Origin of the sequence: Streptomyces sp. NPDC079167 (assembly GCF_040686735.1) — a bacterium.
Taxonomy (GTDB): Bacteria; Actinomycetota; Actinomycetes; order Streptomycetales; family Streptomycetaceae; genus Streptomyces.
The window spans coordinates 115,344-173,014 of record NZ_JBFBLO010000008.1 but is presented as its reverse complement, the minus strand read 5'-3'; the positions used below and the strand labels follow the sequence as shown (position 1 = coordinate 173,014).

The 57,671-nt window shown below is 71.0% G+C and carries 47 protein-coding genes and 3 pseudogenes (2 of these 50 cut by a window edge); 19 read left to right on the top strand and 31 right to left on the bottom strand.

Annotation, left to right across the window (positions count from 1 at the left end):
- From tpiA to uvrA, 9 genes are all read right to left on the bottom strand, one after another.
- On the bottom strand, positions 1–525 hold the 5' portion of the coding sequence (tpiA, locus tag AB0P41_RS18775) for a triose-phosphate isomerase (RefSeq protein WP_356712138.1). 252 nt of this gene lie to the left of the window's left edge; the window shows 525 of its 777 coding nt (coding positions 1–525); the start codon lies at positions 523–525; its stop codon lies beyond the left edge, outside the window.
- A gap of 6 nt (positions 526–531) precedes the next feature.
- Complete coding sequence (locus AB0P41_RS18770) at positions 532–1,743, bottom strand: phosphoglycerate kinase (RefSeq protein ID WP_365932979.1); 1,212 nt, start codon at positions 1,741–1,743, stop codon at positions 532–534.
- Positions 1,744–1,857: 114 nt separating this feature from the next.
- Complete coding sequence (gap, locus tag AB0P41_RS18765) at positions 1,858–2,868, bottom strand: type I glyceraldehyde-3-phosphate dehydrogenase (protein ID WP_356712143.1); 1,011 nt, start codon at positions 2,866–2,868, stop codon at positions 1,858–1,860.
- Between the two features lie 681 nt (positions 2,869–3,549).
- The gene (gene whiA, locus AB0P41_RS18760) at positions 3,550–4,539 is read right to left on the bottom strand and encodes a DNA-binding protein WhiA (protein WP_104789934.1); all 990 of its coding nucleotides are present in this window, start codon (positions 4,537–4,539) and stop codon (positions 3,550–3,552) included.
- Complete coding sequence (yvcK, locus tag AB0P41_RS18755; RefSeq protein ID WP_365932978.1) at positions 4,530–5,564, bottom strand: uridine diphosphate-N-acetylglucosamine-binding protein YvcK; 1,035 nt, start codon at positions 5,562–5,564, stop codon at positions 4,530–4,532. The genes whiA and yvcK overlap by 10 nt, the downstream gene beginning before the upstream one ends.
- Positions 5,561–6,526, bottom strand: a complete 966-nt coding sequence (gene rapZ, locus AB0P41_RS18750) for an RNase adapter RapZ (protein WP_356712147.1) — start codon at positions 6,524–6,526, stop codon at positions 5,561–5,563. The genes yvcK and rapZ overlap by 4 nt, the downstream gene beginning before the upstream one ends.
- Positions 6,523–8,589 carry an excinuclease ABC subunit UvrC gene (gene uvrC / locus AB0P41_RS18745; protein ID WP_365932977.1) on the bottom strand — a complete coding sequence of 689 codons (2,067 nt, stop codon included), beginning with the start codon at positions 8,587–8,589 and terminating at the stop codon, positions 6,523–6,525. Before uvrC ends, rapZ begins: the two co-directional genes overlap by 4 nt.
- Positions 8,590–8,666: 77 nt before the next feature.
- Positions 8,667–9,095, bottom strand: coding sequence for a Rieske (2Fe-2S) protein (locus AB0P41_RS18740; protein ID WP_356712151.1), 429 nt, complete (start codon positions 9,093–9,095; stop codon positions 8,667–8,669).
- Positions 9,096–9,368: 273 nt separating this feature from the next.
- Positions 9,369–12,377: an excinuclease ABC subunit UvrA gene (gene uvrA / locus AB0P41_RS18735; RefSeq protein ID WP_365932975.1), complete on the bottom strand. Its 3,009-nt coding sequence runs from the start codon at positions 12,375–12,377 to the stop codon at positions 9,369–9,371.
- Between the two features lie 175 nt (positions 12,378–12,552).
- Here uvrA and AB0P41_RS18730 point away from each other — a divergent pair, with 175 nt between their 5' ends.
- Complete coding sequence (locus tag AB0P41_RS18730) at positions 12,553–13,242, top strand: maleylpyruvate isomerase family mycothiol-dependent enzyme (RefSeq protein WP_365932973.1); 690 nt, start codon at positions 12,553–12,555, stop codon at positions 13,240–13,242.
- A gap of 10 nt (positions 13,243–13,252) precedes the next feature.
- Complete coding sequence (locus AB0P41_RS18725) at positions 13,253–13,909, top strand: MBL fold metallo-hydrolase (protein ID WP_356712157.1); 657 nt, start codon at positions 13,253–13,255, stop codon at positions 13,907–13,909.
- A 66-nt stretch (positions 13,910–13,975) separates the two neighbouring features.
- Here AB0P41_RS18725 and AB0P41_RS18720 read toward each other — a convergent pair whose 3' ends face one another.
- From AB0P41_RS18720 to AB0P41_RS18700, 5 genes are all read right to left on the bottom strand, one after another.
- A complete protein-coding gene (locus AB0P41_RS18720; RefSeq protein ID WP_356712160.1) occupies positions 13,976–14,974 on the bottom strand; it encodes a TerC family protein in 999 nt (332 codons plus the stop codon).
- A 265-nt stretch (positions 14,975–15,239) separates the two neighbouring features.
- On the bottom strand, positions 15,240–17,171 hold the full coding sequence (locus tag AB0P41_RS18715) for a TerD family protein (RefSeq protein ID WP_365932971.1): 1,932 nt from the start codon (positions 17,169–17,171) through the stop codon (positions 15,240–15,242).
- 124 nt (positions 17,172–17,295) lie between these two features.
- Complete coding sequence (locus AB0P41_RS18710) at positions 17,296–17,874, bottom strand: TerD family protein (RefSeq protein ID WP_128847639.1); 579 nt, start codon at positions 17,872–17,874, stop codon at positions 17,296–17,298.
- A 131-nt stretch (positions 17,875–18,005) separates the two neighbouring features.
- Entirely contained in the window at positions 18,006–20,147 is a 2,142-nt protein-coding gene (gene uvrB / locus AB0P41_RS18705; protein ID WP_365932969.1) for an excinuclease ABC subunit UvrB, read from the bottom strand.
- A gap of 39 nt (positions 20,148–20,186) precedes the next feature.
- Positions 20,187–21,056, bottom strand: coding sequence for an MHYT domain-containing protein (locus tag AB0P41_RS18700; RefSeq protein ID WP_356712166.1), 870 nt, complete (start codon positions 21,054–21,056; stop codon positions 20,187–20,189).
- Positions 21,057–21,271: 215 nt separating this feature from the next.
- Between AB0P41_RS18700 and AB0P41_RS18695 the strand changes: the two genes are divergently transcribed.
- Both AB0P41_RS18695 and AB0P41_RS18690 read left to right on the top strand, forming a co-directional pair.
- Complete coding sequence (locus AB0P41_RS18695) at positions 21,272–22,141, top strand: glycerophosphodiester phosphodiesterase family protein (protein WP_365932967.1); 870 nt, start codon at positions 21,272–21,274, stop codon at positions 22,139–22,141.
- A gap of 48 nt (positions 22,142–22,189) precedes the next feature.
- A complete protein-coding gene (locus tag AB0P41_RS18690; protein WP_356712170.1) occupies positions 22,190–22,735 on the top strand; it encodes a methylated-DNA--[protein]-cysteine S-methyltransferase in 546 nt (181 codons plus the stop codon).
- A gap of 16 nt (positions 22,736–22,751) precedes the next feature.
- Here AB0P41_RS18690 and AB0P41_RS18685 read toward each other — a convergent pair whose 3' ends face one another.
- Positions 22,752–23,390, bottom strand: a complete 639-nt coding sequence (locus AB0P41_RS18685) for a uridine kinase (RefSeq protein ID WP_365932966.1) — start codon at positions 23,388–23,390, stop codon at positions 22,752–22,754.
- A gap of 100 nt (positions 23,391–23,490) precedes the next feature.
- Positions 23,491–23,722 (bottom strand): annotated as a pseudogene (gene ureC, locus AB0P41_RS18680) (urease subunit alpha); the annotation flags it as partial.
- Between the two features lie 44 nt (positions 23,723–23,766).
- Between ureC and AB0P41_RS18675 the strand changes: the two are divergent.
- Both AB0P41_RS18675 and AB0P41_RS18670 read left to right on the top strand, forming a co-directional pair.
- Positions 23,767–23,947 (top strand): annotated as a pseudogene (locus tag AB0P41_RS18675) (CrcB family protein); the annotation flags it as partial.
- A 63-nt stretch (positions 23,948–24,010) separates the two neighbouring features.
- The gene (locus AB0P41_RS18670; RefSeq protein WP_356712173.1) at positions 24,011–24,376 is read left to right on the top strand and encodes a nuclear transport factor 2 family protein; all 366 of its coding nucleotides are present in this window, start codon (positions 24,011–24,013) and stop codon (positions 24,374–24,376) included.
- Positions 24,377–24,431: 55 nt separating this feature from the next.
- Here AB0P41_RS18670 and AB0P41_RS18665 read toward each other — a convergent pair whose 3' ends face one another.
- Together AB0P41_RS18665 and AB0P41_RS18660 are read right to left on the bottom strand one after the other, a co-directional pair.
- Positions 24,432–24,926 (bottom strand): cupin domain-containing protein, encoded by a 495-nt coding sequence (locus tag AB0P41_RS18665; RefSeq protein ID WP_365932964.1) that lies wholly within the window; start codon positions 24,924–24,926, stop codon positions 24,432–24,434.
- 79 nt (positions 24,927–25,005) lie between these two features.
- On the bottom strand, positions 25,006–25,692 hold the full coding sequence (locus tag AB0P41_RS18660; protein ID WP_365932962.1) for a helix-turn-helix domain-containing protein: 687 nt from the start codon (positions 25,690–25,692) through the stop codon (positions 25,006–25,008).
- A gap of 70 nt (positions 25,693–25,762) precedes the next feature.
- On the opposite strand from AB0P41_RS18660, the gene AB0P41_RS18655 reads away from it, so the two are divergent.
- Both AB0P41_RS18655 and AB0P41_RS18650 read left to right on the top strand, forming a co-directional pair.
- Positions 25,763–26,974 (top strand): pyridoxal phosphate-dependent aminotransferase, encoded by a 1,212-nt coding sequence (locus AB0P41_RS18655; protein ID WP_356712179.1) that lies wholly within the window; start codon positions 25,763–25,765, stop codon positions 26,972–26,974.
- Positions 26,971–27,600, top strand: a complete 630-nt coding sequence (locus AB0P41_RS18650; RefSeq protein ID WP_365932960.1) for a peptidase — start codon at positions 26,971–26,973, stop codon at positions 27,598–27,600. The genes AB0P41_RS18655 and AB0P41_RS18650 overlap by 4 nt, the downstream gene beginning before the upstream one ends.
- A gap of 150 nt (positions 27,601–27,750) precedes the next feature.
- Here the strand turns inward: AB0P41_RS18650 and AB0P41_RS18645 are convergent, their stop codons facing one another.
- From AB0P41_RS18645 to AB0P41_RS18630, 4 genes are all read right to left on the bottom strand, one after another.
- Entirely contained in the window at positions 27,751–28,272 is a 522-nt protein-coding gene (locus AB0P41_RS18645) for an HXXEE domain-containing protein (protein WP_365932958.1), read from the bottom strand.
- 131 nt (positions 28,273–28,403) lie between these two features.
- The gene (locus tag AB0P41_RS18640) at positions 28,404–29,675 is read right to left on the bottom strand and encodes an SWIM zinc finger family protein (protein WP_365932957.1); all 1,272 of its coding nucleotides are present in this window, start codon (positions 29,673–29,675) and stop codon (positions 28,404–28,406) included.
- On the bottom strand, positions 29,672–32,566 hold the full coding sequence (locus AB0P41_RS18635; RefSeq protein ID WP_365932955.1) for a DEAD/DEAH box helicase: 2,895 nt from the start codon (positions 32,564–32,566) through the stop codon (positions 29,672–29,674). Before AB0P41_RS18635 ends, AB0P41_RS18640 begins: the two co-directional genes overlap by 4 nt.
- A 117-nt stretch (positions 32,567–32,683) precedes the next feature.
- Entirely contained in the window at positions 32,684–33,742 is a 1,059-nt protein-coding gene (locus AB0P41_RS18630; protein WP_365932954.1) for an SPFH domain-containing protein, read from the bottom strand.
- A 218-nt stretch (positions 33,743–33,960) separates the two neighbouring features.
- Between AB0P41_RS18630 and AB0P41_RS18625 the strand changes: the two genes are divergently transcribed.
- Entirely contained in the window at positions 33,961–34,317 is a 357-nt protein-coding gene (locus AB0P41_RS18625) for a hypothetical protein (RefSeq protein WP_365932953.1), read from the top strand.
- On the opposite strand, the gene AB0P41_RS18620 is transcribed toward AB0P41_RS18625, so the two are convergent.
- Positions 34,299–34,751 (bottom strand): DoxX family protein, encoded by a 453-nt coding sequence (locus AB0P41_RS18620; RefSeq protein ID WP_365932951.1) that lies wholly within the window; start codon positions 34,749–34,751, stop codon positions 34,299–34,301. The two genes, AB0P41_RS18625 and AB0P41_RS18620, sit on opposite strands and share 19 nt — an antisense overlap.
- Positions 34,752–34,885: 134 nt before the next feature.
- Complete coding sequence (locus tag AB0P41_RS18615; RefSeq protein ID WP_356712198.1) at positions 34,886–35,590, bottom strand: class I SAM-dependent methyltransferase; 705 nt, start codon at positions 35,588–35,590, stop codon at positions 34,886–34,888.
- 108 nt (positions 35,591–35,698) lie between these two features.
- Between AB0P41_RS18615 and AB0P41_RS18610 the strand changes: the two genes are divergently transcribed.
- The gene (locus tag AB0P41_RS18610; protein ID WP_365932949.1) at positions 35,699–36,010 is read left to right on the top strand and encodes a DUF6343 family protein; all 312 of its coding nucleotides are present in this window, start codon (positions 35,699–35,701) and stop codon (positions 36,008–36,010) included.
- 36 nt (positions 36,011–36,046) lie between these two features.
- On the opposite strand, the gene AB0P41_RS18605 is transcribed toward AB0P41_RS18610, so the two are convergent.
- From AB0P41_RS18605 to AB0P41_RS18590, 4 genes and pseudogenes are all read right to left on the bottom strand, one after another.
- Positions 36,047–36,415, bottom strand: coding sequence for a tetratricopeptide repeat protein (locus tag AB0P41_RS18605; protein ID WP_356712202.1), 369 nt, complete (start codon positions 36,413–36,415; stop codon positions 36,047–36,049).
- A gap of 71 nt (positions 36,416–36,486) precedes the next feature.
- Positions 36,487–37,089 carry a dephospho-CoA kinase gene (gene coaE / locus AB0P41_RS18600; RefSeq protein WP_365932946.1) on the bottom strand — a complete coding sequence of 201 codons (603 nt, stop codon included), beginning with the start codon at positions 37,087–37,089 and terminating at the stop codon, positions 36,487–36,489.
- A gap of 43 nt (positions 37,090–37,132) precedes the next feature.
- The gene (locus AB0P41_RS18595; protein WP_365932944.1) at positions 37,133–38,071 is read right to left on the bottom strand and encodes a PAC2 family protein; all 939 of its coding nucleotides are present in this window, start codon (positions 38,069–38,071) and stop codon (positions 37,133–37,135) included.
- A gap of 95 nt (positions 38,072–38,166) precedes the next feature.
- Positions 38,167–39,543, bottom strand: a pseudogene (locus AB0P41_RS18590) (FAD-dependent oxidoreductase); the annotation flags it as partial.
- Between the two features lie 163 nt (positions 39,544–39,706).
- Between AB0P41_RS18590 and AB0P41_RS18585 the strand changes: the two are divergent.
- Positions 39,707–40,669, top strand: coding sequence for a right-handed parallel beta-helix repeat-containing protein (locus AB0P41_RS18585; protein WP_356712208.1), 963 nt, complete (start codon positions 39,707–39,709; stop codon positions 40,667–40,669).
- Between the two features lie 101 nt (positions 40,670–40,770).
- Here AB0P41_RS18585 and rpsA read toward each other — a convergent pair whose 3' ends face one another.
- Positions 40,771–42,288 (bottom strand): 30S ribosomal protein S1, encoded by a 1,518-nt coding sequence (gene rpsA, locus AB0P41_RS18580; RefSeq protein WP_356712210.1) that lies wholly within the window; start codon positions 42,286–42,288, stop codon positions 40,771–40,773.
- A gap of 399 nt (positions 42,289–42,687) precedes the next feature.
- Between rpsA and AB0P41_RS18575 the strand changes: the two genes are divergently transcribed.
- Both AB0P41_RS18575 and hrpB read left to right on the top strand, forming a co-directional pair.
- On the top strand, positions 42,688–43,512 hold the full coding sequence (locus AB0P41_RS18575) for a class I SAM-dependent methyltransferase (RefSeq protein ID WP_356712213.1): 825 nt from the start codon (positions 42,688–42,690) through the stop codon (positions 43,510–43,512).
- A 124-nt stretch (positions 43,513–43,636) separates the two neighbouring features.
- Positions 43,637–46,138 (top strand): ATP-dependent helicase HrpB, encoded by a 2,502-nt coding sequence (gene hrpB / locus AB0P41_RS18570; RefSeq protein WP_365932941.1) that lies wholly within the window; start codon positions 43,637–43,639, stop codon positions 46,136–46,138.
- A 43-nt stretch (positions 46,139–46,181) separates the two neighbouring features.
- Here hrpB and AB0P41_RS18565 read toward each other — a convergent pair whose 3' ends face one another.
- Positions 46,182–47,876 (bottom strand): lytic transglycosylase domain-containing protein, encoded by a 1,695-nt coding sequence (locus AB0P41_RS18565; RefSeq protein WP_365932939.1) that lies wholly within the window; start codon positions 47,874–47,876, stop codon positions 46,182–46,184.
- 185 nt (positions 47,877–48,061) lie between these two features.
- Between AB0P41_RS18565 and AB0P41_RS18560 the strand changes: the two genes are divergently transcribed.
- On the top strand, positions 48,062–48,937 hold the full coding sequence (locus AB0P41_RS18560; RefSeq protein ID WP_356712220.1) for a DUF4184 family protein: 876 nt from the start codon (positions 48,062–48,064) through the stop codon (positions 48,935–48,937).
- A 21-nt stretch (positions 48,938–48,958) separates the two neighbouring features.
- On the opposite strand, the gene polA is transcribed toward AB0P41_RS18560, so the two are convergent.
- On the bottom strand, positions 48,959–51,670 hold the full coding sequence (gene polA, locus AB0P41_RS18555; protein ID WP_356712222.1) for a DNA polymerase I: 2,712 nt from the start codon (positions 51,668–51,670) through the stop codon (positions 48,959–48,961).
- 244 nt (positions 51,671–51,914) lie between these two features.
- Here polA and AB0P41_RS18550 point away from each other — a divergent pair, with 244 nt between their 5' ends.
- The 5 genes from AB0P41_RS18550 to AB0P41_RS18530 all read left to right on the top strand — a co-directional run.
- Positions 51,915–54,185: an FdhF/YdeP family oxidoreductase gene (locus tag AB0P41_RS18550; protein WP_365932937.1), complete on the top strand. Its 2,271-nt coding sequence runs from the start codon at positions 51,915–51,917 to the stop codon at positions 54,183–54,185.
- A gap of 83 nt (positions 54,186–54,268) precedes the next feature.
- A complete protein-coding gene (locus AB0P41_RS18545) occupies positions 54,269–54,739 on the top strand; it encodes a hotdog fold thioesterase (RefSeq protein WP_365932936.1) in 471 nt (156 codons plus the stop codon).
- 608 nt (positions 54,740–55,347) lie between these two features.
- Positions 55,348–56,553 carry a branched-chain amino acid ABC transporter substrate-binding protein gene (locus AB0P41_RS18540; RefSeq protein ID WP_365933173.1) on the top strand — a complete coding sequence of 402 codons (1,206 nt, stop codon included), beginning with the start codon at positions 55,348–55,350 and terminating at the stop codon, positions 56,551–56,553.
- 161 nt (positions 56,554–56,714) lie between these two features.
- Positions 56,715–57,644: a branched-chain amino acid ABC transporter permease gene (locus AB0P41_RS18535; protein WP_356712228.1), complete on the top strand. Its 930-nt coding sequence runs from the start codon at positions 56,715–56,717 to the stop codon at positions 57,642–57,644.
- 5 nt (positions 57,645–57,649) lie between these two features.
- Positions 57,650–57,671 carry the start of a branched-chain amino acid ABC transporter permease gene (locus tag AB0P41_RS18530; protein ID WP_365932934.1) on the top strand. 1,769 nt of this gene lie beyond the right edge of the window, so only the first 22 of its 1,791 coding nucleotides appear in the window; the start codon lies at positions 57,650–57,652; the stop codon falls past the right edge of the window.

Below are 57,671 nucleotides of genomic sequence, written 5' to 3'. Positions count from 1 at the left end.
GACCGGTTCGTAGGCGATCACGATGGACTCGGCCTGCTCGGCCGGGATGTCCTTCAGCGCGCCGTCGAGCTGCGCCAGCGTGTAGGACACCTGGTCACCCGCCTTGCGGATGTCCAGGCCCTCGCCGACGCAGAGGATCGGGGTCAGGCCGTGCTTGTACGCGGCCTTCACCTTGGCGTTGCAGATCTCGTCGTTCTCGCCGTGGTACTGGCGGCGCTCGCTGTGGCCGACGGCCACGTACGTGCACTTCAGTTTGGCGAGCATCGGGCCGGAGATCTCACCGGTGTACGCGCCGGAGTCCTGGGCCGAGATGTCCTGGGCGCCGTACTTGATCTTCAGCTTGTCGCCGTCGACCAGCGTCTGCACGGAGCGCAGGTCGGTGAAGGGCGGCAGGACGGCGACCTCGACCGCGTCGTAGTCCTTGTCGGCCAGGGCGAAAGCGAGCTTCTGGACGTGTGCGATGGCCTCGAGGTGGTTGAGGTTCATCTTCCAGTTGCCCGCCATGAGCGGGGTGCGGGTGGTCATGAAAGGTCAGTCCTCCAGTGCGGCGAGGCCGGGAAGCGTCTTGCCCTCGAGGTATTCGAGGCTGGCGCCGCCACCGGTCGAGATGTGGCCGAATGCGTGCTCGTCGAAGCCCAGGATGCGGACGGCGGCCGCGGAGTCGCCGCCGCCGACGACACTGAAGGCCTCGGAGTCGACGAGGGCCTGGGCGACCGCCCTGGTGCCCTCGGCGAAGTCGGGGTGCTCGAAGACGCCCATCGGGCCGTTCCAGAAGACGGTGGCCGCGTCGGCGAGCTTCGAGGCGTACAGCTTGTTGGTCTCCGGGCCGTTGTCCAGCCCCATCGCGCCGGCGGGAATGGCGTCGGCGGAGACGGTGGCGGGGTTGCCCGGGGTCTTGGCCTTGAGGTCGGGGAACTGCTCCGAGACGACGACGTCGACGGGGAGCACGAACTCCACACCCTTCTCCTCGGCGCGCTCCAGGTATTCGAGCACCGCCGGGATCTGGTCCTCCTGGAGGAGGGAGCTGCCGACCTCGTACCCCTTGGCCTTGAGGAAGGTGTAGGCCATGCCGCCGCCGATGAGGATGCGGTCGGCCTTCTCCAGCAGGTGGTCGATGACACCGAGCTTGTCGGAGACCTTCGAGCCGCCGAGGACCACGGCGTAGGGGCGTGTGACGTCCTCGGTGAGCTTCTTCAGGACGCCGACCTCGGTGGCGATCAGGCTTCCGGCCGCGTGCGGCAGCCGGGCCGGGAGGTCGAAGACCGACGCGTGCTTGCGGTGGACGGCACCGAAGCCGTCGCCCACGTACACGTCGGCGAGCTCGGCGAGCTGATCGGCGAAGGCGCCGCGCTCGGCGTCGTCCTTCGACGTCTCGCCGGCGTTGAAGCGGAGGTTCTCGATGACGGCGACCTGGCCGTCGGTGAGGGCGGCGACCGTGGAGCGGGCGGACTCGCCGACGGTGTCGCTCGCGAAGGCGACCTCGGCACCGAGCAGCTCGCCCAGGCGCGCGGCGGCGGGCGCGAGCGAGAAGGCCGGGTCCGGGGCGCCCTTGGGGCGGCCCAGGTGCGAGGCGACGACGACACGCGCGCCGGCTTCGGCGAGCCGGGCGATCGTCGGCCGGACGGCGCGGATGCGGCCGTCATCGGTGATCGTGGTGCCGTCCAGCGGCACGTTGAGGTCGGCGCGGACGAATACCCGCTTGCCCGCGACCCCTTCGTCGAGAAGTTCGTCGATCGTCTTCATCTCTGTTCCCATACTCCTTGGAAGGACGGATGAGCATGCGAGGGGGCTCGGACGGCGCCGCGTCGCGCCGTCCGAGCCCCTCACATCACACCTGGATGCCTGTCGATCCTAGGATCAGAGCTGGCCGCCGACGAAGACGGTCAGGTCGACGAGGCGGTTGGAGTAACCCCACTCGTTGTCGTACCAGCCGAGGATCTTCACCGAGTTGCCCTCCTGGACCATGGTCAGGGAGGAGTCGAAGGTGCAGGACGACGGGTCGCCGACGATGTCCGAGGACACGATCGGGTCCTCGGTGTAGGTCAGGAAGCCCTTGAGGTCGCCGTCGTCGGACGCCTTCTTGAACGCGGCGTTGACCTCGTCCTTGGTGACCTCGCGCTGCAGGGTCACGACGAGGTCGGTGGCGGAGCCGGTCGGGACCGGGACGCGCATCGCGATGCCGTCGAGCTTGCCCTTGAGCTGCGGGAGGACCAGGGCGGTCGCCTTGGCGGCGCCCGTCGTGGTCGGGATGATGTTCTCGGCGGCGGCGCGGGCGCGACGCAGGTCCGAGTGCGGGAAGTCCAGGATGCGCTGGTCGTTCGTGTACGCGTGGACCGTCGTCATCAGACCCTTGACGATGCCGAAGTTCTCGTCGAGAACCTTGGCCATCGGCGCCACGCAGTTGGTGGTGCAGGACGCGTTGGAGATGACGTGGTGGTTGGCCGCGTCGTACTTGTCCTGGTTGACGCCCATCACGATGGTGATGTCCTCGTCCTTGGCCGGAGCCGAGATGAGGACCTTCTTGGCGCCGCCGGTGATGTGCTTCTCGGCGTCGGCCTTCTTGGTGAAGATGCCGGTCGACTCGATGACGATGTCGACGCCCAGCTCACCCCAGGGGATGTCGGCCGGGTTGCGCTCGGAGAGCACCTTGATGGTGTGACCGTCGACGGTGATGGTGTCGGCGGTGTGGCTGACCTCTGCCTTGAGACGACCCAGAATGGTGTCGTACTTCAGCAGGTGAGCCGTGGTCGCAGTGTCACCCAGGTCGTTGACAGCCACGATCTCGATGTCCGCACCCTGCTCCAGCAGCGCGCGGAAGTAGTTACGACCGATGCGGCCAAAGCCGTTGATGCCTACGCGGATCGTCACGAACCGATCTCCTCGTTAGGAACGCCGGTTTCGATGCCGGCGAGTTTTATAGGGATGTCCCCGACCGCCTCCGACCCTACCTCTCCGAAGGCTCCGGAGTGACATCGAGAGCGGTGGTGTGAAAGGGGATCCCCTTACTCCCGGGTAGGAGTAAGGGGTTCCGGTAGGCGGAACCAGCTGAACCGGTCGCCGCGCCACCCGGTCACCGAGTGTCAACACCCGCCGCGGCCGGGCCTCTTGCGGCGTGAGGGCGGTCAGCGCCCCCTGTCACCGGGTGTCACCGGCGCCCGCCCGGTCATCGCGGTTTTGTCGGCCACGGGCGGCGGCAAACCCTTTTTCCGTGGCGCATTTACCGCAGTACGCCGAGGCAGCCCGCAAGCCGGATGCTCAATTGTGCGGAGCGGTACTCAATCGATGAAAATGGCAGGCCAACTGCAACTTCCGGCGGACGCGGGCGGCGGAACCGAGGAGACCAGCCGCTCAATCGTGCGGGTCGGTGCTCGAAAGACATTAGGGAAAGGCTCCGCGTCTCCCATGGAAGGCTCATGAATCCGGCCAGGGAGAAATACTGCCGCCCATGGCCTTCCAGAGCCGGCTCCCGGCCCGCGCGCTTCCGCCGCCGGAAGGCGGCAGGGCCCCGGCACGCGCCCTGAGGGGGCTGCCGGGGCCCTGCCGCGGCTCTCAGCCCACCAGGCCGTCGGCCAGTTCCTCGCTGAGGGTCGATTCCGTGCCGGGGATACCCAGGTCCTGGGCCCGCTTGTCGGCCATGGCCAGCAGACGCCTGATCCGGCCCGCGACCGCGTCCTTGGTCAGCGGCGGGTCGGCAAGCGCTCCCAGCTCCTCCAGGGATGCCTGCTTGTGCTCCATGCGCAGCCGTCCGGCCGCCGCGAGGTGTTCCGGGACCTCCTCGCCCAGGATCTCCAGCGCGCGCCCCACCCGAGCGCCCGCGGCGACCGCCGCGCGGGCGGAGCGGCGGAGGTTGGCGTCGTCGAAGTTGGCGAGCCGGTTGGCCGTGGCGCGCACCTCGCGCCGCATCCGGCGCTCCTCCCAGGCGAGCACCGCGTCATGGGCTCCCAGCCGGGTCAGCAGCGCGCCGATCGCGTCCCCGTCACGGACGACGACACGGTCCACACCCCGCACCTCGCGCGCCTTGGCGGCGATGGAGAGCCTGCGGGCCGCACCCACCAGGGCCAGGGCGGCCTCCGGGCCGGGGCAGGTCACCTCCAGCGAGGAGGAGCGGCCCGGCTCGGTGAGCGAACCGTGGGCCAGGAAGGCTCCCCGCCAGGCGGCCTCCGCGTCGCAGGTGGCCCCCGAGACCACCTGCGGGGGGAGGCCCCGGATGGGTCGGCCACGGCCGTCCACCAGGCCGGTCTGGCGGGCCAGCTGGTCGCCGCCCGCCACCACGCGTACGACGAAGCGCGAGCCGCGCCGCAGTCCGCCAGGGGCCATCACGATGAGCTCCGAGCTGTGCCCGAAGATCTCCAGGATGTCCCGCTTCAGCCGACGTGCCGCGCTCCCCGTGTCCAGCTCGGCCTCGATCACGATCCGGCCGCTCACCAGGTGCAGCCCGCCCGCGAACCGGAGAATCGCCGAGACCTCTGCCTTTCTGCAGCAGGTCCGGGTCACGGGAAGCCGAGAGATTTCGTCCTTCACCGCTGGCGTCATCGCCATGGGCCGATCCTTCCATGCATCCGAAAAATACGGTCGTACGCGGCGGCCAACAGCTCCGGATCATGAATCGGAACGCCGTCGGGTGAGGCCACGGGGGCCAGCTCGACCGCGGCTCCGAGCCGCTGTGCGGCGTCGGCGAGGGACTCGCGGTCGGGCACGGCGGCCTCGTCGGCCAGCACCACGTCCATGGCGAGTTTAGGGGCGTGTCGTCCCAAAACCTCCAAATGACGCTGCGGTGAGAACCCTTCTGTTTCACCGGGCTGTGGTGCGAGGTTCAGCGAGAGGACCTTACGGGCCTTCGTGGTCACCAGTGCGTCGAGCAGCTCCGGGACCAGCAGATGCGGAATCACGGAGGAAAACCAGGACCCTGGGCCCAGAACCACCCAATCGGCGTCGAGAACGGCTGCGACCGCCTCGGGAACCGCAGGCGGATCGACCGGCACGACGTGGACCGACTGGACCTCCCCCGGGGTCAGCGCCACCGTCGCCTGTCCGCGCACGGTGACCGTCTCGTCGGGGCGCGCCGGGTCGTGCCCCCGTACGAGGGCCTGGAGCTCCAGGGGGACGGCGGACATCGGCAGGACCCTGCCGTGGGCTCCGAGCAGCTTGCCGACCAGGTCGAGGGCCTGGACGTGGTCGCCCAGCTGCTCCCAGAGGGCGACGATGAGCAGATTGCCCACCGCGTGCTCGTGCAGGTCGCCCTTGGACTCGAAACGGTGCTGGATGACCTGGGCCCAGGTCTGGCCCCACTCGTCGTCCCCGCAGAGTGCGGCGAGCGCCTTGCGCAGGTCGCCCGGCGGGAGGACGCCGAGCTCCTCACGGAGCCGGCCGCTGGAACCGCCGTCGTCGGCGACGGTCACGACGGCCGTGAGATCGCCGGTGATCCGGCGCAGCGCCGTGAGCGAGGCCGAGAGGCCCATGCCGCCGCCGAGGGCGACGACCTTGGGCTGCGCGCCGCGCTTACGGCCGGAGAGCGCGGCCGTGGCCCTGCTCAGCCTGCGCTGACGCAGATTGCGACTGGTCACTCGCGCCCCATGTCCCGGTGGACGAGGACGGTCTCGATCCCTTCGGTCGCGAGACGGGCGGACAGCTTCTCCGACATCGCGACGGAGCGGTGCTTGCCGCCCGTGCATCCGACGGCGATGGTCACGTAGCGCTTGCCCTCACGACGGTAACCGGCGGCGATGAGCTGGAGCAGCTCGGTGTACTGGTTGAGGAATTCCTTGGCCCCCGGCTGGTCGAAGACGTAGTCGGACACCTCCTCGTTGAGCCCGGTGAAGGGGCGGAGCTCCGGGACCCAGTGCGGATTCGGCAGGAAGCGGCAGTCGACGACGAGGTCGGCGTCGACCGGCAGCCCGTACTTGTAGCCGAACGACATGACGGTCGCCCGCAGCTCCGGCTCCTCGTCGCCGGCGAACTGCGCGTCCATCTTGGCCCGCAGCTCGTGCACGTTGAGGCTGGACGTGTCGATGACGAGGTCGGCGTCGCCGCGCAGCTCACGCAGCAGGTCGCGCTCGGCCGCGATGCCGTCGACGATGCGGCCGTCGCCCTGGAGCGGGTGCGGACGGCGGACCGATTCGAAACGGCGTACGAGGGCGTCGTCGGAGGACTCGAGGAAGACGATCCGCCGGGTGACGTGCTTGGCCTCCAGGTCCGCGAGGGACTCCCGGAGGTTGTCGAAGAAGCGGCGGCCCCGTACGTCGACGACGACGGCGATGCGGGCGACGTTGCCCTGGGACCGGGCGCCGAGCTCCACCATCGTGGGGATCAGCGCGGGCGGCAGGTTGTCGACGACGAACCAGCCGAGGTCCTCCAGGCACTTGGCGGCGGTGCTGCGCCCGGCGCCCGACATACCGGAGATGATCACCAGCTCGGGGATGGCGGGCGGGGTGGCCTCGGCCTTCTCCGTGGTGCTTCCCGTGCTCATGTGTGCTGCTCCGTCTGCTCGGCCGCGTTCGTTCTGCTGTTCGTGCGTGTGCTCGGTCATGTCCTGCTGCCCCCGTCGTCCTCTTCGATGATCTCTCCAGTGGCGGTGTTCACGGCGGGCGCGGCCGGGGCGGCCGCGGCGAACGCGGCGGCCACCGATTCCGCGGTCCTGCGCCCTATCCCCGGCACCCCGCAGATCTCGTCGATTGTCGCCTGCCGCAGCTTCTTGACGGAGCCGAAGTGCTTGATCAGTGCCTGCTTGCGGGTCTCACCGAGGCCCGGGACGTCGTCCAGGGGGCTGCTGCGGATGCGCTTGGCCCGCTTGGCCCGCTGGTAGGTGATGGCGAAACGGTGCGCCTCGTCCCGGATGCGCTGGAGGAGATAGAGGCCCTCGCTGGAGCGGGGCAGGACCACCGGATCGTCGTCGTCGGGCAGCCAGACCTCTTCGAGGCGCTTCGCGAGACCGCAGACGGCGATGTCGTCGATGCCCAGCTCGTCCAGCGCGCGCTTGGCGGCGGCCACCTGGGGCTGCCCTCCGTCCACGACGACGAGCTGGGGCGGGTAGGCGAAGCGCTTGGGCCGGCCGTCGTCCTCGCGGGGCTCCTCCCGAACGGGGTCGGACGCCTCGGGGCCGGGGACGGGCGCGGCGGGTGCGGGGACGGGCGCCCCGGGTGCGGGGACCGGGCCGGTGGGCGCCGGGGTCTCCTCCCACTCCCCCGTCCGCTCCTTCTCCTGGAGGTAGCGCCTGAAGCGGCGGCCGATGACCTCGTGCATCGACCGGACGTCGTCCTGGCCCTCGAAGCCCTTGATCTGGAAGCGGCGGTACTCGCTCTTGCGTGCGAGGCCGTCCTCGAAGACCACCATCGACGCGACCACGTCGTCACCCTGGAGGTGCGAGATGTCGAAGCACTCGACGCGCAGCGGGGCGGCCCCGAGGCCGAGCGCCTCGGCGATCTCCTCCAGGGCACGCGAGCGCGTCGTGAGGTCGGAGGCGCGCTTGGTCTTGTGCAGCCCCAGCGCCTGCTGGGCGTTGCGCTGGACCGTGCCCATCAGGTCCTTCTTGTCGCCCCGCTGCGGAATGCGCAGGCTGACCTGGGCCCCCCGGCGGCGCGCGAGCCACTCGGACACGGCGTCGGGGTCCTCGGGGAGCGCAGGGACCAGCACCTCCTTGGGGACGGAGTCGCCCGACTCCTCCCCGTAGAGCTGCTGGAGCGCGTGCTCGACGAGGCCCGCCGTGTCGACGGCCTCCACCTTGTCGGTGACCCAGCCGCGCTGGCCCCGCACCCGTCCGCCGCGGACGTGGAAGATCTGGACCGCCGCTTCGAGCTCGTCCTCGGCGACGGCGATGAGGTCGGCGTCGGTGGCGTCGGCGAGGACGACGGCGCTCTTCTCCATGGCCCTCTTCAGCGCCTCCGCGTCGTCGCGCAGCCGGGCCGCCCGCTCGTACTCCATCTCCTCGGCCGCCTGCATCATGTCCTTCTCCAGGCGGCGGATGTACGTCCCTGTGCGGCCTGCCATGAAGTCGCAGAAGTCCTCGGCCAGGTCCCGGTGCTCCTCGGGGGTGACACGCCCGACGCACGGGGCGGAGCACTTGCCGATGTAGCCGAGGAGGCAGGGGCGGCCGGTCCGCTCGGCGTTCTTGAAGACACCGGCGGAACAGGTGCGCACGGGGAAGACCCGGAGCATCAGGTCGACGGTCTCGCGGATGGCCCAGGCGTGCCCGTACGGGCCGAAGTAGCGCACGCCCTTCTTCTTGGCGCCGCGCATGACCTGGACGCGGGGGAAGTCCTCGTTGAGCGTGACCGCGAGGTAGGGATAGCTCTTGTCGTCGCGGTACTTGACGTTGAACCGGGGGTCGAACTCCTTGATCCAGGTGTACTCCAGCTGGAGCGCCTCGACCTCGGTGGAGACCACGGTCCATTCCACGGAAGCGGCCGTGGTGACCATCGTGCGGGTACGCGGGTGCAGACCGGCCAGGTCCTGGAAGTAGTTGGCCAGGCGCTGGCGCAGGTTCTTCGCCTTGCCGACGTAGATCACCCGGCGGTGCTCGTCGCGGAACTTGTAGACCCCCGGGGAGTCGGGGATCTGTCCCGGCTTGGGGCGGTAGCTGGAGGGGTCTGCCATGTCTCACACCCTACTTGCGGGCTGTGACAGAGCGGGATCTCCGGGGACCAGGATGCCCTCGACGGGCGGCGGCCCTGTCAGGCGTCGGGGCCCGCGACGAGCTTTCCGCCCTCGACCTTCAGCGGGACGGAGGGCAGCGGCACGGTGGCGGGGCCCTGCAGCGCCTTGCCCGTGGTCATGTCGAAGCGGCTGCCGTGGCACGGGCAGTTGCCCTCGTTGCCCTCGACCTTGTCCAGGAGGCAGCCGGCGTGGGTGCACTGCGCGCTGAAGGCCTTGTACTCCCCGGCGGCCTGGCAGCTCACGACGACCCGCTGCTCCCGGTAGAGCTTCGCCCCGCCGACCGGGACCTCGTCGGCGGCACCGAGCTCCACGGGCGCGGTGGGCGTGGGCGTCTGGGCGTGGCCGAGCTTGGACTCGGTCGAACAGGCCGCCGCTCCCAGCCCGGCCGCACCGGCGAGAGCGGCGCCCTTCAGAACGGTACGGCGGGCGGCGGGCAGGCCGGGCATGCGGTCTCCACTGGTCGGGGGGACAGAGAGCCGCCGTCACCGTCCGGGGCACCGGGTGCCACGGGATCCGGGCACGGGCCGCACCTGAAGGCATGGGCGACAGACCCGACGATACCGGCGGAGAACCCCGGTCCTTCGACCGGCCCCTGGAAGTGCGCGGGGCGGACGGAGGAGCCGGCGGGGACGGGAATGCCTGGCCGGGAGGCGGCGGACCCTCCGGGCAGGCGGGAAGGGGCGGCCCGCCCGGGCGGGCCGCCCCTTCCTCCGGAGGTGTCAGGCCTTCCGCGTGCGGGCCGTCTTCCTGGGCGCCGGCTGCTCGGCCGCCGCCCTCCTGGCCGTGGCCGTCTTGCGGGCCGTGGCCGTCTTCGCAGCGACGGCCTTCTTCGCGGGCGCCTTACGGGCCTTGCGAGCCGCCGGGACCACGGCCTCACCGATCCGGTCGGCGCCCAGGATCTCCTGGAGGAACTTCCCGGTGTGGCTGGCGGGCACCGAGGCGATGTGCTCCGGGGTGCCCTCGGCGACGACCAGGCCGCCGCCGTTGCCGCCCTCGGGGCCCATGTCGACGACCCAGTCGGCGGTCTTGACGACATCGAGGTTGTGCTCGATGACGATCACCGTGTTGCCCTTGTCGACCAGGCCCGAGAGGACCGAGATCAGCTTGCTGATGTCCTCGAAGTGCAGACCGGTCGTCGGCTCGTCCAGGACGTAGACCGTGCGGCCGGTGGAGCGCTTCTGCAGCTCGCTCGCGAGCTTCACCCGCTGGGCCTCGCCGCCGGAGAGCGTCGGCGCGGACTGGCCGAGCCGGACGTAGCCGAGGCCGACCTCGTTGAGCGTGCGGAGGTGGCGGGCGATCGTCGGGACGGCCTCGAAGAACTCCAGGCCCTCCTCGATCGGCATGTCCAGCACCTCGGCGATGGACTTGCCCTTGTAGTGGACCTCCAGGGTCTCCCGGTTGTAGCGCGCACCGTGGCAGACCTCGCACGGGACGTACACATCGGGCAGGAAGTTCATCTCGATCTTGATGGTGCCGTCGCCGGAGCAGTTCTCGCAGCGGCCGCCCTTGACGTTGAAGGAGAAGCGGCCCGGCAGATAGCCGCGCACCTTCGCCTCCATCGTCTCGGCGAACAGCCGGCGCACATGGTCGAAGACTCCGGTGTACGTCGCCGGGTTGGACCGGGGGGTCCGGCCGATCGGCGACTGGTCGACGTGGACGACCTTGTCGACGAGGTCGTCGCCGTCGACCCTGGTGTGCCGGCCGGGGACCGACTTGGCGCCGTTGAGCTCGCGTGCCAGGTGGGTGTAGAGGATGTCGTTGACCAGGGTCGACTTCCCCGAACCGGAGACGCCGGTGACCGCGGTGAGCACACCGAGCGGGAAGGACACGTCGATGTCCTGGAGGTTGTTCTCCCGGGCGCCGTGCACCGTGAGCCGGCGCTTCGGGTCGACGGGACGCCGGACGTCCGGCATCTCGATCTGCCTCTTGCCGGAGAGGTACTGGCCGGTGATCGACTCCTTGTTGGCCAGCAGTTCATCGAGCGAGCCGGAGTGGACGACCTTGCCGCCGTGCTCGCCCGCGCCGGGACCGATGTCGACGACCCAGTCGGCGACCTTGATGGTGTCCTCGTCGTGCTCGACGACGATGAGCGTGTTGCCCATGTCCCGCAGTCGGACCAGGGTCTCGATCAGCCGGTGGTTGTCGCGCTGGTGAAGGCCGATGGACGGCTCGTCCAGCACGTACAGCACGCCGACGAGCCCGGAACCGATCTGGGTGGCGAGCCGGATGCGCTGGGCCTCGCCGCCGGACAGGGTGCCCGCGGCGCGGTTCAGCGAGAGGTAGTCGAGGCCGACGTCGACGAGGAACCGCAGCCGCTCGTTGACCTCCTTGAGGACCCGCTCGGCGATCTTCTTGTCGCGGGCGTTCAGCTTGAGGCGGCCGAGGAACTCGGCGCACTCGCTGATGGACATCGCGGAGACCTCGGCGATGGACTTCTCCATCACCGTGACCGCGAGGACCAGGGGCTTGAGCCGGGTGCCCTCACAGGTCGGGCAGGCCACCTCGCGCATGTAGCCCTCGAAGCGCTCCCGGCTGGAGTCGCTCTCGGCCTCGGAGTGACGCCGCTTGACGTACTGGACGGCGCCCTCGAAGCGGGGGGTGGTGTAGGCGCGCTCGCGCCCGTACCTGTTGCGGTAGCGGACCTCGGTCTGGATCTTGTGGCCGTGCAGCAGAGCCTTCCTGGCGCGCTGCGGCAGTCCGGCCCACGGGATGTCCGTACGGAACCCGAGGGCGTCGGCCAGCGCGGTGATCTGGCGACCGAAGTACTCCTTGGTGTGGCCGTGCGACCAGGGGTGGATCGCACCCTCGTCCAGGGACTTGTCCTCGTCCGGGACGATCAGCTCCGGGTCGACCTCCATGCGCGTGCCGATGCCCGTGCAGTCGGGGCAGGCGCCGAAGGGGGAGTTGAAGGAGAAGGAGCGGGGCTCCAGCTCCTCGAAGGAGAGATCGTCGTACGGGCAGTAGAGGTGCTCGGAGTACATCCGCTCACGCTCGGGGTCGTCCGCCTCCAGGTCGACGAAGTCGAGCACGACCATGCCGCCGGAGAGGCCCAGCGCCGTCTCGACGGAGTCGGTCAGCCGGCGCTTGGCGCTGTCCTTGACCGTGAGGCGGTCGATGACCACCTCGATGGTGTGCTTCTCCTGCTTCTTCAGCGTGGGCGGCTCGGACAGCTGGATCGTCTCGCCGTCGACCCGCGCCCTGCTGTAGCCCTTGGTCTGGAGGTCGGCGAAGAGGTCGACGAACTCCCCCTTGCGCTCACGCACCAGCGGGGAGAGCACCTGGAAGCGGCTGCCCTCGGGCAGCCCGAGCACCTTGTCGACGATGGCCTGCGGCGACTGGCGCGCGATGGGCCTTCCGCACTCGGGGCAGTGCGGCTTGCCGATCCTGGCGAAGAGCAGCCGGAGGTAGTCGTAGACCTCGGTGATGGTGCCGACCGTCGAGCGCGGGTTGCGCGAGGTCGACTTCTGGTCGATGGAGACGGCGGGCGAGAGGCCTTCGATGAAGTCCACGTCCGGCTTGTCCATCTGGCCGAGGAACTGCCGGGCGTACGAGGAGAGCGACTCCACGTAGCGCCGCTGGCCCTCGGCGAAGATCGTGTCGAACGCGAGCGACGACTTGCCCGATCCGGAGAGCCCGGTGAAGACGATGAGGGAGTCACGGGGGAGATCGAGCGAGACGTTCTTCAGGTTGTGCTCGCGCGCGCCACGGACGATGAGACGGTCGGCCACGCCGGTCCGCACCTTTCTGGAGAGAAATGGGGGAACTGAGCCCTCGTCCCAGGGTATGGGGGGTGCCACAGCGATGTACGAAGCTTTCGACTCCGAGCGTATAGCACGCGCATTCGATTTACGGTCGAGCGGAGATACCATCACCCGAATGAGTGGCGGCGTCTACGCTCGGTCCATGACTGATCATGCGCGCGACCTGGAAGCTGTACGTGAAGCGACCGATCGGCTGCTCAGCGCCACGGGCAAGATGGACGACGGCGCCGTTGCCGAGCCGTCCCGTCTGCCGGGCTGGAGCCGCGGCCATGTTCTTGCCCACCTGTCACGTAACGCCGACGCCCTCGTAAATGTTCTCCAAGGGCGCCCGATGTACGCGAACAGCGAAACCCGGGACGCGGACATCGAACGCGACGCCTTCCGCCCGGTGGCCGAACACCTCGCTGACCTGCGGGCGAGCGGAACGGCCTTCCTCGCCGCCGCCGAGGCGCCGGCCGACCGGTCACGCATCGTCACCATGCGCAACGGTGTGACGGAGTCGGCTTCCCGGATCCCCTTCCGCCGCTGGGGCGAGGTCGAGCTGCACCACGTGGACCTCGCAGTGGGATACGAGCTGGAGGATCTGCCGGAGGAGTTCGTGACCCGCGAGAACGACTTCCTGGCGGAACGGTTCGCCGGGCACCCCGATGTCGTCCCCACGACAGCCGTCGCCCCGGACGGCCGGCTGTGGACCACGGGCGGGGGCGCCGACGGCGCTCCGGTCACGGTCCGGGGCACGGCCTCCGGCATCCTCGGCTGGCTCTCCGGACGCCGCGACGGCTCCGCGCTCACCGTGGAAGGCGGCAGCCTTCCCGCACTGCCGTCGCTATAGGCTGCGTCACATGACGTACAGCGGAACGGTCAAGGTCGGCGGAGCTGCGGACGTGCACGAGCTGACCGATCTGATGATCTCCAAGGTCGCCGTCGGACCGATGAACAACAACGCGTACCTGCTGCGCTGCCGGGCCACCGGCGAGCAGCTCCTGATCGACGCGGCCGCCGAGGCCGGGACACTCCTCCGGCTGATCGGCGAGGACGGCATCGCTTCCGTCGTGACGACGCACCGGCACGGCGACCACTGGCAGGCGCTGGGCGAGGTGGTGGCGGCCACCGGGGCGCGGACGTACGCCGGGAGGTACGACGCCGAGGGCATCCCCGTACCGACCGACGAGCTCGTGGAGGACGGCGGCACGGTCCGGGTGGGCCGGGTCTCGCTGACCGCGCGGCATCTGACCGGCCATACCCCGGGGTCGATCGCCCTGGTGTACGACGATCCGCACGGCGCCCCGCACCTGTTCACCGGGGACTGCCTCTTCCCCGGCGGCGTAGGCAATACGCACAAGGACCCGGAGGCGTTCGCGAGCCTGCTGCACGACGTGGAGACCAAGCTCTTCGGCCCGCTCCCGGACGAGACGTGGGTCTACCCGGGCCACGGCCACGACACCACGCTCGGTGCCGAGCGCCCGCACCTGCCGGAGTGGCGCGAGCGCGGCTGGTGAACCGCTGAACGTCCGACGGCCGGGTGCCCCTCGCGGGGCCCCGGCCGTCGGTGTGTCCGTCAGGCGCTACTTCTCCGCGCCGACGTTCTCGCTGTCGTCCTTCTGCCCGTCCTTCTCCACCGCGTCCTTCTTCCTGGTGGCGATAAGACTGGTGATCGTGGTGATCACCAGGACGCCGCAGATGACGGAGAGGGAGAACGGGATCGAGATCTCCGGGACGTGCACCCCGGACTCGTGCAGGGCGTGCAGCACCAGCTTGACGCCGATGAACCCGAGAATCACCGAGAGCCCGTAGCTGAGGTGGACCAGCTTCTTCAGCAGACCGCCGATGAGGAAGTACAGCTGACGCAGGCCCATCAGGGCGAACGCGTTGGCGGTGAAGACGATGTACGGGTCCTGGGTCAGTCCGAAGATCGCCGGGATGGAGTCCAGCGCGAACAGCACATCGGTGGTGCCGATGGCGAGCATGACCACCATCAAGGGGGTCAGGACGCGCTTGCCGTTGTTCCGGATGAAGAGCTTGGTCCCGTGGTACTTGTCCGCGACGCCGAAGCGGTGCTCGATCGACTTGAGGAGACGGTTCTCCTCGAACTCGTCCTCCTCCTCGCCGGCCCGCGCCTCCTGGATCAGCTTCCAGGCGGTGTAGATCAGGAACGCGCCGAAGATGTAGAAGACCCACGAGAAGTTGGCGATGACCGCGGCGCCTGCCGCGATGAAGATCGCTCGCAGCACCAGGGCGATCAGCACGCCGATGAGCAGCACCCGCTGCTGGAGGTGGGAGGGCACCGAGAACTTCGCCATGATCAGGACGAAGACGAAGAGGTTGTCCACACTGAGTGACTTCTCGGTGATGAAGCCGGCGAAGAATTCGCCCGAGGCCTGGCTTTCGCCGAAGACCAGCAGGCCGAGTCCGAAGAGCACGGCCAGGGCGATCCAGACGATGGTCCAGATTCCGGCTTCCTTGGTCGACACGTCATGGGGCTTGCGCCCGATGAAGAAGTCGACGGAGATGAGGGCGACGAGACCGAGAATGGTCAGCGCCCAGAGGGTCCATGAAACGTCCACTGCGCCTCCGGCAGTTCGCTACGGCTATAGATCAGCGTCGTCGCTGCCGGAGGTCTCTTCCACCCGGGAGCGCGGGATGCGCGCCGGGCCGACGCCCCGGGACCGGTCACAGTCCGTACTGACGGGAACGCCGCGATCGGGAGTACTCCCCTCCGCACCAAGAACAGTACATGAAGCACCAAGAAACGGTAAAGTCCGTGCCAAGCAGTGATCAAAATGCCAGGTCAGAGGCTCTACTCAGATACTTGACCTACCGTCACCCGGCTCAGGGGCGACCGCTTCGCCGCGCAGCGGCCACCAGCGCGAGCACCTGCTCCAGGACGCGGCTGCCCTGCGGCGCCCTCAGCGGCTCGTACGTCCACGCATGGCCGACCCACGGGTCTGCGAGGTGGTCGTCGGCCACCGGGGTGATCCGCAGCAGGGAACGCCACAGCGGGTCCAGCACCGGGCCGTAGGCGCGGGCGTCCTCGCGGTCGGCGACCATCAGCAGGTGCACGCCCACCGAGGGCCCCTCGTCGGCCAGATAACGCAGCTGGGTGACGGCCCTGTCGTCGAAGCCGTGCGGGAAGTCGTTGACGATCAGCAGGTGCTCCCCCGTGTCGAGGTCCGGGGGCAGCGCGTCCGCCGCGCCGGCCCTGATCGCCATCTGCACCAGATCGACTCGCCGGGTGAGGTGGGCGAGGACCGCGGACACGCCTTCAGCTCCGGCGGCGGGCGGCCCGGCGAGAACCCCGGAAGCGACCAGCGGGGTGAGCGGACCTGCCGCGGAACCGGCCGGGTCGATCACGTGTACGGAGAATTCGTCCGCCGGGTACACGGCGAGCAGCCGCGCGGCCAGGGCGACCGCGGTCTCCATGGCGAGCGTGCGCAGCTGGTCCCCGGCCGTCGCGGCAGCCGCCTCGGAGGCCGTACGCCCGCTGTCGACCCAGATCCCGCGTTCCAGGGGCAGCCGCACCAGCAGCGGGATCCGCAGGCCGATGCCCTCGGGCAGATGGAGGTCGCCGATGCGCAGGGCCATCGGAATCTCCATCGGGACGCGGTAGCCGTGCCAGACGGGGTTGCCCCAGCCGGCGTAGGCGGCGGGGAGGGCCGGTTCCACGACGGCGGACTCGGCGGCGAGCTGGGCGAGATCGCGTTCGAGCGCCTCGCGTGCGCGGCCGGTGAGCTCGTCGTGCTTGGCCCGCGCCGCCTCGCGGGCCCGGTCGCCGGTACCGCCGATGCGGCTGCGCGGATCGGACAGCGTCCGCTCGAGCTCCTGGTCCATCCGGGACTCGGCGAAGTCGACGGCGCTCCGGTAGGCGGCGACGGCGCGGGCCATGTCCTCGAACATGCCCCAGATCTGGTTGTAGAGCCGCTCGTCCATGGACCAGCCGGTGGCGTCCCCGGCGACGGGCTGCGCGGGCTGTCCCGGGGCGGCGGGCGGGGTCGCGGGGGGCGGCGGGGGTGGCGCCGAGGTCTGTCGCCGCGGGTGCGCGTAGCTGACCGGTCCGCCAGGTGCCTCGGGTTGCGGGAGCGCGGGGTCTGCGGGCGGTTCGGGTACCCGCGCCGAGGCGGGCGTCCCGCCGCCTCCGGTGGCCGCGGGGCCCGCCGGGTGGCGTACCCGCTCGCCCTCGGAGGCACGGGGCGGCGGGGGCACGGAGCGGGCGAGCCCGGAGGCGACCGCCTCCTGGATGGAGGCGGCAAGCTCCGCCGCCCCGGCCACACCCTGGTCGGCGAGCATCTCGGCGAGCCCCGCGGCATAGCCCTGGCCGACGGCACGGACCTTCCAGACCCCCTGGCGGCGGTAGAGCTCCAGTGCCGACACGGCGGACTCGGTGTCCAGACCGGTGAGGGTGAACGTGGCGATCTCGGTGCCGTCGAGTCCGGTGACGGCGACGAAGGGAGCGGCCACCGCACCGAATCTGCCCGGGCGCCCGGCTCCGACGGGCAGGGCGAGGAGCACGGTGACGCGGTGCACCGAGTCGGGCAGGGCGTCCAGGTCCACGGCCAGCCGGTGGTCGGCCGCGGCCTGCCGCGACACCTCGAGTCCCGGCACCCGGTGCGACGCGGGGTGGGCGATCCACTCGGCGCCCCGGACGGTGCCCCGCTCGTCCCCGAGCGTGGCCCCGGCCACGACGGGCGAGCCCGCCGACACCCTGATCTCCAGACGCGTCTGGGGCAAGGTGTGGTTCTGCCCCCGGATCAGCTCGGCCGTCATTGCCCTGTCCCCTCGACGTTCGGTGTGGCGCGCCCTGCCATGGGCGCAGCTCCCGGCGGCGGGTGCCTCCGGGAGCTGCTCGTACGGTTCTGCGGGCCGGTTGCCGCCCGTGCCCTTGCCGCGTCTACAGGTGCGGCAGGATCGACGGCATCAGGTCCTGGAACGTACGGCCGTTGGCCGGGTTGCCCAGGGCCGTCATCTGCCATCCGCTGCCCGCGCGGTGCACCTTCGCCATGATCTGTGCCGTGTACTGGCCGCCGCCGTCCAGCGTGTAGCGGGCGAGCTCCTGGCCGTTGGTCTCGTCGACGATGCGGCAGAAGGCGTTCTGCACCTCCTGGAACGTCTGGCCGGTGAACGAGTTCACCGTGAAGACGATCTGGTCGATGTGGACCGGGACCCGCTGCAGGTCGACGAGGATCGCCTCGTCGTCGCCGCCCGAGCCGGCTCCGCCGACCAGGTTGTCGCCGGTGTGCTTGACCGAGCCGTCGTCGCTGACGAGGTGGCGGAAGAACACGACGTCCACGGGCTGCTTGTCGGCGAAGAGCACCGCCGAGGCGTCCAGGTCGATCTCACGGGTACGGGAGCCGAAGAGCCCCCGGCGCGGGGCCGCCTGCCAGCCGAGCCCCATCCGTACCGCGGTCAGGGTCCCCCCGTCGCTCTTCTGCAGGTTGATGGCCTGGCCCTTGGTCATGTTGACCGTCACGCGCTGTCCCCTCTCCGCTTGCCCCGCAACCCTCGGTGTGCGGTTTCCGAGCACCCTACGCAGTCCCCGCAGGCGGGAAGAGCCGTGGGCCGTTTTTGTGTCGGTCCTGCAACACTGCGTGCCCCACGGGATCAGGCCAGTCCCGCCTCCCTCATCTGACGCAGCTCCTTCTTCAGCTCACCCACCTCGTCACGCAGCCGCGCCGCCACCTCGAACTGCAGGTCGGCGGCGGCCGCTCGCATGCGGTCCGTCATCTCCTCGATGATCCCGGCGAGCTCGGCGGCGGGCCGGTCGGTGACCACCGCGCCGTCCTTCTTCGCCTTGCCCTCCGCCGCAGCGGCCTTGCCGCCCGCGGCCGCCTTTCCGCCCAGCGAGGGCACGGGGGCCTTGGTGTCCTTCGCCTGCCGGTAGCCGGTGCCGAGGAGCTGCTCGGTGTCGACCTCCTCGCGGGCGATGGACGCGACGATGTCGTTGATCTTCTTGCGGAGCGGCTGCGGGTCGACCCCTCGCTCGGTGTTGTAGGCGATCTGCTTCTCGCGGCGGCGGTTGGTCTCGTCGATGGCCTGCGCCATCGCCGGGGTGACCTTGTCGGCGTACATGTGGACCTGCCCCGAGACGTTACGGGCGGCACGGCCGATGGTCTGGATCAGCGAGGTGCCGGAGCGCAGGAAGCCCTGCTTGTCGGCGTCGAGAATGGCCACGAGCGACACCTCGGGCAGGTCGAGGCCCTCACGCAGGAGGTTGATGCCGACCAGGACGTCGTACTCGCCGGAGCGCAGCTCGCGCAGCAGCTCGATCCTGCGCAGCGTGTCGACGTCGCTGTGGAGGTAGCGGACCTGGATGCCGAGCTCCAAAAAGTAGTCCGTGAGGTCCTCGGACATCTTCTTGGTGAGGGTGGTGACCAGGACACGCTCGTCCTTCGCGGTCCGCTCGCGGATCTCGTGGACCAGGTCGTCGATCTGGCCCTCGGTGGGCTTGACGACGACCTCCGGGTCGACGAGCCCGGTCGGCCGGATGATCTGCTCGACGAAGCCGTCGCCCCGGGACATCTCGTACTTCCCGGGTGTGGCGGAGAGGTAGACCGTCTGGTCGATGCGGCCCAGGAACTCCTCCCACTTCAGCGGACGGTTGTCCAGGGCGGAGGGCAGCCGGAAACCGTGGTCGACGAGGGTCCGCTTACGGGAGGCGTCGCCCTCGTACATCGCGCCGATCTGCGGCACGGTGACGTGCGACTCGTCCAGGACGAGGAGGAAGTCCTCGGGGAAGTAGTCGAGGAGAGTGTTGGGAGCGGTGCCGGGAGAGCGGCCGTCGAAGTGCATCGAGTAGTTCTCGACGCCGGAGCAGGTGCCGATCTGGCGGAGCATCTCGATGTCGTACGTGGTGCGCATGCGCAGCCGCTGGGCCTCCAGCATCTTGCCCTGCTTCTCCAGCTCGGCGAGGCGCTGTTCCAGCTCCTGCTCGATGCCGCCGACCGCCTTCTCCATGCGCTCGGGACCCGCCACGTAGTGGCTGGCGGGGAAGACGTGCAGCGAGGCGTCCTCGCTGATGACCTCACCGGTCAGGGGGTGGAGGGTCGAGAGCGCCTCGATCTCGTCGCCGAACATCTCGATGCGGACGGCGAGCTCCTCGTACACCGGGAAGATCTCGATGGTGTCGCCGCGGACGCGGAAGGTGCCGCGGGTGAACGCGAGGTCGTTGCGCGTGTACTGGATCTCGACGAAGCGGCGCAGCAGCTGGTCCCGGTCGATCTCGTCGCCGACCTTGAGCTGGACCATCCGGTCCACGTACTCCTGCGGGGTGCCCAGGCCGTAGATGCAGGAGACGGAAGCGACCACGACGACGTCGCGCCGGGTGAGCAGCGAATTCGTGGCGGAGTGCCGCAGCCGCTCGACCTCCTCGTTGATCGAGGAGTCCTTCTCGATGTAGGTGTCCGACTGCGGGACGTACGCCTCGGGCTGGTAGTAGTCGTAGTACGAGACGAAGTACTCCACGGCGTTGTTCGGGAGAAGCTCGCGGAACTCGTTGGCCAGCTGGGCGGCCAGCGTCTTGTTCGGTGCCATCACCAGGGTGGGGCGCTGGAGCTTCTCGATCATCCAGGCGGTCGTCGCCGACTTGCCCGTGCCGGTCGCGCCGAGCAGGACGACGTCCTTCTCACCCGCGCGGACCCGACGCTCCAGCTCGGCGATGGCCGCCGGCTGGTCGCCACTGGGCTGATAGGGACTGACGACCTCGAAAGGCGCCACCGAACGTTCGATCTTCGAGACTGGCCGCATGCAACCACCGTACGACCCCCCACTGACAACAGCCGGGGATCAGCGGTTCCACGGCTGCCGGGACGCCTTGCGTGCGGCGGCCGCGTAGGGCGGTGTGCGCCGCCGCTGGGCCGGGATCGAGGTCACCGGTCCCCCGCGGCGTGCGGCCGGTCCCGGCGGCCGGCGGGCTTCGGGACCGCCGGAGACCACCAGGGGGTCGATCATCACCACCACTGCGGCGAGCACGAGGAAGCAGCCGGGGCCGATCATCATCGGCAGGAGGAGCGAGGTGGGCGCCTCGCCGGTCGGTGCCGGTACGGCGTCGGGGTGCAGGTGCACCTGGAGCGCGGCCATGCCCGTGTAGTGCATCCCGCTCACGGCCACGCCCATGACCACGCTGGCGCCGAGGCTGGGCAGGAAGCCGTGGATGGAGACGGCGGCCCAGAGCGCGGCCGTCGCGGCGACCACGGCGATGACGACGGAGAGCGCGACGGTGAGGGTGTCGTATTCGAACAGTCCCTCGAAGTTCATCCCGGCCATGCCCAGGTAGTGCATGGAGGCGACCCCGAGGCCGGTGATCGTGCCACCCGTGACCAGCGCCATCCGGGTGGCGCCCCGGTAGCCGACCAGGAAGATGCCGACCCCGACCATCCCGACGCCCACGGCGAGGCTGGCGTAGGTGAGGGGCCTGTCGTAGCTCACCGGCGCTTCCCGGACGGTGAAGCCCAGCATCGCGATGAAGTGCATGGTCCAGATGCCGGACCCGATGGAGGTGGCACCGAGCGCGAGCCAGCCGGCCCTGGCCGCTCCCCGGGCGCGCAGGGACCGCGTGGTGCACCGGAGACCGAGCGCGGCGCCGAGGCATGCCATGAGGAACGCCGTGACGGGCGTCACGAGGCCGTAGGTGAATCCGTCGACTGTGCCCTGCATGCTGGTACGCCCTTCGCGGTGTGCCCGGGTTCGGGGGTGACCCTAAAGGGCAAGGCCCGGCAAGCAAACATAAGAGCGGCATTTTATCCGCCTTCGGGGCCTGCGCGGACTCGGCGTCCGCCCTTCCGTTCACAACATGGCCATCATCCTCCTCCCCTCCGTTGGGCATCTGATGCGAGTCTCTGCCTGACCGCATTCCGACGCGAGGAGTCCACGTGTCCGTACGCACAGCAACCGCTTCCGGTGCCGCCGCCATGCTCGGCGCCTGCGTCCTGCTGCCCGCCACCCAGGCCCAGGCCTCGGGCGCGCAGGACAGCCCGGTCGTCTACGCCCACCGGGGCGCTTCCGCCTACGCCCCGGAGAACACCCTGGCCGCGGTGGACGCGGCCGACGACCTGGGCATCGCGTGGGTGGAGAACGACGTCCAGCTCACCAAGGACGGCGTGCTGGTCGTCGTGCACGACACCACCCTGAACAGGACCACGGACGCCGAGGAGGTCTTCCCCGACCGCGCGCCCTGGGCGGTCAAGGACTTCACCGCGGCCGAGATCGCGAAGCTGGACGCCGGCAGCTGGTTCGGCGCCGGCTTCGCGGGCGCCCGGGTGCCGACGCTCACCCAGTACCTGCACCGCGTCGAGCGCAACCACCAGAAACTGCTCCTGGAGATCAAGAGCCCCGAGATCTACCCGGGGATCGAGAAGGAGACCCTGCGCGTCCTGCGCAAGGCGGGATGGCTCGACCGTGCCCACGTCAAGCACAAGCTGGTCATCCAGAGCTTCGGTGCAGAGAGTGTGAAAACTGTTCATGTTCAGCGTCCGGACGTCGTCACCGGCTTCCTGGGCACCCCAGCGGTGGCCGATCTGCCGTCGTACGCGGCGTTCACCGACCAGATCAATCCGTCGTACACGACGCTCGGCGCCGATTACGTCGCCGCGGTGCAGAAGCTGAAGGGTCCCCACGGCAAGCCTCTGAAGGTCAACACGTGGACCGTGAACAACGCGGCGAAGGCCGCCGAGGTGGCCGGATTCGGCGTGGACGGCATCATCACCAACAACCCCGACATCGTCCGGGACGCCACCCGCTGAGCGGCTGACGGGACGGGACTGTCAGTGGCCGGCCGTACGGTGGGTCGCATGGAGAGCAGCGAGCAGGTCGTGGAGTGGTCCGTCGTGCCGAGCGACATCGGCCCGCTCCTGCTGGCCGCGACCCGCTCCGGACTGGTGACCGTGGTCTTCCACGCCCGTCCGCCGGTCCGGGACAAGGCGCTGGGGCAGCTGCGGACCCGGCTGGGCGCGGAGCCCGTGGAAGCCCCGGACTCCGCGCTGCTGGCCGGGCCGGTGCGTCAGCTCGCCGCGTATTTCGCCGGAGAGCTGCGGGACTTCTCGCTCCCGCTGGACTGGTCGCTGAGCTCCGGCTTCCACCGCGAGGTGCTCACCGAGCTGGCCTCCGGCGTGCCCTACGGGACGGTCGTGGGCTACGGGGACCTGGCGGGCCGGGTCGGCCAGCCGGGCGCCGCCCAGGCAGTGGGGGCGGCCATGGGCTCCAACCCGCTGCCGGTCGTGGTCCCGTGCCACCGGGTGGTGGAGAGCGGCGGAGGGCTGGGCGGGTTCGGCGGCGGCCTGGAGACCAAGCGGCAGCTGCTGGCCCTCGAGGGGATACTCCCGCTGCCGCTCTTCTAGGGTCCGAACGAGAGGCTCAAGGCCTGCCCGTCCAGGCGGGGTGGTGCGGGTCGTCGGCCCGTACGACGACGTCCGCGCGTCCGGCCGGGTCCGCCTCGTCCTCGTACCGCGCGAAGGCTGGCAGGGTCCACCGCTCGCCTTCCTCGGTACGCCGCCGAAGCGCGCCCGCCGACAGGCTCAGATGGACGCAGAGGTCGAAGGGGAACCAGTGCCCGAGGAGAAGCGGACCGTGCAGGATCAGCGCCCCGCCCTCGGGCAGGACCTGGTACGGGCTGCGGGTGGCCCGGTCCGTCGCCGGGTCCCAGAGGTCGGGCAGCACGCATCCGCTGCCGCCCGGTTCCAGCGGACGGAACACCTCCCGCCACAGCGCGCCCGTGTCGAACCAGCTGTCGGCGTACGAGTCGGGGTCCTGCTTCCCGTACTCGTAGCGCAGGCTCGCCGGGCGCAGGAAGCCGCTGGTGGAGACGGTGAGAACCGGGCGTCCGCGCGCCCGCAGCACCTCGGCCAGGCGCTCGGCCTGCTCGCCGGGGCGGGCGGCCGGGGCGCCGTCGACGCCGATCCGGAGCCAGGGCCCGCCGTCGGCCGGTTCGGTGCCGTCGGCGTGCTCGCCAAGGGCTTCGGCCAGCCGTTCCCAGGTGATCGGTTCGAATCGCACCCCTCCATCTTCGCCCCGCGACCGGTCAGAGCCGTGCGCCCCTGGCCCGCAGCAGGTCGGTGATCTTCCGGACGAGTTCCTCGTCGTTATTCGTCACGTGCCGGAGGCGGCTGTCGGCGAGGAGACGCCCTCGGGGATGTCGTGGCTGAGCCGGTGGCAGACCATGACCATGTCCGGCAGCTCGTCCACCGAGTCTCTGGGTACGGCAGCGTCGGGGTGGTCGAGGACGGCCGGACGTTCGGTTCACCCGCCACGCGCATGTTGTCGGGAGCGTGACCGCCGCCCGCGCCCTCGCTGTGGAACGTGTGGGTGGTGAGTCCGTCGATCGGAGCAGCCGGGCGACGTCGAACGGGCCGGGCGTGCACGTGGTGCCGGTGTCCTGCTGGCCACCGGCTTCTGCGGCGCGCTGTCGACCTGGTCGACCTTCTCGTACGAGCTGCTGACCCTGAGTTCGGCCCGGAGGCTGGGGCCGGCCGGGGCCTGTCTGCTGATTCAGCGTCGGGGCGGGGGTCGGGCTCTCCTTCGCCGGCGCGGCGGTGGCGGGCGCGGTCTTCTGACCGCGGGCCGTGCGGCCGGACCTGGGTCACGCCCGTGCGCGGCCCTGTCGCATGATGCCCGGTATGGATCTCGCACACGCCCGTCGGTTCGCGTCCCGGTGGCAGGACGACTGGAACTCCCACGACCTGGACCGCATCCTCGCCCATTACCACGAGGACGTGACCTTCAGTTCACCGATGATCGCCCGGCTGACGGGCTCCCCGGCCGGGACACTGCACGGCAAGGCGGCGCTCCGCGCGTACTGGGCCGCCGGGCTGGAGAAGATCCCCGACCTGGAGTTCGAGGTGATGGACGTGCGGGCGGGCGTCGACGCGCTGGTGATCGACTACCGCAACCAGATCGGCGGCCGGGTGTACGAGGTGCTGACCTTCCGGGACGGACTGGTCGTCTCCGGTTTCGGAGCGTACGGGGAGACGGCGGCCGTCTGAGGGGCGGCGCGGGGTGTGCGGGGCGGCCGCTGCCGGGCGGGCGTCCCCGCCGCCCTCATCCCGCGGCCGGGCAGTCCACCGCGCCGGCGTCGTCGGAGAGTTCACTGCCCTCGGGAAGCAGGTAGGTCACCCACAGCACGACGGGTTCCGCGCCGAGGTTGCGCCCGATGTGCCGGTGGCCGGCTCCGGACGGTTCGATGAACGACGTACCCGCCGGTGTCACCTCGACCGAGCAGTCGTGGAGGGTACGCGTCAGCGTCCCGGACCTGACGACGGCGATCAGCTCTCCGCGATGGGTGTGCCAGCCGGTGGAGCCGCCCGGCGCGACCGTGATCTCCCGGAAGGTCACATCCGTGCGCCCCTCGGGGGCCCGCACCTCGAGCCCGCCCTCGGACGTGCCCTCGGCGACGACCGTGCCGCTCACACCGCTGCCCGGTGTCGCGACCGCCGCCGCAGGAAGAAGGCCGAGCGCCGCGACGCAGACCCCGACGAGCATCACCTTGCGCAGGGTCGTCCGCTTCTTCGCACCGACCGTGCCGTCGAACTCCATGACCGACTCCCTCAGCATCCGGGCGCATCGAACACGCTCACGCTACGTGCAAGTTGGTCCGTCGGCACGGGCGGAGCGGTCAGCCGCCGCCACGGAGCTCGGCGGCGAGCGGGCCCTCGCCCAGGACTTCCGCACGGCCCTCCTTGACGGCCTCGGCCAGGGTGCTCCCACCGCGCCCGATGGCCAGGACGGCCTCCGCGTTCAGTACGAGGCAGGCGTCCGGGGCGTCGGCGGGGCCGTATCCGTACGCCTGGCCTGCCGTCGCGTCCGCACCGGCACGGATGTGGAACTCACCTTCGGCGAGCCTGACTTCGATGACCCCGCCGTGAGTGAGGCCGTCCAGGGCGCGCAGCAGCGGCAGGGCGAACCAGTGGGCCCTGACCGCGTCCGTGGGTTGGCGTTCGCCGAGCGCGGGCGCGCCCCAGCCGGCGAGCGCGGTGAGGACCGGGAGCAGTCCGCGTCCGTGCTCGGTCAGTTCGTAGACGGCGACGGCTGCCGGGGGTGGCAGACGGCGGCGCACGGCCAGGCCGCTCTGCTCCATGTCCTTGAGCCGGGAGGCCAGCACATCCGTGCTCACTCCCGGCAGATCGGCGTGCAGATCCGTGTAGCGGCGGGGCCCGGCCAGCAGTTCACGGACGATCAGCAGGGTCCACCGGTCGCCGACGGAGTCGAGGGCACGGGCGGTGGCGCAGAACTGGTCGTAGCTCCGGCGGCGGGCGGGACGTGCGGGCTGCTGCTGACGTGGCATGCGACGCAGTCTAGACATGTTGTTGGACTTTCCAAGCCCGAGCTTGGTAAAACCAAGTAACGCATATTCAGGGTCGGGGAGGCACCGCATGGAGTTCCGGCAGTCCAGCAAGCTCAACGAGGTCTGCTACGAGATCCGGGGCCCGGTCATCGAGCAGGCCAACGCCCTGGAGGAGGCGGGTCACAGCGTGCTCCGCCTCAACACGGGCAATCCGGCGCTGTTCGGGTTCGAGGCCCCTGAGGAGATCGTCCAGGACATGATCCGGATGCTCCCCCAGGCGCACGGTTACACCGACTCGCGCGGCATCCTGTCCGCGCGCCGGGCCGTCGCGCAGCGCTATCAGGCGATGGGGCTGACCGATGTCGACGTGGACGACATCTTCCTCGGCAACGGGGTCTCCGAGCTGATCTCCATGGCCGTGCAGGGGCTCCTGGAGGACGGCGACGAGATCCTGATCCCGAGCCCCGACTATCCGCTGTGGACCGCCGTCACCACACTCGCGGGCGGCAGGGCCGTGCACTACACCTGCGACGAGGGCGCGGACTGGAACCCTGACCTCGCCGACATGGCCTCGAAGATCACCGACCGCACCCGGGCCATGGTGATCATCAACCCGAACAACCCGACCGGCGCCGTCTACTCCCGCGAAGTCCTCGACGGCATGCTGGACCTGGCGCGCCGGCACGGGCTGATGGTGTTCGCCGACGAGATCTACGACCAGATCCTGTACGACGGTGCCGAGCACCACAGCGTGGCGGTGCTGGCTCCCGACCTGCTCTGCCTCACCTTCAGCGGGCTCTCCAAGACCTACCGTGTGGCGGGGTTCCGCTCCGGCTGGATGGTGGTGTCGGGCCCGCAGCAGCACGCCCGCAGCTATCTGGAGGGGCTGACCATGCTCGCCTCCATGCGGCTCTGCCCCAACGCCCCCGCGCAGTACGCGATCCAGGCCGCGCTCGGCGGCCGGCAGTCGATCCGGGAACTCGTCGCCCCGGGCGGCAGGCTCCACGAGCAGCGTGACCGGGCCTGGGAGCGGCTCAACGAGATCCCCGGGGTGTCGTGCGTGAAGCCGAAGGGCGCGCTGTACGCCTTCCCGCGCATCGACCCGAAGGTCCACCACATCGTCGACGACGAACGGTTCGTCCTGGACCTGCTGCTGCGGGAGAAGATCCAGGTGGTGCAGGGCACCGGCTTCAACTGGCCGCGCCCGGACCACTTCCGCATCCTCACCCTCCCGCACGCCGACGACCTGGACGCCGCGATCAGCCGCATCGGCCGCTTCCTGAACGGATACCGTCAGTGACCTGTGCGACCTGCCGTACGCCCGTGCACACCCAGTTCGCCTCACCCGGCCTGGTGGAGGCGATCGTGGAAGGCGGGCTCGATCCGGCCGGGGACCCCCGCTGGGCGGACTCGGGCGCCGCGTCGGCCTCCGAGTACGCGCGCTGGGCAGGCCATCTGTGCGGTATGGCCTGTCTGCGCATGGCACTCGGCACCGGTGCGCCGCCCCTGTTCGCCCTGCGGGACGGGGCGTTGCAGTACGACGCGTACACGGAGGACGCCGACGGGGTGATCAAGGGGCTGGTCTACGCCCCCTTCGCCCGGTACGTGTCCGAGGTCCACGGCCTCGACGCGGTCGTCCACCGGCACCTCTCCCCCACCGGCGTCCTGGAGCTGCTGGACGAGGGCCGGAGGGTGATGGCCTCCGTGCACTACGGGATCCGGCACCCGGAGCGGCCGGTTCCCGGGCGCGGCGGCCATCTGGTGCTGGTGACCGCCCGGACGGCGGACGGGTCCGGTGTCCACTTCCACAACCCGTCGGGGACCACGGCCGCGACCCGCGCGGCCGGCCTTCCTCTGCCCGTCTTCGAGCGCTTCTTCGCGGGTCGTGGGGTCTCCCTCCCCGGCGCTGAGCCGACAGGCGCGTGAACGCTCACCACGGCCTGCGCCCAGGAGTCGGTGGCCCGGGTCGACGAACGCACCGCCGGCGACTTCCGAGGGCCGTACGCCGACTTCGCGTGCCACGCCGACTTCGATGGCCGTACTCCGACTTCTGATGGCCGGACGCCCCTCCCCCGCTCAGCGCCTGCTCAGCAGACGGGCGAGGCCCTGCACCCCGCCGGCGACGACCGGGAACAGGGCCAGGCCCACGGCGGCCGAACGTCCTCCCCCGACGGGCGCACCGGCCGCCGCGAGCCGTCGCACGGCCCAGACGGAGTACGGGATGACGACCAGCGGGGCGGTGACGACACCCGGGGTGTAGCCGCGGTAAGCGGCGGACTGCGCGAGGTGGACCGCTCCGTGCAGCCCGAACCCGAACAGGACGGTCCCGAAGAAGCGGCTGCGGCCTCCCGTGCGCGCACCGGCTGCCGAAGCCGCCGCGACCACCCCGCCCATGAGGCCGATGGCGGTGTTCACCTCGCGCTGCGAGAGGTCCATCCGCCGCCACACCGTGTCCGGCACCCGGGGGAAACGCTCCTGGAGACGGGGCCGGGCCGTCGCGGCCCACCGGGCCATGGTGACCAGTTCCTCCGCGTCGTGGACCGCCCAAGCGGCGAACAGCCCCCACGTCACTGCGCCCGATACCGGTTTACCGGCCATGTCCGCCCCCTGTCGGTCGTTGACGCGACGATGCGTCGACGCGTCACCCACCGACCCTAGTCCGGGCGGACCCCGTCCTCCCCGTGTTCACCACCGTTCCGCCGCCGGATGCGGAGGCGGCTGCCGTGGCCTCAGCCCCGCAGGGCCGTGAGGGCGGCGACCGGGTCGGGGTCCGGCGTGGCGCGGGGCCACCAGTCGTCCTCGCCCGGCTCGGACTCGTAGCCGTACCAGCGGCTGTCGTGGCCGAAGCGGAGCTGGAGGGTGCCGCCGGCGTTGGTCAGGTGGTTGCGCCAGGGCTGGAAGCGCGGGTGATCAGCCGCGGCGAGGGCGGGCCGCGCCCGGTCGAACGGGCCGGCCGGCGGGTCCCACGGGGTTTCCAGCACCTCCAGCCCCTCCGCGCCGCCCTGCCGCCACGCGGCGACGGCCCGGGCCAGGTCGGTCGTGCTGCGGCCGGTGGCGAAGGCCAGCTCGCGATAGAGGGCGCGGGTCGTGGCGGTGAGCCCGGCGGTGGGGCGGGAGGCGGCGATCCGGACGGCGTCCTGCCAGGTGCTGAGCCCGGCGAGCGGGTCCTGACCGGTGGTGAGCATCGCATGGGCGCGGGCCGCCGCGTCCGAGGCGAGGTGGTCGAGGCCGAGCGGGTCACGCGCGCCGGGCAGCTCCGGGTAGGACGGTGGCTCCCCCGGATGGAGCGGCACGGGCAGGGGTACGGGCAGCGGTGGCAGGAAGCGGTCGGCGAGGGCTTCATGGGCCGCGACCGAGGGTATGGCCGGGGCCTCGGGGCGTTCACGCGCGGAGTGCTCGGCGTTGCGCCGGCCCAGCTCTTCGAGAAGCTCGCGCTCGCCCCGGCCGCGCATCAGCAGGAGGACGAACGGGTCGCTGTCCAGCAGCCGTGCCGTCTGGAAGCAGAGCGCGGCCACGTGCTTGCAGGGCCAGCCCCGGTCGGGGCAGGAGCAGTCCGGGTCCAGATCGCCGGCGGTCGGCAGCAGCCGGATTCCGGTCTCGCCCGCCGTGTCGACCAGGGAGTGCGGCATCTCCTTGTCCAGGAGCGCGGACAGATGCCCGGGCCTTGCCGCGACGGCGTCCAGGAAGGTGTCCCAGTCGGACGCCGAGAACGTACGCAGGCGCAGCTCCGCGCGGTAGGGGCGGGGGCGGCTGCCGTGGACGTACGCGATGACCCGGCCCGGGGTGACGGTGACCGCGGCGACATGACCTCCGTCGGCGTACGTACGGCCGCGGGCGAGACGGCCCTCGTCCATCGACAGGGACTGCAGGGCGTCCACCCAGGCGCGGCCCCACCAGCTCTCCGCGAAGGGCCCTTCGGAGGCGCGGGCGGGCACCGCTTCGAAGGTGCGCCGCAGATCGTCGGGGCCCGGGCGGGCCGCGGGGCTCCCACCGGGGCTCATGACGTCCTCCGGAGCGAGACCAGGTCGGCCAGGTCACGGTCGCTGAGCTCGGTCAGGGCTGCCTCGCCGGAACCGAGCACCGCGTCTGCCAGGGCCCGCTTGGACAGGAGCAGCTCGCTGATCCGGTCCTCGACGGTGCCCTCGGCGATCAGCCGGTGCACCTGCACGGGCTGGGTCTGGCCGATGCGGTACGCACGGTCGGTGGCCTGCTCCTCGACCGCCGGGTTCCACCACCGGTCGTAGTGGATGACGTGGGCGGCGCGGGTGAGGTTGAGTCCGGTGCCCGCCGCCTTGAGGGAGAGCAGGAAGACGGGGACCTCGCCGGACTGGAAACCGTCCACCATCCGCTCCCGCTCGGGCACCGGCGTGCCGCCGTGCAGCAGCTGGGAGGGGATGGCGCGGGAGGCGAGGTGGGCGGCGAGGAGCCTGGCCATCGACACGTACTGGGTGAAGATCAGGACGGAGCCGTCCTCGGAGAGGATGGTGTCGAGGAGCTCGTCGAGCAGGGCGAGCTTGCCCGAGCGCCCTGTGAGCCGGGTCGGCTCCTCCTTCAGATACTGCGCGGGGTGGTTGCAGATCTGCTTGAGCGAGCCCAGGAGCTTCATGATCAGGCCGCGGCGGGCGATGCCCTCCGACTGCTCGATGAGCGCCATCGTCTCGCGGACGGCCGCCTCGTAGAGCGTGGCCTGTTCCCGGGTGAGGAAGACCGGGTGGTCGGTCTCGGTCTTGGGCGGAAGCTCGGGCGCGATGCCCGGGTCGGACTTCTTGCGGCGCAGCAGGAAGGGCCGGACCAGCCGGGAGAGCCGCTCGACGGCCTCCTCGTTGCCCAGGCCGGCGGCGGTACCGGTGTTCTCGACGATCCTGGCGTGCCGGGAGCGGAAGGCCTTGAGCGGGCCGAGCAGCCCCGGGGTGGTCCAGTCGAGCAGCGCCCAAAGCTCGGAGAGGTTGTTCTCGACGGGGGTGCCGGTCAGGGCGACGCGGGCCGGGGCGGGAATGGTGCGCAGTGCCCTGGCGGTCGAGGAGTGCGGGTTCTTCACGTGCTGCGCCTCGTCGGCGACGACCAGCCCCCAGGTGTGCGCGGCGAGCTGCTCCGCGCTGGAACGCATCGTGCCGTAGGTCGTGAGGACGAAGCCGCCGTCGGAGCTGCCTAGGGTGCGGTCGGTGCCGTGGAAGCGGCGCACGGGGACGCCGGGTGCGAAGCGGTTGATCTCGCGGTGCCAGTTGCCGAGGAGGGAGGCGGGGCAGACCACCAGGGTGGGGGCGGCGTGCGCGCGGTGCAGATGGAGCGCGATGACGGTGATCGTCTTGCCGAGGCCCATGTCGTCGGCGAGGCAGCCGCCCAGGCCGAGCGAGGTCATGCGGTCCAGCCAGGCCAGGCCGCGGAGTTGGTAGTCGCGCAGGGTCGCGTCGAGACCGGGCGGCGCCGGGAGGGTGGCGTCCTCGTCCAGGATGCGCGTGCGGAGCGCGGCGAGGGCACCGGCCGGCACGGCCTCGACCTGTTCGCCGTCGACCTCGGCGCTGCCCGTGAGGGCGACGGCGAGCGCGTCCACCGGGTCCAGGAGTCCGAGCTCCCGCTTACGTGCCTTGCGGACGAGCGCGGGGTCCACGACGACCCACTGGTCGCGCAGCCGCACCACCGGCCGGTGCGCCTCGGCCAGGGTGTCCATCTCGGCCTCGGTGAGCCGGTCGTCGCCCAGGGAGAGCTGCCAGTTGAACGCGAAGAGCTGCTCGGCGTCGAAGAAGGAGGTGCCGTCGGTGGCGGACCCCGGCGCGGGGCGCACGACGGCCGCCGCTGTGAGCGAGCGGGCGAGCTCCCGGGGCCAGTGGAGCGCCACCCCTGCCGCCGCGAGCCGTGCCCCGGCCGCCCCGATCAGCTCGTAGAGCTCGTCCTCGCTGACGGCGAGGACATCGGGGACGGGCTGGTCCAGCAGCCTCTCCAGCGGTGGCCAGACGCGGGCGGCGCGGCGCAGCGCGAGCACGGCGTCGATCCGGGCCCGCGGTCCGAAGGGCTCGCCCGCCCCGCCGCTCCACAGCGTGGCCGCGTCGGTGACGTACGTCGGATCGGCCAGGCTGTGCACCTGGGTGATGGCGGCGGCGGCATGACGCGTGGCGGCCGGGGTGCGGGACGTCTCCTCGTCCCCGGTGTCCTCCCCGGAGGAGTCGAAGAGGTCGTACGAGGAGAGGTCGAGGCGGAGCGAGACGCGCACCCCCGCGTCGAGGCCGGCGGCCACCTCGACGGCCCAGGCGCGGGCGTCCGGCAGGTGCTGTCCTCCCGGGGCGGCGAACGGCGCTCCCATCGCGTGGGCTGCGGCGGGCGTCCGGGGCAGGGTGTCGGCGACGGCGTCGAGGAAGGCGCCGAGCAGTGCACGGGGTTCGGGAACGCGCAGGGGCGAGCCGTCCAGCGGAACGGCGTGCCCTTCGGGCGGCATCGAGGCGGCGACGGCCCTGAGATGGGCGATGTCCTCGGCGTCGCGCGGGCCGGCCCGCCAGGCGTCGTGGTCGTCGGCGGTCAGTCCGGGCAGGAGCCTGCCGCGCGCCACGAGGGTGAGGGCGTGCAGGGCCGCCGCTCCCCACGCGCGGGTGGCGGGGTGGGCCGCGGCGCGGTGCCTGGCGCGCGCGAGCAGGGGCACCGCGTCCCCGACGGGCAGCTCGACGGCGGGCACGGTGCGGGTCCGGGCTCCGTCCGTGCCGTGCCTGACGACGACCGTGAGCTCGGTGGCGGTGCACGTGGGCCCGGCGGCGGACGGCACCGCGCCGGGACCCGGGAGGCCGACGGCTCCGTCCGGGTCCCAGAAGGCGATCCGGCCCTCCCGGGGCAGCGCCGAAGGCAGGAAGACGGCTGCGCACCGCAGCAGCCGGTCGGCCGTGACGTCCTGCGCCTGCCGCGTCATGCCCACCGCCCCCTCCCTGCCCGGGTCCGCTTCTCCTGTCCTGGCGAGTCTAGGCGGGAGGTGTGACAGTGCCCGCCCGGGCCGTGTTCCCACTGACGGGGCGGGCGGACAGCCCCGTCAGTGACGGCTGAAGGGCCTGGTCCGGGAGCGGCCGGACGCCTCCTTCGGATCGAACTCCGGCAGCACCTCCGGGGCGGACTCCGGCACCCCGTCGGGCTCCGGGACGGCGTCTGTGAGCGGTGCGTCCGGAAGCGGCCGGTCCGTGAAGGTCTGCTCCGTGACCGAAAGATCCATGGCGGGCAGGTCCTCGACGGCGGGGTCCGACGGCTGCCCGGGGGCCGGCTGCGCGGCGGCCGAGGGGTCCGACGGCTGCTCCGGGGCCGGCTGCGCGGCGGGCACGGGCGGCTGCTCCTGGCCCTGCTGTGCGCGTTCCAGGAAGCGGAGGAGCTCCACCGGGAAGGGCAGGACCAGCGTGGAGTTCTTCTCGGCCGCGACCGCGACCACCGTCTGCAGCAGCCGCAGTTGCAGGGCCGCCGGCTGGGTCGACATCTGCTGCGCCGCCTGGGCGAGCTTCTTCGACGCCTGCAGTTCCGCGTCGGCGTTGATGACCCGCGCGCGCCGCTCACGGTCTGCCTCGGCCTGCCGGGCCATGGACCGCTTCATCGTCTCCGGCAGCGACACGTCCTTGATCTCGACCCGGTCGATCTGCACACCCCAGCCCACCGCGGGGCTGTCGATCATCAGTTCAAGACCCTGGTTCAGCTTCTCGCGGTCGGACAGCAGATCGTCCAGGTCGCTCTTGCCGATGATCGACCGGAGTGAGGTCTGCGCCATCTGGGAGACAGCGAACCGGTAGTCCTCCACCTGGATCACGGCGCTCGCCGGGTCCACCACTTTGAAGTAGATGACGGCGTCCACCCGCACCGTGACGTTGTCGCGCGTGATGCCGTCCTGGGCGGGCACGGGCATCGTCACGATCTGCATGTTCACCTTGCGGAGCCGGTCGACGCCCGGGACGATCATGGTGAAGCCCGGAGGCCGCACCGCGTCGTGGAGCCGTCCGAGCCGGAGCACGACACCTCGCTCGTACTGCTTGACCACCCGGGCCGCGGCCATCCCGTAGAGCAGGCCGCCCGCGAGCACGACCACCAGCACGGTCAACAGAACCTGGACCATCACGGCCCCCTGACTCCCGGATGCGTCACCGCACCCACTCATCACGCCCTATTAACACGATATGCCCGGTATGCACACTTGCGAACCCCCGTCCGGGTGCCTGTGACCCCGGCCGGCCGCGCACCGGATGCCGGCGCCCCGGGGACCGGGCAGGGTGACAGCGCCAGCACGTCTCTGTGACGTACCGATGAGCCGGACGAGCAGACGAGGACCCGCCCATGTCCGTCACCGCGCCCCCCACCGTTCTCCGCCGACGCACCGGCATCGCCGCCGGTGCGGCCCTGCTCGCCCTGGCCGCCACCGGCTGTTCCGGCCTCGGGCGCACGGCGGTGGGGCCGGTGTCCTACACCACCGAGAAGAACGAGGTCGTCACCGTGCACAGCCCGTCGGTGAAGGGCTGCCACGCGATGGACCCGGCCGGTTCGGGCAAGGTCGACAACCGGACCCTGATCGACATGGTCCTCTACACCACCCGTGACTGCTCCGGCCGGGGGACCGCGTACGTGGCCACCACGTTCTCCGACACCAACGCCGAGCACGCCCTGCCCTGGCGCAGCTACCGGTTCATCCACTGACCGGAGCGGAGCAGCGCGAACAGCTCCCGCGTCCGCTCCCGGCGGTCCCGGGCGATGAGGACGACGACGGCGATGAGCAGGGCGGGCATGACGGCGTTCGGCGGGTCGAGCAGCGTGAGCTGCACGATGGACGCGCCGGCCAGCAGTCCTACGAGGGCGATGGCGGCCACTCCCGCGAGCGGCGGGATCAGCAGGGCCAGCGCGCCCGCCAGCTCCAGAGCGCCGATGGCGTACATCGCGCCGCTGCCCCAGCCCATCCGGTCGAAGGACTCGACGGCCGACGCGTGTCCGACGAGCTTGGCCACCGCGCTGAAACCGAGGAACAGCGCGAGGACGACCCGGGCTCCGGTCAGAGCGGCGGAGCGCATACGCCGGCGCGGCGCGGAGAGGGAGTTCGGCGCGGTGAGCGAGGCGGGGGCGGCACTCTCGGACATGGAGGTCTCCTCGGGGTGACGTGCGCCGGGACGCTGTGCGGCTGCTGCCGCCGCGCTCCCCCGCGCTTACGGAGAGGTGGACCGCACCGGTCCCCGGAACTCATCGGCCTGAGGGGCCCTCGGATCCCCCTTGCTCAGGGCTGCCGTGGGCGCGCCAGCGCCCAGATGCCGTCCGGGGTGAGATAGCGGCCGACGGCCAGCCCGGCCTCCGCCAGATACGCCTCGAACCGCTCCACGGACAGCTCCCGCGACCGGAAGGTCTGAGTCCACCGGGCGTCCTCGAAGACGTACTCCACACGCACCTCGTCCACCCCGTCGCCGACGGGGTCCGACGAGAGGATCCGGATGGTGCAGCCCGCGGCCCGGTCCTCCCTCTCCCGGGGCACGTCGGAGTGGTAGCCGGGACCTTCCCGCTGGACGAGCACGACGCCGTCGTCCTTCACATACCTGCGGCAGGTCCCGAGCAGCCCTTCCCTGACCCGGTGATCGCCCGTGTGCACCAGGAACGATCCGAGTACCACGGCGTCGAACCGCTCCTCGCCGAGGTCCAGCGTCTCGATGGGGCTCCGGACCGTGCGCGCGCCGTGGACGCGCTCCAGCATCTGCGCCGACTCGTCCACCGCCGTGACGTCGAAGCCCAGGGCGACCAGGGGGTGCGTCACCCGGCCCGCCCCGCATCCCAGTTCGAGAACGCTCGCCCCCGGGCGCAGCGCCGAGGCGATCACCTCGGGTTCGCTGCCGACGGACATGCGGGCGTACAGCTCGACCGCACAGCCGTCCGGTGTGATCGCGCCCGGCCCCGTCCCGGTGTGTCCCTCACGTACCAGTTGTCCGCTCATACCCGCCGGAACGTACGGCCGCGGGGCGACGTTCCCCCGGCACCTACCGCCGCCGTCGGGTTTCCGTCCACCGGGCCGCGGGGTCATCCTGGAGAGGAGGCGATGCAGATGCGTACCGGAAGCGAACCGTCCACCGCGCGGAGCCCCCTGCGGATGCGGCTCTGGCTGAGTCTCTGGGGCATGATCTGGGCCGTGCTGGGCCTGGTGGCCTTCGTGGCGACCGGACGTGCGGGCTGGGCGACGGCCTGCGGTGTGCTGCTGGCGGTCACGGTCACGGACTTCTGCGTCGTCGTCCGCCACATGCGGCAGGGCCCGCACTATCAGCCGGGCCGGGACGTCCCTCCGTACGAGCCCTGCCGGCGCGGGCAGGGCCCGGACGTCCCTCCGCCCGAGCCCGGCCGGCGCCGCAGCGGGCGATGACTCCCGCCGGAGCGCGCCGGGGCCTGTCGGCCGCCGTCAGGAAGGCTCGTCGAAGCGGGCCGCCCGCAGGTACTCCGGGTTCGGGTCGAGCGCGGCGGCCAGCCGGAAGTGGCGGGTGGCCTGTTCGGGCCGGCCGGCGCGCTGGAAGGTGCGCGCCAGGGCGAAGTGCGCGAAGGCGTTGTCCGGCTCGCGCTCCAGCACCAGCTCGAACTCCAGCTCGGCCGGGCGCAGTTGGGCAGCAGCGAAGAAGGCCCTGGCACGCAGCAGCCGGGCAGCCGTGTTCTCCGGGTGGGCCGCTATCACCGAGTCGAGCAGCTTGACCGCGCCCCGCGGGTCACGCGCCGCGAGCAGTTGCTCCGCCGCGCGGAAGTCGATCACATGCGTTTCCGGGTTGCTGTCGGGCACGGCCGTATCCTTCCCCTTGCCTGGCGCTCTTCAACATCCGGCCGGTTGCGTGTATTCCGACGTACGCCGGGTCAGCCCTTGGCAGCCCGCGCGGTGAGCTCCGACCAGACCCCGCGGACCTGGGGTTCCAGGTCCTCCAGGGGTCCGTCGTTGTCGATGACGATGTCGGCGACGGCCAGCCGCTCCTCGCGCGTGGCCTGCGCCGCCATACGGGCCCGGGCGTCGGACTCCGTCATGCCGCGCAGCCGTACGAGCCGGTCGAGCTGCGTGCCGGGCGCGGCGTCGACGACCACGACGAGGTCGTAGAGCGGGGCGAGGCCGTTCTCCGTGAGCAGCGGGACGTCGTGGACGACGACCGCGCCGGGCCCGGCGGCCCGCTCCAGCTCGGCGGAACGGGCCCCGACGAGCGGGTGCACGATGGCGTTGAGCGTGGCCAGGCGTGCGGGGTCGGCGAAGACGATCGAGCCGAGCGCCGGCCGGTCGAGGGATCCGTCGGGGGCGAGGATTCCGGGACCGAATGCCTCGACGACGGCCGTGAGCCCGGGGGTGCCGGGCTCGACGACCTCACGGGCGATCCGGTCGGCGTCGATCAGCACGGCTCCGTAGCGTGCGAGCAGCCGTGACACTTCGCTCTTGCCGGCGCCGATACCGCCGGTCAGGCCCACTTTCAGCATGTGCCGACCCTAGCCTCCGGCCGGAGAGCGGCCGGAGGCCATGTCAGGAATCGCCCTCACGTTCCGCGAGGAAGCGTTCGAATTCGCGGCCGATCTCGTCCGCCGACGGAAGGTCGGCCGGCTCCGCGACGAGGTTGCCCCGGGTCTCGGAACCCGCGATGGCGTCGTACTGGTGCTCCAGCCCTTCGACGAGCGTGACGAGCTCCTCGTCACCCTGACCCACCTGCCGGTCGATCTCGGTCTGGGTGCGGTGTGCCTCCGTGCGCAGCGTGTGCGCGACGCTCGGCAGGACCAGCCCGGTCGCCGCGGTGACCGCTTCCAGAGCGGTGAGCGCGGCGTCCGGATAGGCGGAGCGGGCGACGTAGTGCGGCACATGGGCCGCTACACCGAGGACGTCGTGCCCGGCCTCCATCAGCCGGTACTCCACGAGCGCCTCGACGGAGCCGGGGATCTGCGCCTCGTCGAAGGGGCTGCGGTGTCCGGGCATCAGGTCGGTGCGGTTGCCGTGCGGGGTGAGGCCCACGGGGCGGGTGTGCGGCACGCCCATGGGGATGCCGTGGAAGCTGACGGCGAGGCGCACACCGAGCCGCTCCACGATCTGTTCCACGGCGGCGGCGAACCTCTCCCACTCGACGTCGGGCTCGGGTCCGGAGAGCAGCAGGAACGGGGCACCCGTGGCGTCCTGGACGACCTTGACGTCCAGGGTGGGCGCTTCGAACGCCGTGTACCGGTCGCGCCTGAAGGTCAGCAGGGGACGGCGGGCCCGGTAGTCGACGAGCCGGTCGTGGTCGAAGCGGGCCACCGTCTGGTGGGGCAGCGTCTCGAGCAGGCCGTCGACGATCTGCTCGCCGGTCTCGCCCGCGTCGATGTAGCCGTCGAAGTGGTAGAGCATGACCAGACCGGCCGACTCCTGGGCGAGCGCCATGTCGACGACGGCCAGGCCCTTCGGCTCCCATTCGTACAAACTCTGCGGATCAGGCACGGTTACCGCTCCTCCTCGTGTTCCTCGACAAGAACACCCCGCCCGGCCACGGCATTCCCGCCGGCGCCCGGTCCTCGCGGTTGCGCGAGGACCGGGCTGCGCAAGGCCGTGACCGCCTTCCGTGCGGAGGTGAACGCGCCGTGCTGCCAGGCGTCGGTGCGGCTCAGGTGGTCACCGGCGAAGTGCACATGCCCGGCGGGGGTGTTGAGCGGCGCGAAGGCGGGGGCGTCGGGCCCGCCGGACAGGGAGTGCCCGGAGGCCTCGAGGTACGGGGTCTGGCGCCAGTGGTGGGAGAACGACGTGGCGAGTTCCGTGCGGTACTTGTCGCCGTGGATCTTCACGCCCTGGGCGACCGCCCGTGCCTCTCGCTCGCCCGGCGCGAGGGCGGCGTAGGCGTCGGCGTTCGGACCGGTGCTGTAGTGGCCGATGATGGTGCCGCGTTCGCCGAGGTGACCGCAGGGCGGGTACCAGATGTGGGAGAGGTCCATGTCCGTCTCGGTGATGCCCCCGAAGATCCGGTGGCCTCTCTCCCACCAGCGGCTCCTGTACTCGAGTCCGGTCTTGCCAACCGAGGACGGCTTGCATGCCTCCAGGGCGCTCCGGACGGCCGGGCCGAGGTTGTGGGGCGTCCTGGCCAGGATGCTGGGCGGGAGCGCGGCGATGCAGTAGTCGGCCTCGACGCGGCGGGTGCGGCCGGCCTGGGCGTAGGTGACGGAGACGCCGTGCGCCGTGTCCGTGCTGCCGGTGACGGCGGCACCGGTCCGGACACGCCGCTCGCCCACCGCCCGGGTGAGCGCCGCCGGTATCCGGTCCGTGCCCCCTACCGGCTGGAACATCAGCATCGCCTGGTCGTACTCGAATTCGAAGGAGAAGTAGCGCGCGACGCCACTGTCGAAGATTTCGGAGGCGGTGGGCACGGGCCTGGTTCCCCACCCGGCGTACCGGCGGCGGCCGGTCCACGCGGTAGCCGCGCCGGGAGCTGCCGGTGTGGTCGAGCGTGTCGCCGAAGTCCTTGAGGAACTCCAGGAGCCGCTCCTGGTCGTCGGCGGTGATCCGCCGGTCGAGGGCGCCCTCGTCGCCGGCCTTGGCGAGGAGTTCGGCGACGTAGCCGTACATGTCGGCCTCGGCGGGGCGGTAGCGCACGGGTGCCTTCATGCCGGACTTCTTCTTGAAGAGGTAGGCGTTGGCGTTCTCGTCGGTGAACACCTCGACGGGGAAGCCGAGTTCTCGGCAGTGGTCGAGGGCGACCATCCACTGCGGGATCCGGCCGGGCCCGGCGTTCATGTACTGGCCGTCACTGAAGCGGGCGGTCTGCCTGTTGCCGTAGGTGTCGGTGGTCGTATCGCCGCCCCGGACGGCAAGGCCTTCCCCTTCAGGGAGAAGCCACCCGGGCCGGGCGCCCGGAAGGCGGGTTCGCGGCCCGCCGCGGCGGCGGTCGGCGCGAGTCCGAGGGCACCCGTCGTGGCGAACATGGCGCCGGCGCCGCCGATGAGGCCGTCCACCGACAACAGCGGTCACATTGGTCCAGACCTTGACATGCTCACGCCCCACCCTTAACGTCGCGGGCAAATTCAGGGACTCGCCCGGCATTCACGTACGAGAACGCCTGGACCCCTTCGACGGGAAGGCACCCCCATGCGCACCCGCACACCCCTCCCCGCCCTGCTGACCGCCGCACTCGCCGCGGCTGTCCTGCCCCTCGCCGCGGCCGGCCCCGCGCGGGCGGCCGCGGTCATCGATGTGAGCACCGCGGCGCAGCTCAAGGCGGCTCTCGTCGCCGCGGCCCCGGGCGACACGATCCGGCTCGCGGACGGCACGTACACGGGGAACTTCAAGGCGACCGTCCCCGCCACCTCCACCGCGCGGATCACGCTCACCGGGTCCCCGGCGGCGGTCCTGACGGCCGGCGGCGGCTACGGGCTGCACCTGAACGGCGCGTCGTACTGGACGGTGTACGGCGTCACGGTCACCGGCGGGCAGAAGGGCATCGTGACCGACGCGGCGAACGGCGTCGTGATCGACTCGGTGACCGTGCACGGCCTCGACATGGAGGGCGTCCACTTCCGCACGTCCAGCCGTGACGGCGTCCTGAAGAACTCCCGGATCCACGACACGGGCCGGAACGGCCGGGGCATGGGCGAGGGCGTGTACGTGGGCTCAGCGGGTGACCTCACCGACCGGAGCGACAACGCCCGGATCATCGGGAACACGATCGGCCCGGGGGTCGGCGGCGAGAACATCGACATCAAGGAAGGCACCACCGGCGCGCAGATCATCGGGAACACCTTCGACGGCAACGGACTGACCGGTGCCAACTACGACGACTCCTGGGTCGACGTGAAGGGCAACGACGTGCTGGTCGAGAACAACAGGGGCGCCCGCACCACGAACAACGGCTACGAGACGCACTCCCAGCAGAGCGGCTGGGGCTGCGGCACCGTCTTCCGCGGCAACGCCTCGGACCTGACCGGCGCCACCGGCGGTGGGCAGCTCGCCGTCCACGTCGCCAACGCGAGCGCGAGCTGCCGCACGACCGTGTACGCCTCCAACACGGTCACCGGCGGCAAGGGGCTGACGAACATCACCGTCACCCCCTGAGGCCCCGGTCAGGACATGAGTGAGGCCCGCCCCCCGGAGGGGACGGGCCTCACCTACAGCTCTACAGCTACTGCAGCCGATGAGCGACTGGGGTCAGAGCGTCAGCTCTGGCCGCCGGCCAGCTTCTCGCGCAGGGCAGCCAGGGCCTCGTCCGACGCCAGGGCGCCGGAGTTGTCCGCGGACTCCGAGGAGTACGAACCGCCGCCGCCACCGCTGCCGCCGGAGGCAGCCGGGGCAGCGCCGGCCGGGGCGGCAGCGCCCTCGGCAGCGGCAGCCTCGTCGGCCTCGCGGGACTTGATGACCTGCGCCTGGTGCTGCTCGAAGCGCTGCTGCGCCTCGGCGTACTGCGTCTCCCAGACCTCGCGCTGCGCCTCGAAGCCCTCGAGCCAGTCGTTGGTCTCGGGGTCGAAGCCCTCGGGGTAGATGTAGTTGCCCTGGTCGTCGTACGACGCGGCCATGCCGTACAGCGTCGGGTCGAACTCGACCGAGGCCGGGTCTCCGCCGAACGCCTCGTTGGCCTGCTTCAGCGAGAGGCTGATGCGACGGCGCTCGAGGTCGATGTCGATGACCTTGACGAAGATCTCGTCGTTGACCTGGACGACCTGCTCCGGGATCTCCACGTGGCGCTCGGCCAGCTCGGAGATGTGGACCAGACCCTCGATGCCCTCGTCGACGCGCACGAACGCACCGAACGGAACGAGCTTGGTGACCTTACCGGGAACGACCTGCCCGATCTGGTGCGTACGGGCGAACTGCTGCCACGGGTCTTCCTGCGTCGCCTTGAGCGACAGCGACACGCGCTCGCGGTCCATGTCGACGTCGAGGACCTCGACGGTGACTTCCTGGCCGACCTCGACAACCTCGGAGGGGTGGTCGATGTGCTTCCAGGACAGCTCGGAGACGTGCACGAGACCGTCGACGCCACCCAGGTCCACGAAGGCACCGAAGTTGACGATCGAGGAGACGACGCCGGAGCGGACCTGACCCTTCTGCAGGGTCGTGAGGAACGTCTGGCGGACCTCGGACTGCGTCTGCTCGAGCCAGGCACGGCGGGACAGGACCACGTTGTTGCGGTTCTTGTCCAGCTCGATGATCTTGGCCTCGAGCTCCTTGCCCACGTAGGGCTGGAGGTCGCGGACACGACGCATCTCGACGAGCGACGCCGGGAGGAAGCCACGGAGGCCGATGTCGAGGATGAGACCACCCTTGACGACCTCGATGACGGTACCGGTGACGATGCCGTCTTCTTCCTTGATCTTCTCGATGGTGCCCCAGGCACGCTCGTACTGAGCGCGCTTCTTCGAGAGGATCAGGCGGCCTTCCTTGTCCTCCTTCTGGAGAACCAGGGCCTCGATCTCGTCGCCGACCTTGACGACCTCGTTCGGGTCGACGTCGTGCTTGATCGAGAGCTCGCGGCTCGGGATGACGCCTTCGGTCTTGTAACCGATGTCGAGGAGAACCTCGTCCCGGTCAACCTTGACGATGACACCGTCAACGATGTCGCCGTCGTTGAAGTACTTGATCGTCTCGTCGATCGCCGCGAGGAACGCGTCCGCGTCGCCGATGTCGTTGACCGCAACCTGCGGAGTGGTGGCGGTGGTCTCGGTGCTGCTCGTCATGTGGGAAAGGGCTCCGGTACGGACAGTGAGTCGTAGGTACTGCTACGCCGAGAGCCCGTATCGCCTCTGCAGAAGACCGGACAGCCTGGAAAGCACCGATCCGTTAACCGGAAGGCGCCTCGACAACCGAGGGGACATGCAACAGACGCGAGCGCGGCCTGCTAGGTCTGAAGCGCGCAGGCTCGCAGCGCAACTTGTAGCATACGGGGGCAGCCGGACAGGGTCAATGCGCGAAGGCGCACACCCGGGGCACAACACCCCAATCCCGGCACAACTCACGTTCACCGAGGCCACATCGGTCGCAGCGGCGTGTCGTGCGCACACGGGCACACTCACCCCCTGCGGCCCGAGGAGGCACCCGCGTGAGGCGGGTGAAGGCAAACTACAACGACGGGCACGATGAGCCAAGAGACCTACGAGTCCGAACCCGAGGCGACCCGGCGGGAAGCCGGCGAGGCGGAGAGCAGCCGGGCGAGCCGCGGCTGGTGGGACCGGAACGCCGACGAGTACCAGAGCGACCACGGAGCGTTCCTCGGGGACGACCGCTTCGTCTGGGGCCCGGAGGGGCTGAACGAGGCGGAGGCCGCCCTGCTGGGCCCGGCGGCGGACCTGCGGGGCCGCGACGTCCTGGAGATCGGGGCGGGCGCCGCCCAGTGCTCGCGCTGGCTCGCCGCGCGTGGCGCCCGCCCGGTGGCCCTGGACCTCTCCCACCGCCAGCTCCAGCACGCCCTGCGGATCGGCGACGGCGTCCCCCTCGTGGAGGCCGACGCCGGACGGCTCCCCTTCCGGGACCGCTCCTTCGACCTGGCCTGTTCCGCCTACGGCGCGGTGCCCTTCGTCGCCGACCCCGTGCAGGTGTTCCGCGAGGTGCACCGGGTACTGCGGCCCGGGGGCCGCTGGGTCTTCTCGGTGACGCACCCGATCCGCTGGGCGTTCCCCGACGAGCCGGGCCCCGAGGGCCTCTCCGTCTCCGCCTCTTACTTCGACCGGGTGCCGTACGTGGAGCAGGACGGGAGCGGCGACGCGGTGTACGTGGAGCACCACAGGACGCTGGGCGACCGGGTGCGGGACGTGGTGGCGGGCGGCTTCCGGCTGGTCGATCTCGTGGAGCCGGAGTGGCCGGCCTGGAACGACCAGGAGTGGGGCGGCTGGTCCCCGCTGCGCGGCAACCTGATCCCCGGCACCGCGATCTTCGTCTGCGAGCGGGACGACCGGGCCTCGTGAGGGGCGACCGGGCCTCGTGAGGAACCCCCCGCCTCGTGACGGACCACCGGGCCTCGTGACGGACCACCGGGCCTCATGAGGGACCAGGGGTCCGCCTGAACGGCGGGCGTACGAGACTGGGGGCGTGATCCGTACCGACGCCCTGGACCAGTTGCCCGTACGCACCGCTGTGCCCGCCCTGGAGCGCGCGCTCGACGAGCGGGGTGCCGCGGTGCTGTGCGCGCCGCCCGGGACCGGCAAGACGACCCTCGTGCCCCTGGTCCTCGCCGGGCTGACCGGCGGCGGTCCGGCGCGCCGGGTGCTCGTCGCCGAGCCCCGCCGGATCGCCGCCCGGGCCGCGGCACGGCGGATGGCGTGGCTGCTCGGGGAACGGCCCGGGGAGCGGGTCGGTTTCACGGTGCGCGGGGAGCGCGTGGTGGGGCGCGGCACGGTGGTGGAGGTCGTCACCACCGGGGTGCTGCTCCAGCGGCTGCAGCGCGACCAGGAGCTGGCCGGCGTCGACGTGGTGATCATCGACGAGTGCCACGAGCGTCATCTGGACGCGGACACGGCCGCTGCGTTCCTCCTCGACGTACGGGGCACGATCAGGCCCGATCTGCGTCTGGTGGCGGCGTCGGCGACGACGGACGCCGCGGGCTGGGCGCGGCTGCTGGGCGACGCGCCGGTGGTCGAGGCCCAGGGGGTGTCCCATCCGGTCGAGGTGGTGTGGGCGCCGCCTGCCGGTCCGGTACGCCCGCCGCACGGCATGAGGGTGGATCCGGCGCTGCTGACACATGTGGCCGCAGTGGTGCGCCGGGCACTCGCCGAGCGCGCCGGTGACGTCCTCTGCTTCCTGCCAGGCGTCGGCGAGATCGGCCGGGTGGCCGGACAGCTCGCGGGCGTGGACGCCGAGGTGCTCCAGGTGCACGGGCGCGCCCCGGCGGCCGTGCAGGACGCGGTGCTGGCGGGACCGTCGGGCGGGCGCCGGGTGGTGCTGGCGACGTCCGTGGCGGAGTCGTCGCTGACGGTGCCCGGGGTGCGGGTCGTCGTGGACTCCGGCCTCGCCAGGGAACCGCGTACCGACCACGCGCGGGGGCTGGGCGCGCTGACGACCGTACGGGCGTCGCGGGCGGCGGGACGCCAGCGCGCGGGCCGGGCGGGGCGTGAGGCTCCGGGCGCGGTGTACCGCTGCTGGGACGAGGCCGAGGACGGGCGGCTGGCCGCGTTCCCCTCCCCCGAGATCAAGGTGGCCGACCTCGCGGCGTTCGCGCTGCAGGCGGCCTGCTGGGGCGATCCGGACGCCTCGGGGCTTGCGCTGCTGGATCCGCCGCCCGCCGGCGCCATGGGGGCGGCCCGGGAGGTGCTGGGCGCGGTCGGCGCGGTGGACGCCGCGGGGCGCGCGACGGACCGCGGTGTGCGGATGTCCCGGCTCGGTCTGCACCCCCGGCTGGCCCGTGCCCTCCTGGACGGCGCGGACGAGGTCGGCGGGCGCCGCGCCGCCGAGGTGGTGGCGCTGATCGGCGAGGAGCCGCCGCGGGAGTACGGCGACGACCTGGCGCACGCGCTGCGCACGGCCCGGCGCGGCGGGGACGGCTACGCGGCGCGCTGGCGGCAGGAGGTGCGGCGGCTCACGCAGGCCCTGGGCTCCGCGGCGGACACCGGTACCGGCCCGGACGACGCGGCCGTGGGGCTGGTGGCGGCGCTGGCGTTCCCGGAGCGGGTGGCGCGGGCCCGGGGCGAGGGGGCGTTCCTGATGGTGTCGGGCACGGGCGCGGAGCTGCGGGACGGCTCACGGCTGCGCAGCGCGCCGTGGCTCGCGGTCGCGGTCGCGGACCGGCCCGCCCACGCCGCGTCCGCCCGGGTGCGGCTGGCGGCCGTGGTCGACGAGGGCACCGCGCGGCTGGCCGCCGGACATCTGCGGTTCTCGGGGGAGGAGGTCCGGTGGGCGGACGGCGACGTGGTGGCGCGTTCCGTCGAGCGCCTGGGAGCCGTCGAGCTGTCCGTACGCGCGCTGCGCAACCCGGCCCCGGGGCTGGTGCGCGAGGCGCTGCTGGAGGGGCTGCGCCGGGAGGGGCCGGGGCTGCTGCGGTGGACCCGGGACAGCGAGCAGCTGCGGCTGCGGCTCGCGTTCCTGCACCGGGTGCTGGGGGCACCGTGGCCCGATGTGTCGGACGGCGCGCTGCTGGACCGCGCCGACGAGTGGCTGGAGCCCGAGCTGTCCCGCGCCTCCCGCCGCGCGGATCTGGGCCGGATCGACGCCGGGCAGGCGGTCCGGCGACTGCTGCCATGGTCGACGGGCGAGGCCGGCCGGCTCGACGAGCTCGCCCCGGAGCGGATCGAGGTGCCGAGCGGGTCCCGGATCAGGGTGGAGTACGGCGGGGAGCAGCCCGTGCTCGCGGTGAAGCTTCAGGAGCTCTTCGGGCTGGGCGAGACGCCCCGCGTGGCGGGGGTGCCCGTCCTGGTCCATCTGCTGTCGCCGGCCGGGCGGCCGGCGGCGGTCACGGCGGACCTGGCGTCGTTCTGGCGGGAGGGGTACAAGGGCGTACGGGCGGAGCTGCGCGGCCGCTACCCGAAGCACCCCTGGCCCGAGGACCCGGCCTCGATGGAGGCCACGCGCTTCACGTCGGCGCGGCTGCGCCGCGACTAGAGGCTCCCAGCCGGAGCCGGAAGCCTCTCGTGCCGTACGGGGGTCAGACCGCAGGGGCCTCGACCTTCAGCTCGACGGTCAGCGTGGCGCCGGTCGCGGTGGTGAGCCGCAGCCTGTAGGTGCCCGCCGTGTCGTCGGCGTAGATCTTCGGGAGTTCGAGGAGCCCGTCGGCGCCGGTCTTCAGGGTCAGGATGCGGACGGGGGTGCCGAGCGCGTCCTTGAAGTACGGACCCTTGTCGTTCGCGGTGGGCGTCTCCGCATCGGTGATCATCGTGGCGGTGACGGTGGTCTCCGCGACCCCCGTGCCCTTGTACGCCGCCTTGACCTCGATCCGTTCGGCGAACTCGGTGCCGGGGGCGGCCGTCAGCGCCTTTTCGTCGGTGCGGACGAGGGTGTCCGCGACCCGGGCCGTGACGGTCCCGAGGTAGCTGACGGTGCGCGGCGCGGTGGTGCCGGCGACGGCGGTCACCCTGAGGGGACCCGTCTTCTCACCGGCCGTCAGAACGGGCGCGGTGACGGTGCCGTCGGCCCCGGTGGTCAGGGTGACGGTGCGCTTCCCCTCGGCGAAGCGGGTGTCCGTGTCACCGACGACGGTGAAGGTGACCGACGTCTTGGCGAGCGGCTCGCCCAGCTTGTTCTTCGCCCGGACCCTGACGCGCTCGGAGAACGCTTCGCCTGCCGTGGCGGTGAGGGTGCCGGTGCCCGCGTTCTCGAGGCTGCCGAAGGTCGCGCCGGGTGCCGGGGTGGTGGGCGGGGGCGTGGTCGGCGGGGTCGTCGGCTCGGTGGGCGGAGGCGTCGTGGCCGGCGGCGTGGTGGTGGCGGGCGGCTCGGTCGTGGCCGGCGGGGTGGTCGGCGACGAGGTGGCCGGCGGAGTGGTCTGCGTGGGCGTGGGCGACGGGGAGGAGGTGGACGAGCCGCTGCCCGTGTCCGCCGGGAGGACACCCGTGCCGTCCGGGACCTCGTGGGTACCGCGGTTGTAGTAGTCGAACCAGGAGCGCACGGTGCGCAGGTACTCGGTGGAGTGGTTGTAGCTCAGCACCGCCCGGTCGAGGTCCGTGGCGAGCGACAGGTCGCGGGTGCCGGCGCAGAGGTAGCGGCCGGCGGCCAGCGCCGCGTCGTAGACGTTGTTGGGGTCCTTGCGTCCGTCGCCGTTCGCGTCCTGGCCCCAGGTCGCCCAGGTCGACGGGATGAACTGCATCGGGCCGACCGCGCGGTCGTGGGTCGAGTCCCCGTCGTACGCCCCGCCGTCGGTGTCCTTGATCAGCGCGAAGCCCTGGCCGTTGAGCGCCGGGCCGAGGATCGGGGAGAGGGTGGTGCCGTTCGCGTCGACCTTGCCGCCGCGGGCCTGGCCGGACTCGACCTTGCCGATCGCGGCGAGGAGCTGCCACGGCAGACGGCACGCCGCGTCGGTGCTCGCGAGGTCCCGCTCGGCCTTCTTGTACGCGTCCAGGACGGTGGCCGGGATACCCGCTTCGGCACTGCCGGTCACCGGCAGGTTCACGGACGTACCGGGCTTGTCGGGCGTCTCGAGCGGCGGGAGGTCCGTGTAGTAGGGCGAGTTGCCCGTGGCCGCGCTGTCGCCGGGCGGTGTCGCGCCGGCCGCGGTCCGGTCGTCAGCGGCACTGCCGGGGTGCGGTGCGGCAGGAGCCTGGGAGGCGGAGAGGGCTGCTACGGCGGCGGCGGCCACCGCGGTGGTCGTGGCCCCCCTGCGCAGCCTGCGGCCGAATTGCGCTGCCATACGTGTCGGTTCCTCCCCGTCGACGGCTGTCCGCGCTCCCCGCGCGAGAACTCAGGCGACCCTACGACAACTCCCGCCGCCCGAACACTGGTCCCCGCCCGGTTCTCACCGGTTTCTCAGCTTCACGGCCGTCAAGTCACCTCGATGTCCGCGCGGGTGACAGGGGCTCACGCATACTTGCCGCCATGCCGTTCACGCTCAGCCACGCCGCAGCCGTGCTCCCGGGAATCCGCAGGTCCGGCACGGGCCGTGGGCCCCTCGTCGCCTCGGCGCTCGTCGCCGGGTCGTTCGCTCCCGACCTCACCTACTACGCGGACACGGTGGTGCCGGGGGCGATGGAGTTCGGCGAGGTGACACACGCCGTGTGGGGAGTGTTCACCGTGGATGTCGTCGTCACCGGCGCCCTGGTGGCACTCTGGCTGCTGTTGCGCGAACCGCTCGTCGCACTGCTGCCCGTGGCGGCGCGGGGGCGGGTGCACGCCTTCGTGCGGGGGCGCCGCCGTGAGCCGGGCCGCCCGGTCCTTCCCGAGGCGGTGTGGTTCTACCTGTCCGCCGTCATCGGCTCGGGGACCCACGTGGTGTGGGACGCCTTCACGCACCACGACCGGTGGGGCACGGAGCTGATCCCCTTCCTCGGCCGGAGCGTCGGCGGCCACCCGGTGTTCCAGATCGTCCAGTACGGCAGCTCGGCCGTGGCCCTGGTGGTCCTGGCGTGGTTCATCCACACAGGGCTGCGGGACACCGGGCCGGTCCCGGCCCCGGCGTCGGTGCCGGTGCTGAGCCGGGCCGAACGCCGGTGGGCCGGTGCGCTCCTGGTGCCGTGCGTCCTGCTGGGCGCCGTCCACCGGTGTGCCCGCTGGTACGCGCACTTCGGGCGCGTCGACACGCCCCTGGACATCATCCCGACCGCGTGCTTCGGCGCCGGGGCGGGCCTGGCGGCCGGGCTGGTGCTGTACGGGGTGTGGGCGCGGCTGCTGCGGAAACCGTCCGGACCCCGCCCGGCGGACGGGCCCCGTGCGGATACCGCGCGGGGCCACCCGGCCGGCCAGGACGCCGGCTGAGCACGGCTCCCGGAGAGGAACTCAGTGCGCGGCCGTCTCCCAGTCCTTGCCGACACCGACCGAGACGTCCAGCGGCGCACGGAGCTCGACCGCCGTGGACATCTCCCGGCGGAGGATCTCCTCGACCTGCTCCCGCTCGCCCTTCGCGATCTCCAGGACGATTTCGTCATGGACCTGGAGCAGCATCCGTGACGTCAGCTCCGCCTCCCTCAGCGCCCGGTCCACGTGCAGCATCGCGACCTTCACGATGTCGGCGGCCGTCCCCTGGATCGGGGCGTTGAGCGCCATCCGCTCGGCGGCCTCGCGCCGCTGGCGGTTGTCGCTGTTCAGGTCCGGGAGGTAGCGGCGGCGGCCGAGGATCGTCTCCGTGTACCCGGTGGACCTGGCTTCCTCCACGACCCGGTGCAGATAGTCACGCACCCCGCCGAACCGCAGGAAGTAGGTGTCCATCAGCCCGCGCGCCTCGCCGGCCTCGATGTTCAGCTGCTGGGAGAGACCGAACGCGGACAGCCCGTACGCCAGCCCGTACGACATGGCCTTGATCTTGCGGCGCATCTCCGCGTCGACGGCCGACTTCTCGACGCCGAACACCTGCGAGGCGACCGTCGTGTGCAGGTCCTCCCCGGAGGTGAACGCCTCGATCAGCCCGGCGTCCTCCGAGAGGTGGGCCATCACCCGCAGCTCGATCTGGCTGTAGTCGGCCGTCATCAGCGTCTCGAAGCCCTCGCCGACCACGAAGCCCCGGCGGATCGCCCGCCCCTCGTCCGTGCGCACGGGGATGTTCTGCAGGTTCGGGTCGGTGGACGAGAGCCGGCCCGTCGCCGCGACCGTCTGGTTGAACGTGGTGTGGATACGGCCGTCCCCACCGATCGTCTTGATCAGGCCCTCGACCGTGACCCGCAGCTTCGCCTGCTCCCGGTGGCGCAGCATGATGACCGGCAGCTCGTGCTCGGTCTGCGCGGCCAGCCAGGCCAGCGCGTCCGCGTCGGTCGTGTAACCCGTCTTCGTCTTCTTCGTCTTCGGCAGGGCCAGCTCACCGAAGAGCACTTCCTGGAGCTGCTTGGGCGAGCCGAGGTTGAACTCACGGCCCACCGCGGCGTGCGCCTCCTTCACCGCCTGCTGCACCGCACCGGCGAACTGCTGCTCCATGCCCTCCAGATGCGCCCGGTCGGCGGCGATGCCGTGCCGCTCCAGACGGGCCAGCATGATGGAGGTCGGCAGTTCCATGTCGTGCAGCAGCCCGGTCGCGCCGACCTCCTTCAGACGCGTCGTGAACGCGTCCCCGAGGTCCAGCACCGCGCGGGCCTGCGCCATCAGGGCGTCGGCCTCCGCACGGTCGTCCGCGCCGAAGGCCAGCTGCCCGTCGGACGCGGGGGCCGGGGCCAGCTCACGGCCGAGGTACTCCACGGCCAGGGCGTCCAGGGCGAAGGAACGGCGGCCCGGCTTGACGAGATAGGCGGCGAGCGCGGTGTCCATGGAGATGCCCTCCAGCCGCCAGCCCTGCTCGGGAAAGACCCGCAGGGCGTTCTTGGCGTTGTGGAGGACCTTGGGCCGCGCCGGGTCCGCGAGCCAGGCGGCGAGTGCCTGCTCGTCGGCCTCGTCGAGCTCGGCCGGGTCCAGCCAGGCGGCGGCACCGTCCGCGGCGGCGAGCGCGATCTCCGTGACCGTGCCCGTCCCCAGTGACCAGGTGTCGACGGTCATCACACCGAGCGGCTGCCCCCCGTGGGTCTCCAGCCACGGAGCGACCTCACCCGACCCCAGCACCGCGCCGTCCAGCTCGATACCGGCCAGCGGCTCCGGCGGACCGGCCTCCTCCGCCCCCGGGTCGACGGCCAGCAGCCGCTCGCGCAGGCTCGGGTTACGGATCTCCAGAATGTCCAGCACACCCGTGACCGCCGTGCGGTCGTACGGCGCGCGCTCGAGCTCGGCCGGGGCCTTCGGCAGCTCCACGTCACGGACCATCTCGGTCAGCACACGGTTCATCTTCACCGCGTCCAGGTGGTCCCGGAAATTCTGGCCGGCCTTGCCCTTGACCTCGTCGGCCCGCTCGACCAGCTCCGCGAACGAACCGAACTGGTTGATCCACTTCGCCGCCGTCTTCTCACCCACACCGGGGATGCCCGGAAGATTGTCCGAGGGGTCGCCCCGAAGAGCCGCGAAATCCGGATACTGCGAAGGCGTGAGGCCGTACTTCTCCTCGACCTTCTCCGGGGTGAAGCGCGTCAGCTCCGAGACACCCTTCGTCGGGTAGAGCACCGTCACATTGTCCGTGATCAGCTGGAACGAGTCCCGGTCGCCCGTGACGATCAGCACCTCGAAGCCGGCCGCCTCGGCCTGCGTGGCCAGCGTCGCGATGACGTCGTCGGCCTCGAAACCGTCCACCGCGAACCGGTCCGCGTGCATCGCGTCCAGAAGCTCACCGATCAGCTCGACCTGCCCCTTGAACTCGTCGGGGGTCTTCGAACGATTCGCCTTGTACTCGGGGAACTCCTGCGCGCGCCACGTCTTGCGGGACACGTCGAACGCCACCGCGAAATGCGTGGGAGCCTCGTCACGCAACGTGTTCGCCAGCATCGACATGAAGCCGTACACGGCATTCGTCGGCTGCCCCGTCGCCGTCGTGAAATTCTCCGCGGGCAGGGCGAAGAACGCCCTGTACGCCAGGGAGTGCCCGTCCATCAGGAGCAGGCGCGGTCGGTTGTCTGCCGTCTTCTTCGATGCCGTCTCAGCCACGCCCCCGATCCTGCCACGGACCACTGACAATCCGGACCGGCCGCCGCCCCGCCCCGGCCGGGGCACCGCCGCCGCACCCTCCCAGCGGCCCCCTTCCCGCCCTGCGACCCGCCACGCGTGCATGACAGGATCGGAGGACCGTCAAGGCGTAAGAAGAAGAGACAGGACGCCACGGGCCCGGCCGGACGCGACACACGCGCCCGCACCACGCCCGGAGGCGGCCGAAGGCTCGAAGGGGAGCACCATGGCCACCAAGCCCCCGACCGGTGACCCGGTCCAGGACGCCCCGCGGATCGACGCGGTCCAGCACGCCGCCGCCGGACTGCCCGCCGTCGCCCACACCCTGCGCGTCGCCCGGCAGCAGATGGGCGTCCGGCGCACCGCGCAGACCCTCCTCAAGGTCAACCAGAAGGACGGCTTCGACTGCCCCGGCTGCGCCTGGCCCGAGGGCGACAAGCGCCACACCGCCGAATTCTGCGAGAACGGTGCCAAGGCCGTCGCCGAGGAGGCGACCCTGCGCCGCGTCACCCCCGACTTCTTCGCCGCCCACCCCGTCGCCGACCTGGGCACCCGCAGCGGCTACTGGCTCGGCCAGCAGGGACGCATCACACAGCCGGTGTATCTGCCCGAGGGCGCCGACCGGTACGAGGCCGTGACCTGGGAACGCGCCTTCGAGATCATCGCCGAGGAGCTGACCGCGCTCTCCTCCCCCGACGAAGCCCTCTTCTACACCTCCGGGCGCACCAGCAACGAGGCGGCCTTCCTCCTCCAGCTCTTCGCCCGCGAGTTCGGCACCAACAACCTGCCCGACTGCTCCAACATGTGCCACGAGTCGTCCGGCTCGGCCCTCACCGAGACCATCGGGATCGGCAAGGGCAGCGTCAGCCTGGAAGACCTCCACCACGCCGACCTGATCATCGTCGCCGGACAGAACCCCGGCACCAACCACCCCCGGATGCTCTCCGCCCTCGAACAGGCCAAGAACGCCGGGGCGAAGATCATCTCGGTGAACCCGCTGCCCGAAGCCGGCCTCGAACGGTTCAAGAACCCCCAGACCGCCCACGGCATGCTCAAGGGCGCCGCCCTCACCGACCTCTTCCTCCAGATCCGCATCGGCGGCGACCAGGCACTCTTCCGCCTCCTCAACAAAATGATCATCGAGGCCGACGGAGCCGTCGACACCGACTTCATCACCGAACACACCCACGGCTACGAGGAATTCGCCCAGGCCGCCCGCGCGGCCGACTGGGACGACACCCTCACCGCCACCGGCCTCGACCGCGACGCCATCGAACAGGCGCTCGCCATGATCCTCGCGTCGGAACGCACCATCGTCTGCTGGGCCATGGGCCTCACCCAGCACAAGCACTCCGTGCCGACCATCCGCGAAGTCGTCAATTTCCTCCTCCTGCGCGGCAACATCGGCAGGCCCGGCGCCGGCGTCTGCCCCGTACGCGGCCACTCCAACGTCCAGGGCGACCGCACCATGGGCATCTTCGAACGGCCCTCCACCGCCTTCCTCGACGCCCTCGACCAGGAATTCGGCATCACCTCACCCCGTCACCACGGCTACGACGTCGTACGGTCCATCCAGGCGCTCCGCGACGGCGACGCCAAGGTCTTCTTCGCCATGGGCGGCAACTTCGTCGGCGCCACCCCCGACACCGCCGTCACCGAAGCCGCGATGCGCCGCGCCCGGCTCACCGTCCACGTCTCGACCAAGCTCAACCGCTCGCACGCCGTCACCGGCACCCGCGCCCTGATCCTGCCCACCCTCGGCCGCACCGACAAGGACACCCAGGCCGGCGGCAAGCAGTTCGTCACCGTCGAGGACTCCATGGGCATGGTCCACTCCTCACGCGGCAACCTCACCCCCGCGAGCCCCCACCTGCTCTCCGAACCCGCCATCGTCGCCCGCATGGCACGCGCCGTTCTCGGCCCCTCCTCCACCACCCCCTGGGAGGAGTTCGAGAAGGACTACGGCACGATCCGCGACCGCATCGCCCGCGTCGTCCCCGGCTTCGAGGACTTCAACACCCGCGTCGCACGGCCCGGCGGATTCACCCTCCCCCACGCCCCCCGCGACGAACGCCGCTTCCCCACCACCACCGGCAAGGCCAACTTCACCGCCGCGCCCGTCGAATACCCGAAGCTCCCCGAAGGCAGGCTGCTGCTCCAGACCCTGCGCTCCCACGACCAGTACAACACCACGATCTACGGCCTCGACGACCGCTACCGCGGCATCAAGGGCGGCCGCCGCATCGTCATGATCAACCCCGACGACGCCCAGGCCCTCGGCCTCGCCGACGGCGCCTACACCGACCTCGTCAGCGAATGGAAGGACGGCGTCGAACGCCGCGCCCCCGGTTTCCGCGTCGTCCACTACCCCACCGCCCGCGGCTGCGCCGCCGCGTACTACCCGGAGACCAACGTGCTCGTCCCCCTCGACGCCACCGCGGACACCAGCAACACCCCGGCCAGCAAATCGGTCGTCGTCCGGTTCGAAACCGTTTGAACGCCCCTAAGCGCACGCTCAGCTGTCTGATAAGAACAGTGCACACAGCAACGAACGACCGCACACGATCGGAGCCGGACCCCATGGGCGAGCACACCGCACCCACGTTCCCCCAGGAGATCATCGACGAGTACGCGGCACTCGGCGTCGACCTCCCCGCACTCTTCTCCGCCGGGCACCTCGGCGAGCGCATGGGCGTCACGATCGTCGAGGCCTCCGCCGACCGCGTCGTGGGCACCATGCCCGTCGAAGGCAACACCCAGCCTTACGGCCTCCTCCACGGCGGCGCCTCGGCCGTCCTCGCCGAGACCCTCGGCTCCATCGGCTCCATGCTCCACGGCGGCCCCTCCAAGCTCGCCGTCGGCGTCGACCTGAACTGCACCCACCACCGCGGCGTCCGGAGCGGCCTCGTCACGGGCGTCGCCACCCCCGTACACCGCGGCCGCTCCACCGCCACGTACGAGATCGTCATCACCGACGAGCACGACAAGCGGGTCTGCACCGCCCGCCTCACCTGCCTGCTCCGCGACGCCCCCGGCCCCGCCGCCGGCTGACACCCGCCCTCCAACACCCCCTGCCCGGCCGGAACGCACACCGCATTCCGGACCGGGCAGACCCATATCCGAAGCATGCGCGGGGAGTTGACGGACACGGAGGGTCAACACCCTTGACCGCCACTCCCGTTCCATGAGCCACTCCAACAGCACCACCACCCTCACAGCGCCTCACACATATCCCACACATGTAACACTGCGTAACATGTGTGCAATACACGAAAAACGCCGCCCGACCCGCCCCCACGCCTCCGGCCGGCACCCCCCGTGCCCCTTGCGCCCCGATTCGCGCGACAGCACCAAGATCACCCCAAGCCCCTTAGCAGAGCTGCGGGTTCTCACCATGCGGTCACTTCACCGCACGGGCAAAAGCCGTACACCTCCACACTGCGGCCAACAAGCCTTCCCCACGGCATAACAAGACAGTCACATCATCACCGGACCCATCCCGCGCCCCCTCACCTGCCCTTAGAGTCACGGCCAGTCACCGCGCCGCCGGGCGCGTCTGCTGCACGGCCCTGTATCGACCAGTACGGCCCGGCGATCGTCACGGCACCTCAGCAGAGGAGGCCGCGCCAGGGAAAGGACCTTTCGTGCGACACCGTTCTTTGCTCATACTCACGACAGTGCTCACCACCGGAGCACTGACACTCACCGCCTGCGGGTCGCGCGACGACGACACGAAGGGCAGCGGCAGCGAGAACCAGACCGTGGTCATCGGCCTGGACGCGCCCCTCACCGGCGACCTCTCCGCCCTCGGCCTCGGCATCAAGAACTCCGCCGACCTCGCCGTGAAGATCGCCAACAAGAACAAGACCGTCCCCGGCGTCACCTTCAAGCTCGACGCTCGCGACGACCAGGCTCAGCCCTCCGTCGGAGGCCAGAACGCCGCCGCGTTCATCGGCAACAAGGACGTCCTCGGCGTCGTCGGCCCCCTGAACTCCGGCGTCTCCCAGTCGATGCAGAAGCCGCTCAACGACGCCAACCTCACCCAGGTCTCCCCCGCCAACACCGGCACCGAGCTGACCCAGGGCAACAACTGGAAGACCGGCGACAAGAAGCGCCCCTTCAAGACCTACTTCCGCACCGCCACCACGGACGCGATCCAGGGCGCCTTCGCCGCGAAGTACCTCTTCGAGAACGCCAAGGTCAAGGACGTCTACCTCATCGACGACCAGAAGCCCTACGGCGCGGGCCTCGCCGCATCCTTCAAGACGACCTTCACCGAACTCGGCGGCAAGATCGTCGGAACCGACCACATCAACCCCGACGACCGCGACTTCAACTCCGTCGTCACCAAGGTCAAGAGCTCCGGCGCCAAAGCCGTCTACTACGGCGGCGAATACCCCGCCGGCGCACCCCTGAGCCAGCAGCTCAAGGACAGCGTCCAGATCCCCCTCATGGGCGGCGACGGCATGTACAGCGCCGACTTCATCAGCCTCAACAAGAAGGCCGAAGGCGACATCGCCACCTCCGTCGGCAAGCCCGTCGAGGAACTCGACTCCGCCAAGAAGTTCATCGCCGACTACAAGACCGCCGGCTACAAGGACGCCTACGAGGCCTACGGCGGCGGCACCTACGACGCCACCTGGTCCATCATCGAGGCCGTCAAGGCCGTCGCCGCCGACAACGACGGCAAGCTCCCCGAGGACGCCCGCATCCAGGTCCTCGAAGCCATGAGCCAGGTCAAGTTCGACGGCGTCACCGGCCCCGTCTCCTTCGACGAATACGGCGACACCACCAACACCATGATGACCGCCTACCAGGTCACCGGCGGCAAGTGGACCTCCAAGCTCAGCGAGGCCGTCAACTAGGCCTTCCGCCCGGATCAGGCCGAGCCCGGCATGATCCGGACGAGAGGCCCCAGGTCCACCAAGGACCCCACGGCCACAGCGCACGCACACAAGACCGCGCGGGAGCGCTACGAGCACTCCCGCGCGGTGCCATATCCGAACCACTCCACGGAGGCCCTGCGGTGCACGAACTGCCGCAACAGCTGGCCAATGGACTCATCCTCGGCGCGATGTACGGTCTCATCGCGATCGGTTACACGATGGTCTACGGAATCATCCAGCTCATCAACTTCGCACACGGCGAGATCTTCATGATCGGAGGCTTCGGAGCCCTCACGGTCTACCTCGGGCTTCCGTCCGGACTCTCCCTGCTCGCTGCGATACCCCTCATGATCGCCGGCGGAGTCATCTGCTCCGTCGCCGTCAGCGTCGCCGCCGAACGCTTCGCCTACCGGCCCCTGCGCACGGCACCACGCCTCGCCCCCCTCATCACCGCCATCGGCCTCTCCCTCGCACTCCAGCAGGCCGTATGGATGTGGTACCCCGACGCCACCAAGGACCGCTCCTTCCCCCAGTTCAAGGGCGAAGCGATCGACATCTTCGGCGCCCACATCCAACGCGGCGACCTCTTCGTCCTCATCGCCGCACCCGTCTGCATGCTCGCCCTCGGCCTCTTCGTCTCCAAGACACGCGCCGGCCGAGGCATGCAAGCGACCTCGCAGGACCCCGACACCGCCAAGCTCATGGGCATCAACACCGACCGCATCATCGTCATGGCCTTCGCCATCGGTGCCGCGTTCGCCGCCGTCGCCGCCGTCGCCTACGGGCTCAAGAACGGCCAGATCGGCTTCCGCATGGGCTTCATCATGGGCCTCAAGGCCTTCACCGCAGCCGTCCTCGGCGGCATCGGCAACATCTACGGCGCCATGCTCGGCGGAGTCGTCCTCGGCGTCGCCGAAGCACTCGCCACCGGCTACATGAGCGACGTACCCGGCATGGAACTCTTCGGAGGCGGCGCCTGGAAGGACGTATGGGCCTTCGTGCTCCTCATCCTCGTCCTCCTCATACGCCCGCAAGGCCTGCTGGGCGAACGCGTCGCGGACAGGGCGTGATACCCATGACCACCGACAACGCCCTGA

Coding starts and splice junctions, on each gene's coding strand:
- AB0P41_RS18770 (WP_365932979.1), bottom strand. CDS start 1,743: ATGAAGACGATCGACGAACTTCTCGACGAAGGGGTCGCGGGCAAGCGG.
- whiA (WP_104789934.1), bottom strand. CDS start 4,539: ATGGCGATGACGCCAGCGGTGAAGGACGAAATCTCTCGGCTTCCCGTG.
- rapZ (WP_356712147.1), bottom strand. CDS start 6,526: ATGACCGAGCACACGCACGAACAGCAGAACGAACGCGGCCGAGCAGAC.
- uvrC (WP_365932977.1), bottom strand. CDS start 8,589: ATGGCAGACCCCTCCAGCTACCGCCCCAAGCCGGGACAGATCCCCGAC.
- AB0P41_RS18740 (WP_356712151.1), bottom strand. CDS start 9,095: ATGCCCGGCCTGCCCGCCGCCCGCCGTACCGTTCTGAAGGGCGCCGCT.
- AB0P41_RS18730 (WP_365932973.1), top strand. CDS start 12,553: ATGACTGATCATGCGCGCGACCTGGAAGCTGTACGTGAAGCGACCGAT.
- AB0P41_RS18725 (WP_356712157.1), top strand. CDS start 13,253: ATGACGTACAGCGGAACGGTCAAGGTCGGCGGAGCTGCGGACGTGCAC.
- AB0P41_RS18715 (WP_365932971.1), bottom strand. CDS start 17,171: ATGACGGCCGAGCTGATCCGGGGGCAGAACCACACCTTGCCCCAGACG.
- uvrB (WP_365932969.1), bottom strand. CDS start 20,147: ATGCGGCCAGTCTCGAAGATCGAACGTTCGGTGGCGCCTTTCGAGGTC.
- AB0P41_RS18700 (WP_356712166.1), bottom strand. CDS start 21,056: ATGCAGGGCACAGTCGACGGATTCACCTACGGCCTCGTGACGCCCGTC.
- AB0P41_RS18690 (WP_356712170.1), top strand. CDS start 22,190: ATGGAGAGCAGCGAGCAGGTCGTGGAGTGGTCCGTCGTGCCGAGCGAC.
- AB0P41_RS18670 (WP_356712173.1), top strand. CDS start 24,011: ATGGATCTCGCACACGCCCGTCGGTTCGCGTCCCGGTGGCAGGACGAC.
- AB0P41_RS18665 (WP_365932964.1), bottom strand. CDS start 24,926: ATGGAGTTCGACGGCACGGTCGGTGCGAAGAAGCGGACGACCCTGCGC.
- AB0P41_RS18660 (WP_365932962.1), bottom strand. CDS start 25,692: ATGTCTAGACTGCGTCGCATGCCACGTCAGCAGCAGCCCGCACGTCCC.
- AB0P41_RS18655 (WP_356712179.1), top strand. CDS start 25,763: ATGGAGTTCCGGCAGTCCAGCAAGCTCAACGAGGTCTGCTACGAGATC.
- AB0P41_RS18645 (WP_365932958.1), bottom strand. CDS start 28,272: ATGGCCGGTAAACCGGTATCGGGCGCAGTGACGTGGGGGCTGTTCGCC.
- AB0P41_RS18640 (WP_365932957.1), bottom strand. CDS start 29,675: ATGAGCCCCGGTGGGAGCCCCGCGGCCCGCCCGGGCCCCGACGATCTG.
- AB0P41_RS18635 (WP_365932955.1), bottom strand. CDS start 32,566: ATGACGCGGCAGGCGCAGGACGTCACGGCCGACCGGCTGCTGCGGTGC.
- AB0P41_RS18630 (WP_365932954.1), bottom strand. CDS start 33,742: ATGGTCCAGGTTCTGTTGACCGTGCTGGTGGTCGTGCTCGCGGGCGGC.
- AB0P41_RS18625 (WP_365932953.1), top strand. CDS start 33,961: ATGTCCGTCACCGCGCCCCCCACCGTTCTCCGCCGACGCACCGGCATC.
- AB0P41_RS18620 (WP_365932951.1), bottom strand. CDS start 34,751: ATGTCCGAGAGTGCCGCCCCCGCCTCGCTCACCGCGCCGAACTCCCTC.
- AB0P41_RS18615 (WP_356712198.1), bottom strand. CDS start 35,590: ATGAGCGGACAACTGGTACGTGAGGGACACACCGGGACGGGGCCGGGC.
- AB0P41_RS18610 (WP_365932949.1), top strand. CDS start 35,699: ATGCGTACCGGAAGCGAACCGTCCACCGCGCGGAGCCCCCTGCGGATG.
- coaE (WP_365932946.1), bottom strand. CDS start 37,089: ATGCTGAAAGTGGGCCTGACCGGCGGTATCGGCGCCGGCAAGAGCGAA.
- AB0P41_RS18585 (WP_356712208.1), top strand. CDS start 39,707: ATGCGCACCCGCACACCCCTCCCCGCCCTGCTGACCGCCGCACTCGCC.
- rpsA (WP_356712210.1), bottom strand. CDS start 42,288: ATGACGAGCAGCACCGAGACCACCGCCACCACTCCGCAGGTTGCGGTC.
- AB0P41_RS18575 (WP_356712213.1), top strand. CDS start 42,688: ATGAGCCAAGAGACCTACGAGTCCGAACCCGAGGCGACCCGGCGGGAA.
- AB0P41_RS18565 (WP_365932939.1), bottom strand. CDS start 47,876: ATGGCAGCGCAATTCGGCCGCAGGCTGCGCAGGGGGGCCACGACCACC.
- AB0P41_RS18560 (WP_356712220.1), top strand. CDS start 48,062: ATGCCGTTCACGCTCAGCCACGCCGCAGCCGTGCTCCCGGGAATCCGC.
- AB0P41_RS18550 (WP_365932937.1), top strand. CDS start 51,915: ATGGCCACCAAGCCCCCGACCGGTGACCCGGTCCAGGACGCCCCGCGG.
- AB0P41_RS18545 (WP_365932936.1), top strand. CDS start 54,269: ATGGGCGAGCACACCGCACCCACGTTCCCCCAGGAGATCATCGACGAG.